Below are 48,811 nucleotides of genomic sequence, written 5' to 3'. Positions count from 1 at the left end.
GGTATTACACTCGGCACAGCAGTTACCGGCACTATCCGTAACACAGCAGGAAAGGATGCGGTGCTCACACTCAATAATGTAGGCAACACTACCGGGGTACTGGTAAATACCACTAATCCGGGTGTAGTCATTTCTACTACCGCTACCTCGCCGGTGATAGCACCATTCACGGCGACCATCACCTTCACTGAAGCAGTGACTGGATTTACGCTGGGTGACATTACCACTACCAACGCAACCCTAAGCGCATTCCAGACAACAGATAATATCACTTACACCGTTCTCGTAACACCTGCCACAGATGGCGCAGTAACCCTMCAGGTACCCGCCAGTGTAGCCGTGAACGTGGGCAATAATAGCAATACCGCTTCCAATACATTAAGCCTCATTTTTGCAGGAACAGCTCCTGTGGTAACAGCAGTAGATGTACCGGCAAATGCCATTTACAGACTTGGCCAGGTACTCTCCTTCACCGTTCACTTCAGTGARCCAGTGAATGTTACCGGTGCTTCATCGCTGGATGTAATCATAGGCGCCWCCACAAGATCCGCTACACTCGTAAGCGGCAGCGGCACCAACGCTTTACTATACAGCTAYACGGTACAGCAGGGCGATATGGACATGGATGGTATTACACTCGGCACAGCAGTTACCGGCACTATYCGTAACACRGCAGGAAAGGATGCGGTACTCACACTCAATAACGTGGGCAGCACTACCGGCGTACTCGTAAATACAACACATCCTTCGGTAGTATTATCTGGTAACATTCCTGCACGTGTGAATGCACCGGTTACCGTGAATATTGCTTTCAGCGAAATGGTGAACGGATTGACCACTACGGGTATCGTTGCTTCCAACGCTACGGTGAGTAACCTGCAAACAACTGATCATATCAACTATACAGCAGTAGTAACTCCACTGACTGATGGAACGATCAACGTGAGCATACCTGCCGGCGCGGCTGCAAATACAGGAGGTAATGAAAATACCGCCTCCAATACGCTGAGCTTTATTTATGACGGTACTMCTCCTGTTATCAGTCCTCAGACTCTCAACATCAACTTTAACAGCCCGGTAGGCACCCAGGCTGGTGTGCTCACCGCCACCGATGCCGCAGGTACAATACAAAACTGGGCGATTACCACAGACGGCAGCGGCGGCGCCTTCGCTATTGATGCAACCGGTGCCATTACCGTAAAAGATGCAGCAATACTCAGCAGCAAGGCCGGTACCACAGTTAGTGTAATCGTTACCGTGAGTGACGGACTGAATACAAGTGCGCCAACAACTATTCTTATCAATATTTCAACCGCGTTTGTCAATCAGCCACCTACTCTTGATGCGATTGCAGATGCTGTTGAATGTGCTGGTACGGAAGAACATACCATACAGCTCAAAGGCATATCAGCGGTAGAACCTGGGCAAACATACAGCATCAGCGTTACTGCGGATCAGTCTTATTTTGATATACTGACGGTGACGAACGGCGTACTGCACTACCAGCTAAAAAGCAATATTACAGGCGGCCTCGCCAATGTTACCGTTACGATCAAAGACAACGGCGGTACTGCCAATGGCGGTGTAGATACACGGCAACGGACCTTCAGCATAACGATCAACACACCACCAACGGTGACAATCAACAGTAATAAAGGCAATACTGTTTCTAAAGGCGATATCATACAACTCACCGCCACCGGAGGTAATAACTACCACTGGACAACGGTAGACGGCATTATCAGCGGACAACAAACCGCCGTACTTCAGGCAAGAATTAAGGTCAATACCACTTACGAGGTAACCGTAGTCAACGCTGCAGGATGTCGGAACACCGGCAGCATTAATATTGCCGTAGTAGAAGATTTCAAAGTAGAATCTACCAATATCCTGACACCAAACGGGGATGGCAAAAACGACAGATGGGTGATCCGTAACATCGACAGCTATCCTAATAATGAAGTGAAAGTGTATGATCGCGCAGGGCGCATTGTGTTCCAGCGCAGAAACTACAGCAACGACTGGGACGGCACAGTTAACGGTAGTCCGCTGGCAGAAGGCACCTACTATTACATTCTGACAATCAGCGGCAGCACGAAAACGGCGAAGGGATATATTACCATCATCCGGGATCAGCAATGACCCCATTAAATTGTGATATCATGCATCTTTCATCAGGTATACAATACTATATAAAACATATGCGGACATTATTGCTTTGTTTCGTGTTGCTGACAATAGCAGGTTATCAGCAGGGCTGGGCTCAATCCCTCAGTAATACACCTGCCCTGCTGGAACCCTCTTCTACCCAGTATTTCCAGAATCAATACCTGGCCAACCCCGCTATGGCGGGGGTAGATAGCGGTCTGCATCTGAATGCCGCCTATCGCCGGCAACTGAATGGCATTGACGGTGCACCCATCTCCAAATTTTTCACGGCGGATGGGTATATCGGCAACCGGGTGGGCGCTGGCCTCCATGTCTTTAATGATGAGGCAGGATTGTTAAACCGCACCCGCATCGCACTCTCCTACGCCTACCACCTTCCCTTGGGTGATCGCGGACAAACACTCCACCTCGGCCTGTCGCTGGCTATGAATTTCCAGCGCATAGACTATAAAGCAGTAAACGGAGAAGAAACCGATCCATCTATCGGTGCGTTTAACCGCCGTGATAACTATTTTGAAGGAGAGTTTGGAGCGGCTTATACCAATGAACACTGGACCCTGCAGGGATCATTACCCAATATAAGGTCCCTCTTTACCGGCGATGATAAAGCAGTAGATGGTGGTACCATTTATTTCACGGCACTTTCCTATAAATTTCAACCGGAAGGTGCTGTGAGCAGCATCATTCCCAAAGTATGCTATAGGGGAGTAAGAGGAGGCGACAATATACTGGATCTTGGTTTGAATGTAGGCTTCCTGCGCAATGTGGCCAATGTGCTGGCACTATATCATACCTCCGGTAGCTTCACCGGAGGAATAGGTGTCAACATCCTGCAAACCGTTACGCTGCAGGCCATGTACACGACTCAGACCAACGGTATGAAAACTTATGTAGATGGTGGATATGAAATAGGGCTTACTGTTAACCTTTTCAGGCAATGATGGGAAAATAGCGGCAATTGTAACGGTCCATCGCAGGCGTTTATTTTGTCGCAATTGCCCCTCAGAAATACGTGATTACCCCTCCAGTCCCTCCGGTATTGGAAATACCTTTGCTGTATCATTAAGTCATCATTAAATCAAATACAATGACAAACTTAACAACTTCCCGCAAAGCAACTCCTGCCACCGGTACATTAAAGAAACAGTTTACCGCCACCCTGCTGAAGAGCCCCAATAAAGGCGGCTGGACTTATGTCATCTGGCCCGAATCAGTATCCTTCTTTGGAACCAGAGGACTCGTAAAAGTAAGAGGTACGGTTGATAACCACCCGTTTGAAAGCTCCTTTATGGCATTGGGTGATGGCACACACAAATTACCCATCAAGGCAGATTTGCGCAAACTGATCAAAAAAGAAGCAGGCGATACGGTTACGGTTCGACTGGAGGAGCGGCTGTAACACTGGAAACATCCATGATATAACTCGTCAGCTGACGGATTTTTCCGCCTTCCATATGGAACATATCACAGAATACAATACGAAGTATGCCGCCGTCTTTTCGTTTAGACTGCACCGTGCCTTCAGCCACCACCAGGTTGCCTTCTTCCACCATACGTATAACGGTGATGGCAGGACTACCCACAAAGGCATCGTTTTCTATTGCGCCATCAAAAGCGGCTTTGCCGGTCAGATGATAATAACCGGGCAGCTCCCATATTACATTGTCAGTTAAACAGGATAAAATGGCTTCATGGTCCGTTCAGGAAAAAGCTTCCATGTACTTTGCCACAGTTTGTTTATTCTCCGTCATGTAATGATTCGTTTTAAACAAAGTTACCAGTAACCCTTTACATCATGGGGGGCATACCTGCCAAAACAGCGGGCATTTTGCACCAAATTGTTTTAATTTGCTGCTATGATCCATTTCCCTAAAACAGCAAGTTTCCAACGATTATCAGCCAGCATACTTTTTTGCATGCTTTGTATGACAGCATCAGGCCAAAACAAAATCAATACTTATCAGTCGTTGTTCCAAACTAACCAATACCTGAAATACTGGACAAGTACCCTGTCTCATTTCAGTCTGTCTTCATTTACCTATACCCGCACGATTAATTTCGAAAATATGATCACGGATGACAGTCTGAATAGTAACGACCCCTCTTTTCGGCAAACATTCGGGAAACTCGTCAGCTATTCACCCGATAAGAAAAAGTACCTCGATCTGAATAGTGGCCAAATTGCGTTCGATACGGTGTACACTAACGGAAAAAAAGAGGTTAATATTTTAGCAGATATAGATCAGTACCTGACCCTCGGCGACTACACCAACAAAAAATCTACCCGCCTCCTCTTTATGGGTGCTACGTCATACATGGATGAAGCAGAATGGATATCAGATAACACTTTTATAGTGGTCGGGCTAAACACGGAAAAAGAATCTTTTTCTCCGTTCATATACATAGGGGATATTAAAAAACGACAATTTTATTGCTATCTCACAAACAATAAAGACATAACACGACGTAGTTCTTACAGATCTCCCAAATGGAACCGATTAAAGGGGGTTAAGTTCTAAGCTATCTATAGCAATGCAGGCTTCCAATATACGAAACATGCCATTCAACGCATCTGAGTAAGCATCCGGCAGGGTGGCAAATTCAAAATTGATTTGGGGTGACCATAAAAAATAATTGGCAAAAACTTCATAATGGAATCTGACGATATCGCTGTCGAATAGGTTAAGTAATTCGCCGTTATTTACCTGAAGGGCATAGTCCTTCACTAGCCCAACATTATGATAAACGGATTCCAGCAAATCCGTGGCTGTGGCAGGAATATTCCGCATAGACAAAACATCCAGATCCATTACGAAATCAGGGCTTTCTATAAGATCGCACTCTCTTGCCCATGCCTGTAGTAATTGAATATCAAAGAAATGGTCCGTATTTAAAACAACCCGGAATACGTCACCCCGATTTGAGAATAACAATAGCTTCCCATTCGTATCCACTATGAATTTATCAATATCATGATCATCAGTTCCCCAAACAGTATAATAGGAAGCTCCTTTATATATTACTTCGACTAAAAATTTTCTGTATTTCTGCGACGGATCCTCATTCATTGCTGTTTTTCCCGGTTCTTCCTTACTCATTAAAATTATTTCTACTAAATTATAAAAATAAACGAGTTATTCTCCTATTCGGGATTTTCTTACATTCGTTATCAGCACACCTTCACAACGCAAGTATCCTGGTCATGAGAACGCAATTGATTTTACCACACACGTCCATTTCAGGCTATGTCAGCAATATAGTGGTGATTGAAAACAATAATGTTTACCGGGAAACGATTTTACCGCTCATTGCCAGGGGCTATCCCAGCATCGTTTTCCAGCTCACGGATACCGGCCTGCTGGTAAGTACCGATAAAAAGATGGACAACCTGGTACTCTACGGCCAAAATATAAAACCCATAGCACTTCATGTAGCAGGACATATCACCGTGATTGCGTACTTCCTGTATCCGCATATTTTAAAAACCCTGTTTGCTGCAGACGCAAAAGAATTAATAGACAGCAGTATCGATTTAAGTCTTACCAAAACGGCCAGGGACATGAGTCTCAAAGAACAACTGCTGAATGCCCGCAATCTGCATACCCGTCTTCAGCTCCTGGACAGCTATGTATTGAAGTTGGCTGCCCCTAAGCATGGCGCCTCATCTCCGGATGCTATTTCTTTTGCCACCCGGCTCATACAAAGTAATAATGGCCTGGTTTCCCTGCCGGAGGTACAGAAAGAACTCTATGTAACCGAACGGACTTTACAACGCCTGTTTGAATCACATGTGGGTGTTTCGCCTAAAACCTTCGGCCGGATCTGCCAGTTCCATTCTGCGTTGCAACACCTCCATCAGACACAATTTTCGGATATGATCAATGTGGCCTACGCAAATGGTTATGCTGATCAAAGTCACCTGATCCGGGCCTTTAAGGAGTTTACCAACTATTCCCCTCTTGAATACCTGAAAGCTGCTACTGATTTCCCGCGCTGATCCCCGTTTGTCCAAAATTGTCGGGTTTGTTCTATCATTTCCTTTGGGGCTGCAGTTACTTTGTATCATTAAATCAAAAGTATATGAGAAAGATAATTGTTTCCGCCTGGGTAACACTGGATGGCATCTTCGATGCAGACACCATGGGTCAATGGTTTGCTCCTTATGACAGCGAAGACAGAAGAAAGTATATCCAGAATGGTATTCTGGCTTCCGGCGCATTTCTATTCGGCCGTAAAACATACGAAATGCTGGCTCCCTATTGGTCTTCCCTGAAGAACAATGAAATGGGGGTAGCAGATCAGCTAAACAATTCACCTAAGTATGTGGTTTCTTCTACGCTGCAACAGGCCGACTGGAATCATTCTACCATTATCAAAGAAAATGTGGTGGAAGAAATTACCCGGCTGAAACAACAACCTGGTAAGGATATCCAGATAGAAGGAAGTGCTGCACTGATACAATCGCTGGCAGCAGCCCACCTGATAGATGAGTATCAACTCCTGGTACATCCGGTGGTGATGGGAAGTGGCAAACGCTTTTTTAAAGATGGGCTGCAGGTGGAGGGATTGGAACTGATAGCAACTCAAACCCTGGAGCTGGGAGTCGTGTTCCTCCGTTATCGGGCCGGAAAAAAGAAATAAAACGAAAGAAGGCACTGGTGATCCAGCGCCTTCTTCGTGTCATGATCCATATGACAAGCATACAGCACAAGCACTGTCGCTCTATGTTAATCCACCTGTTTAGTTTTGCGGTATTTTATTATTAAAAGGAATACTGCGCGGTTCCTGACAATATAGTTCCTGTGGAAGTAGCTTCTTTCTTTAACTGACCATCCACATAAATCTGTACTTTCAGCGTAGCGGTGCTGGCAACAGCATTACCATTGATGGTGATATTGGCACTAACAGCAGATGCAGGAACGTTGATTTCAGCACTTGACCAGGTATTACCGCTGAGATTGGATGCGGAGGTAATCTGGGTATCATATCCGTAAGCAACAATGCTTAAATTCACGCCTGCAGAACCTACAGCCTTAAATACCAGTTTGTGGGAGGTTCTTCCCGGAGCATCATCTTTATCGTCTTTCTTACAGGCGCTAAATAATGTCACGATCAATAAAGCTGGAAATAAAATTTTTCTGAGTACTTTCATATTTGTGTATTGATAGCATGCCTACTCTTTTATGCTACAGTTTTCGGCTTCCCTGTTTCTGACACTTATATGGCTAACATTCAACAGTACAGTCGCAAAGTTAAAACGGCGGTTCGCAGCAGACAATACCCGGATACCCGGTTTTATAACTACCTGTTTCCAGGTATTTTTGGTAAAGGGTACGATGTATCCACAATAGTTATTATTTTGCCTGTATGAGAAGACTGTTTTTCCTCTTATTCCTATTGATAGCAAATAACTGTTTTGGGCAAATACATCTGAGCGGGAAGTCACCCACCGATAGCCTGGAAACCGTATTATTGCGGAGTGGCTCAGACAGTATCCGGGTCAGGGCCAGTTTTGCATTGGCTGACTTCTGGACAGCGAAAGATACCCTCAAGGCCAGGAAATTCCTGGAAGACGGCGTGCCATACATTAAAAAACAGCCTTACTTACAGGCGTTGTATTATTACTTTGACGGTCACCTGCTCGCTCAAAATCACCCGGACGAAAGCCAGGAGAAATACATGTTGGCTGATTCCCTGCTTAGCCGCTTTAAAACCCAGGAGGCCTACCTTTTCAGGGCCAAAGCCTGGTATGAGTACGGCAGACTACAGCAGCACAAGGATAACTATAAAACATTCGCCGATATTATACTTAACAAGTCCATTCCCCTGGCCCGGCAATCGGGCAACCAGACACTGATCGGAAAAAACTACCTCGGACTTGCCATTATATTTAAAAATGCCGGCCAGTTCGACAAGGCGGAAACTTATTGTCAGCAAGCCATTGAGATATTAAAAACCGTTCCCCCGCCCAGCCCCGAACTGATTGACGCCTACCATACCATTGCGGAAAACTATTCACTGGCCGGAAAAAATGTCAATGCCAGGGCGGCACTGGATAGCATGTATCCCTTGCTGAGCGCCTACCCTGACTCAGAGTATTATCTCGACTATTACAACGCGGAAGGTCTCTATTTTACCGTTAATGGCCAATTCAAAGATGCACTGGCCAGTCTCGATAAAGGAATTGCCCTGGCAAAAAAACTCGGGCTCGATTATGAGGAACAACGGTTGCTGATGCAAAAATTCTACGCCTATTATAACGATAAAAGTTACCTGCCTGCTAAAGATGTGCTAACCCACCTGATGAAACAGAAGCTGATGATGGGTATAACCAGCAACAGGCTACAGCTGTATTATGGTATGGCGGCGACTTACGAAGGACTCAAACAATGGGGTCCGGCATATGAGTGGATGAAACGTTACAGTGAGCTCAGTGACAGCGTGTCTCAGAGCCAGTTAAAAAACGATGTACATGCGCTGGAAATAAAATACAAGGATGCAGAGAAACAAAAAGAAATCAATGCACTGAAAGCCCGGCAGATACAGGAATCCCTGGCCGCCAAAAACACCAGGCTGTTGAACTGGCTGCTGGGATCTGCCAGTATCTTTTTGCTGCTGGTCCTCATATTTGCCCTCGTCATTTACCGGAGCAACAAAAAGTTGCTGGCACAGAAAGAACTCAGCTACCAGCAACATCTTCACGAAATAGAACAGCAACAACAGCTGCAATTCAGTCAGGCGGTGCTACAGGGAGAAGAGCAGGAACGCCGGCGATTGGCGCGCGACCTGCACGATGGACTAGGTGGTATGCTCGCAGGTGCTAAAATAAATTTGTCTGCACAAATTGAAGATACCTTCTCTGTTGATCAACGCACAGAACTGGAAAAGATTACGCTGCAGCTGGATAATTCTGTTACTGAGTTGCGCCGCATTGCGCATAATATGATGCCCGTTAACCTGCTCAAATTCGGCTTAACCACAGCCCTGAAAGATCTGTGTGAATCACTGATGAGTGAAACCACCCATATCGATTTCCAGGCACTGGGTATAGAAGATACCCTTCGGGAAGAAGTACAGATCCATATCTACCGCATTGTACAGGAACTTTTGGCCAATGCCATCCGCCATGCACATGCTACTAATATCATATTGCAATGCAGTCAGAATGATCAACTCTTCTTTATTACCCAGGAAGATAATGGCAAAGGCTTTGATCCCAATACCGCCGGCCCTGCAAAAGGTATTGGTTTGAGTAATATAAAAAACCGGGTAGGCTTCCTGAAAGGAAAAATTGACATAGATTCGGTACCGAATGAAGGAACTACCATAAATATTGAGCTACATGTTAACTAAAAACACAACGCTTGCCATTGTTGACGACCACCCTATTGTACTGGAAGGCCTGCAAAGGCTGCTGGCAAACGTGAATGGAATAACTATCACAGGCTGCTTTACAACAGGAACCGCTTTTATTTCCTTCTTAGAGGAAAATAAAGTAGATATCCTGTTACTCGATATCACCCTGCCGGATATAAATGGTATAGAGTTATGTAAAACCATAAAGGAGATGTCGCCCGCCACACATGTGCTGGCGCTGAGCAACCATTCCGAACGTAGCATGATACTACAGATGATTCAGAACGGCGCCACCGGTTACTTACTCAAAAACATCTCTTCTGAAGAATTAATTGCCTGCATTCACGAAGCCATGAGTGGCCTCATCACCTTCAGCAAAGCAGTCAGGGAAATTATGGCCCGCCCGTCGGTAGGTGAATTAAAAAGTACCCCCCAGCTCACCAAAAGGGAAAAGGAAATACTGTATTTAATAGCAGAAGGTCAAACCACGCCGGACATCGCACAGCAACTGAATTTGAGTCCACTGACCGTAGAAACACATCGCAAAAACCTGATCCAGAAATTCCAGGTAAGAAACGTAGCTGCGTTAATAAAAATGGCGAGTCAGCAAGGGCTGGTTTAACGCGCTTTTTTCGTCAGGTCGAGATCTGCCACTTCTACATCCCAATGCGCCAGCAACAATTCGAACCGATGCTTCTCCGCATTTTGAAAAGCTTCCTGGTCCGGATACAATGCTTTTACATAGGGGGCTGTCAGATTTTCATCAAAAGCCAGTGCCGCATTTTTAAAAACCACTGTCACGCGAAAATCCCAGCGGGTATCTTCCCCACTGTGCAGTCGTGGGCTGCTGGCGGTAATGCTGATCACATCTCCTTTTTCCTGCGCTTTTCTGAGTAATGGTAAGTGGTTGGCTTTCCACAAACTGATAAATTCAGCGGCACTCCCCCACTTCACCCGGTAATAATCTTCTACTGCAAAATATTCACTGCTGGCGGATTTCTGCGCGAAGCCGGATTGGGAAATGGCGGCTAAAAAAGCACCCATAAAAAGTACTTTCAACATAAAACGACGATGAGAAGCAGGTAAGTTCATTTGTATTTTTTTGGGATGATAAGAATTAGTACTGCTGTTTATAACAGTTAAAAATGGTGGTGTTATTAATATTGACGGGTATCTAACAGTAACGGATATACGATACTTCAGCAACCGGAAAGTATCTCTGTTCGTTTCCTGCATTACCACGCCCATTAGTCCACTAAATATGTAGACAAATATATTCCGTTAATCCGGAAAAACAAATTTTGATTGAAGGACCGCTGTAGGAGATACTATATTTCAGGAATTGTTGTTGATTGCGCGTAATTCCCGGCCGGAAACTGCTTTAGTTTCCCAGGCCTGTTTTACCCGAAGGAGTAGGATGAAGTAAGGAATTTTCAGGAAAACCCAGAAGATACTTCCCATCTCTGCAGAAATTATCATACCGGAGAGAAACTCTCTGACAAGGGAATACACTCCTAATAGTATAGAAATCGTAGTGGCGATAATTGCGAACAATACGGCCCATTTCTTTTCCAGTAATAAAAAAAGATTGGTCAAAAAGAGCAGCACAGGAAGTAACAGATCGATGTAAGATAAAATCGAGAACCTATCTGTTATGAACCCCGAATCAAATGCTCTCTGGTATTGTACATAAGCGTAATAGAGCCAGGGTATGGTGTAACCTGTCGTAAGCAGGTAAAACCACACATATATTTTCAACCCCAGTGGCATAAGCTCCCGGCGGCGTAGCTGTGTTCCTTGTATAAAATCCTGATCAAAAATCGAAGATGGATCCTGTTGCATAGTAAAATAATATAGGCATTCGGGTTAGCCGGAATAACAAAGCCGCTCCAACCAAACCAGTTAAGCGGCTTTACTGTATTTTCAACTGATTAATTCAACACATAAAATGCCAGCACCTTCTGCACATCGTACACGTTCACTGATTTATTAAACTGCTTTACTATGCTGGGCTGCAACTCGCTGGAGATCCAGATCTTCAGCTCCGCATCCAGATCAAAAGTACCTGCTGTTTCCACGCTGAATCTCGATATGCTTTTATACGTCACACTGCGGTATTCGGTTTTACTACCGGTAATGCCTTGTTTATCGATTAGTATTAAACGCTTATTCGTAAAAATAAACGTGTCCCTGATCAGTTTAAAACCGAGTTCAATGGTTTCTGAATCGATCAGCAGTTTACCATAATCTTTGATTAATTGTTCCTGGCTTACTTCGCCGGCGTTGCCCAGTAGTCCTGAAAAGAATCCCATAATATAAGGTTGAGTTTAAATGCTACAGGGGCAAAGCTATGAAATATGTTCATTTTCCATATCATAAAAATCGAAATTATCAAGCTTATTCCAGTATCAGTTTGATTTCATTATTCCTTCGCATATCTGTACTGAGATTGAATGTTTTCGATTTGCGGCCATAACGGATCCGTAGTTCAGCGGTATTGGGCGGAATAGATCCGAGGTTGTCTGCGGTGAATAATAATATATTTTCTCCGGGTTGCAAATGAATCCGGATTTCCTGCATCACCGTTTTAACCGGAAAGCCGGTCGCAATCCACTGCCCGTTAAGTGACAGGGAAATGCTGTCTCCATCCTGCACTTTAGTATCTCTCAGCTCTAGTACAATTTCGGCGGTGTTGACGGGAATACTGGCCACCGGAACGTTTTCACGGTGTATCACATTGGTGGTGATGTTGGTTACGGGGCCCGGAACAATCCCGGTACGCTTTCCACTGGCTGGATGATAGATATTGGCAACAAGAAAGGTCGCATAGGCATTCGACTGGTTACTGAAATTAAATTTGTATTCTTTGTTGTCGATAGTAGCTTGTAAAAGGCCCGTGTTAGGTGGCAGATGCCCGTAATTGTCCGCGAAAAAAATGAACCGGTTGCTACCGGTATCCAGCGTTACGTTCAGCCGCCGGTTATGATCATTTATTTGCTCCCGGGTAAAAATCGCCTTGCCATTATGCAGCAGGGTAACGGTATCTTTATCGTATTGCTCCTGGTCAATGATCTGCAGCGCAATAAGACTATCGTTTGATATAATGCTGTCGTACATGCCGAAGTATACCCGGTTATTTTCCGGATGCAGTATACGTTGCACAGTGGAATCGGCCATGGGCTTATTGCCGGCTTTGGTGAGTGTCGCCGCACCCCGGTACAGAAAATCGCGTAATGCCACTTTTGATTGCTCGTAAATTTCATCATCCTCATCAAGCCCCCGCATCCAGATATCAAATTTATCTATCCACATACGATTCAAAGCGATCTTACCATCCTGGTAATCAAGGGTGCCATTAAGATACCACATCCAGATACCCAATTTAAAAGGGGTTTGCTCCAGTGGATACTTGTTGCGCCCAATGCCCAGCTGCTGCTCATTTTTTTTGGCCAGCAACAGTTCATACCTGCCCCTGAATTCGCCGTATTGAATTTTTATAGTAGCCGGATACAACATCCCGGCTTCGGGGGTACCAATATGCAGCTCCATCGTAATGGGGGAACCTACGCCCCAGGGCTTAACAGCAGTTCGCCAAATGCCCGTCCATTTGTCCGTTTGCGCGGTGGCTATCGTGGCGGTGACGGTTAACAGGGCTAAGCAAAAAAAGAATTTGTTTTTCAATGGCGTAAGATAATGGTTCATCTTTCCCAATTTAATACAAAATATCTGCACAAACATGGCCTACTTAAACATATCCTGTGGCCGCACTCCGATTACCTGCTTAAAGGTATTACTGAAAGTAGGTACACTACTGTATCCTACTTTATAGGCCACACTGCTTACATTTTCTGCATCCTGCGACAACAGTTCCACTGCCTTGATCATTCTCAGCAACTTGATATAGGAGGCGGGCGACATCCCGATATCCTTTTGAAACAAGCGCTCCAGCGTTCTCTCTGAAAAAGCATGCCGGCTGGCAATATCTTTCAGGTTAAATGAACTATCGATCTGAGAAGTCAATTCATCTGCAATTTCAGCAAGCCGTTTATCCTGTGGTACCGGGATCATTAACGGTACCGAAGCGCTGCACATCAAAGGCAGACTGCTTAATATAGCCTGCAGAAAATCTGCCTCTACCGGATCATAATCTTTCAGTTGCGAATATTGCGCAGTGTGCAGGATCATTTCCCGCAGCACTTTAGGTGTATGAAAGATGTTGATGTCGTTAAAAAAAGATGACTGCTGATTGGACTTAAAAAAGGTACATCTCAAAAAAACATTCTCTTCCGGGGAAGAACTTTTATGCAACAGCAGTGGCGGAATCCACGCACAATGATGCGTAGGCAACAGGTATTTTTTATCTGCGGTATGCAGGTACTGAAAACCATGTTCCACATAAATCAATTGTCCCTTTTCATGTGCATGCCATTCATCTGAAAAAATCCATTTCTCTTCATGCCATACATATGCATCCTTTTTCACTTCGTCTACTGTCAGGTGACAGAATCGGGCTCTTTCCACGTTTATGTCGGTTTTGAATAACTAATTGGCAAATTTAGATATTTAACTCCAGAAGCGATGTATCAACTTTGCGGCAGGAAATTAAACGACATCTGAAAAATGAAACAATTATTTTTGATCTGCTTCACCTGTATATGCTTTCATACGCTTAAAGCCCAATCTGATATGAGCAACAACCCTACCCGTGTGCTGGTACTTTTTCATTCTGAATCCGGTGGTACTTATAAGATGGCAAAGGCCATAGCTGCCGGGATAGAAAAACAGGGCGCCACGGCTGTTTTAAAACAGGTGCCTCCCATCAGTAAAACAGAAAAGGCTGCAGTAACAGCGGTACCATATGCCACCATATCAGAACTCCCACAATACGATGGTATTGCCTTTGGTTCGGCTGTTCATTTTGGAAACATGACGGCTGCCATGCGGCAGTTCCTGGATGGATCGGTGGATATATGGACCCAACATTTGCTGGAAGGCATACCCGCTACGGTGTTTATGTCTGCCGGCAGTGGAGCCGGCAGGGAAGCTGCCATACTCTCCTTCTGGAGTACCCTGGCCGTGCATGGAATGGTGATAGTACCTACCGGTATTATGGGCGCCGCTACCCTGAATAAAAACATTGCGCAGGGGAATACCGTTTTTGGCGCTACTTCTCTTGCAGGCATGCCGGGTGCTGAAAGGCCGTCAGAGAGCGAAATACAGCAGGCTACTTTACAAGGGGCCGCATTAGCCAAAGTGGCAATGGCCCTGTCATCATCACACAAAAGAAAGAACATGGAAGCGCCCAAAGCCACGACAGACGAGATCGAAGTACGCATGAACAAAGCGGGTATTCTTCTCCCGGAAGTACCGGCACCGGCAGGTAACTACAAACCATATACGAAAACCGGTAACCTGGTGTACATTAACCAGGTAGCCCTGAAAGATGGTAAAATTCTGCACCCCGGTATTATTGAAAAAGATATAGATATCGCCGCAGCCAGAGCAGCTACCAGGCAAACCATGCTGAATGTGCTGGCCGTGCTGAAAACAGCCTGCAATGGGGATCTGAGCCGCGTAAAACAGTGCGTACAACTGACCGGATTTTTTAACACGCAACCCGGATTTAAAGACCATGCGCTGCTGATGAATGAAGCATCCGACCTCACCGTCACTATTTTCGGCGACAAAGGCAAACACGCCCGGGCTACTGTAGGCGCATCTTCTATTCCGGTGAATTCTGCAGTAGAAATACAAGCCATTTTTGAGGTAGAGTAAGCGAGCCCGGAGATTGCTTATCATGAACTATTATGGTACTTTGAGTCCTTAACCAAACAACATGGAAAAGAAAAAGATTTCACTCAAACCGGTCGATACAAAAAACTGGAAAGATTTCGATACACTTTTCCAGGGTAAGGGAGGACCAAAGTACTGTTGGTGCATGGTTTGGCGTGCCACTAAAGAAGAACTTAAGCACAATAACCCCGAAAGCAAAAGAGGCTTTATGAAGGACCGTGTAAAACAGGAGATCCCCATAGGATTGTTAGCCTATCAGCAGGAGGAGCCGGTAGCCTGGTGTTCCATAGCACCCCGGGAAACTTATCAGCGCCTGGGAGGTGATGACACACTGGAAAAAGTTTGGTCGCTGGCATGTTTCTTCATTAAAAAAGATTACCGCAGCCAGGGCCTGGTGGAAAAATTAATTGCCGGTGCTAAAAAATACGCAAAGAAAAATGGCGGAAAATACCTGGAAGCTTATCCTGTTGAAACAGACTCTCCCAGTTATAAATTTATGGGTTTCATACCCTCTTTCGAAAAAGCAGGTTTTAGTTTTGTAAAGAAAGCCGGAACAAGAAGGCACGTGATGACCTGCAAACTTTAGCAACCCTCAGCAATGATCAGCGAAAATACTATCACGCCCCTTTTTATGGCCGCCTATCTTTGAAAGCGGAAGCACCACGTCTGTCATAAAATACCGAACAATGAAAAATTCACCGCTGTAAAGGCCCCTGTTACTTTCATCAGACAGGACACTTCCTTTATTGAAATCATGTATAAACCAGTAAAAGCCGTTGCCGCATTACCGCAGGAACTGCTCATCCAATATTACCTGGTGAAGGGAGAAGCTTATAGCAGAAAAAAAATTATCCTACATTATCAGCAGCCGGCGACTATTGACAGACTGGAAGCAGAACGCTTTATCATCAGTAAATCCGCTACCGGTGGAGGAAGAGGCGAACCTGTATTTGCAGATGGTAAATGGTTTTTCGGACTGGAATATCCTGCATCGTATACCCGTCACAGTGATGGTAACACACCCGCCGGTTATGCACGCTATTATGACAAAGTAGGTAACTACAGCTTCATAGACCTGGAAGGCAGAGACGTAGAACCGATGGCAGCAAAGGGTATGGTACGACTCATGCACTTCCCTGGTTATGCAGTGGCGGAAGGGAATAACGGGCATTATATTCGTAGCAAGACAGTCGTAGCTGGTTGTGCTGAAGAACATTTGTCGGCGGAACAATCGTTCACACAGTACTTAGCTACGATGCCCTATGCGGGAAAAATCATAACGATTACCTACAGTAAAACGAGTGGCTTTGAAAGTCATTTGCTGGTAGAACGTCGCGTGGCAGCACCGGTGGCAAAAGAAGGAAAGGGACAGCTGTGGCCTGTTACCAATGGTAGCAGAAGACAAACCATTCAACTGTTTTAATAAGCATTCACCATAAAAAAACCTTGTAGCACCATTGGCTACAAGGTTTTCTATTTATCAGACAGCGATTATTATTTTATCTTCTTACCTACTCTGCCTTCCATCCCGGAAATCATGTTAATACATTCTTCCAAACGGGAAAAACAAACACTGCCATCCAGGGCCAGGTCTTTTTTGGTGACCTCCATGCCGCCCAAAAAGGCTTCCAGGTACGACAAGTAGCGGCCCGGCTCATCATACAGTATTTTATAAATCTGGTCATTTAACTTATCTCCTTCCTGCTGCACAGACTCACTCACGAGGTCATTCACCTCCCGCATACCCTGCATTACTTTGCTCATTCTCTCTTTCAGTTGTTCCAGGTTATTCGGATCCTTTTTGCCGGGAGCAATGTTATTCCTGAACAAGCTGTCTGACAGCGTCTTTCGCGTTTTCTTATAAACGGTCAGGTCCAGCTTCAGTGTTTCCAGTCGTTGTTTTAACTGTTCAGCTTTTTCACTGGAATAAGGTTTATCGATATCATTATTCAGGTGCTTGACCCAGGTGAGCAAGCCAAAAGTAATATCCGTTACCATCGGGTTACTGGTTTGCCCAAACGTAACTGTAGCAAGCGTTAGCAAAAAAAAGAACAATGAACCGGATAATATTTTCCTACCAACCATTTTTATATTCTTTGAAAGGTAAATGACGAAGTATCATCCGCAGCAGCCACTTTTACAAAGTGGCTGCTGCGGATGATTGAAAATACACAATTTATAAGAGAGATGAAAATATAGCCTTACAATGGAATCGCAATTGGACGTAGCGGTGCTCCGCTGGCGCCGCGCAGCTTCAACGGCAGCCCTATAAATAAAAACTCCTTCACTTTTGCAGCCGACAGCTCTTCAAGGTATACCAGCTCAATGAACATCGTGCCTTTTTGTGCCAGCAGGTAAGTATGCACCGGCAGCCAGTTGGTACTGTCAGTGGAAGGCGTCACTTCCAGACCGAGGTTATCGGCGCCCAGGGTCATAACACCTTTGGTTTCTACCAGCCATTTCACGGCCTCCAGACTCATACCCGGACTGCTGCCCATGAATTTCGCCTTGTCGCTATAAAAATATTTCATGAGACCTGTTCTGATAAAAACGATATCGCCTTTGTTAATTTGAAGGTGCTGCGCTGTGATCAGCTCCTGCAGTTCTTTCAGTGTGATGACGTAATTGCCTGGTAACACCTCTACTCCTTTATAAGCCGCCACATCCAGGAGTACTGCTTTACCGATGATCGGCGGGATCTTTTCCGCACCGGATTTATTCCAGCCGCGGTCGCTGAGATGTTCATCTGCGGCGTAGCCGTTCCAGATCTTCCCATGCAAACCGAAGTGGGAAAGGGCATCTATATGCGTACCTGTATGTGTGTACAGGGAGATGGCATCGCCGGTATAGCTCACCTTCTTATTCATATCGCTGCCCTGTTGCGTAAGGTCGCCTACAACGGTGCCCCGGGGCGTATGCGTGAGCCAGTATTGATAAGGCGGGTCACCTAATTCTGTAAAGCCAGGCATGCCAATAAAATATTCCACGCCCAGATCATAGACTTTGCCTGTTCTCAGTTTAGAGAACAGGGCCAGGTTGGCGCTGTCGCTCATCATGTGCAGCGATCCTATTTCGTCTGATGCCCCCCATGGGCTGCTGCCTGCCTGTTCCGTTGCTTTGTGCTGTCCTGTGGCGGTGATGCCTCCTGCCAGGGAGATCGCCAGTAATACCAGCTTATACCAGCCCATTCTGTTCCATGCGTTCATGTTACTACAATTTTAGTGTTGATTTATGATTATTGAATGATCATTCAAATAATAGATAAAAAAAATCAGCTGCTTAGGCTGCTGATTAATTGTTCCAGCGATGTATTGACCAGCTTTCTGTCGTTATACAAAATATCCATTTGCCAAAGGCCGTTATATCCCATGTACAGGAACCTGGCCAGGTCTTTAGGATCCTTGTCCGCCGCTATTTCCCCGGCTTGCTGCGCTTTTTCCAGCAATCCTTCGAATACCGATATAATGCCATTGGCCTGTGCCGTAATGATGGCGTGTACCTCCTTATTTTTACGGCCCAATTCAAAACAGGACTTCACCACCAGGCATGCTTTCCCATCTTTCAGGATGGCAGCAGCGCCTTTGCGGAGCATATTTTCAAGCACTTCCAGGGGGGATCCTGTCATCTGTCCCCCTTCCTGGAATGCTGACAGTTTTTCGGCCGAGTATCTTTTCAGGCATTCCAGGAAAAGCTGTTCCTTGCCACCAAAGGTGTCATAGATACTGCCAGGATTCAGCTTCATCGCCACTACCAGGTCTTTCATGGAAGTAGCGTTATACCCTTTCGCCCAGAAAAGCTGCTTGGCTTTCTCCAGTCTTTCCTCCGGATCAAATTCTTTTAGTCTGGCCATAATACATCAAAGGTATTTATTTTTGAACAAGTATTCAACAATTAATAAAATATTGTCAAAAGCATTTCCAACATTCTTTCTTGTCGTGTACAAATACTTCCTATATTTAACCGGCCCGATTTTTATTATTGCATCGAATACATAAACCGATCACTGTCATGAAAATAGCCACGTATAATGTTAACGGCGTCAACGGACGCCTCCCCGTATTGCTTCGCTGGCTGGAGGAAACCGCACCAGACGTTGCCTGTTTGCAGGAATTGAAAGCACCCCAGGAAAAATTCCCCGAGCAGGCCATACTGGATGCCGGCTACCATGCCATCTGGCATGGGCAAAAAAGCTGGAATGGAGTCGCTATACTATCGCGCAGCGCTGAAATAAAAGAGATCCGGCGGGTACTCCCCGGTGATCCGGAAGATAGCCACAGCCGCTATATAGAAGCAGTGATCAATGGTATCGTGATTGGTTGTCTTTATTTACCAAATGGCAATCCCGCACCAGGTCCAAAATTCGACTACAAACTAAACTGGTTTAAACGTCTCACCGAGCATGCCCTGTCATTGATGGCACAAAATATTCCGGTGATCCTCACTGGCGACTTTAATGTAATGCCTACGGAACTGGATGTATACAAGCCTGAACGCTGGGTAAATGATGCGTTGTTCCGCCCGGAAACCCGGGCCGCCTTCCATGAACTGGTAGCACAGGGCTGGACAGACGCCATCCGGAAACTGCATCCGACTGATAAAATCTATACTTTCTGGGATTATTTCCGCGATGCTTACGGTCGCGATGCAGGTTTACGCATAGATCATTTCCTGCTCAGTCCTGCTGTGGCGCCCCGTCTGGTGGCGGCCGGCGTTGACAGGAATGTACGCGGCTGGGAAAAGAGCAGTGATCACGGCCCCGTATGGATAGAGCTGAAAGACCAGGCATAAAATAAGGGGAATATGCACACGACGCTTATTCTCCTTTATAGTATAAAAAAACCAGCCCCTGGCAAGTGGGGCTGGTTGGTTGGTTTATCTCTAATACCCGTGATAATGATGATGATAATAATGAGGACGAGAATGATAATATCCAGGTCTGTCGCGGACAACAAGACAACTGCTTAATCCGGATATTAATACGGCGCTGATGATCAAATATTTTAACATTTTCATGATTGTCAGGTTTGAATGTACGTGATGAATCAATGGAAGTTAAGCATCTGCAGGCTGTTTAATCTTCGTTTGCTGATATAGTAAATGATAAAACTGTGCCAGACTGTTGCGGCAACTGTTATCTAGTGTTAACGTATAGTTTCTCCTCTTCAAATGGGCTATGAAGGCGCTCCTTGCCATCATCCATTAATTTCTTATTATTGCATAATGACCCTTTCAGAAGCGCTGATTACTGCAGCACGCCGTTATTGTATGGAACACCGGGCCTATTGGATGACCAGGTATGCAAACGAACGCACCGGCCAGGATTTCCCGGTGTATACTTATTCCGATAAAGATTACGATTTATTTCCGCGCTATAATATGCTGGCCGCCATCCTGGGAGAAATAGAAATACTGGTAGGCAACCCAGATGTTTCCCGCAACACATTAGTACAGCTGGGGCTTTCTGCCCAACTTCCGTTTAATGATACTGAAGAACATCCCATTGAAAAAGCAGCCATGCAGCAGGAGCGGGAAAAATTCGTTCACTTTATACAAACAATTACGCCGGAGGTGCTGGATCAAACGGCACCACTTCCCCACCGCAGACGCTTGGATGCCGCTGAAAAAGAGGTGGTGGATCAGCAATTGCTGGAGCGCTGGAATTATGACGGAGACTATTGGGATCCAATCATTGACAAGTGCCATACGGAGCTATTATATCTTGCTAAGGCTAACATCACAAAAGAAGACTACCAGGCCATTATCGGCTTTATTGGCAGGTATACCGCAACGTACTTACTGGAAGCAACAGAAGAAGGCGTTATTACCGAGATAGCCGTTGATGAATTTCACCCTGACTGCTACGAAACGGCCTATTGTGATTATCAGTATGAGTGGATTATTTATGGCTCACATGAATCAACCATTACTTTTGCCGGTGAGCAACTACTCGCATTTATCAGACAACTTTTTGAAGGGCGGGAAGACTTGTTTAACAAATGAAGCCATTCTCTTCGTGCAGGGGAAAAATGGGGTGGTCGGTTTCAGGGAGGGGGAATGCAATTCTTATTGCTTCAATCTTTCTTATAAATAATTCTGTTTTCAAATTCGCCTGCAATCACCTTTCCATAAATTACTTTCGTCCATCCGTTTTCGTAACCATGGTTGTTGGCGATCAGGCAGCCCTTGTTGGTGTCTTTCTTAATCACCTTGTGGGCATCAATGTACCGGCCCTTTACTTTACAAAATACGATGTCGCCAATTGAGTATTCTGCTGCCTTTATGAAGGTGAGTAGCGTACCGCTTTTCAATATCGGTAACATCGAGGTGCCAAAGGCTTTCATTTTTCCGGTACCGGTCATTTCCAGTTCATTCTTTAATCTTTCGTATTTATTCATGTTTTAAAAATTGGGGGGGGCTTTTTGTTATAAATGTTATGTTTGGGTGGCATTGATGATGCAGTCTATTACATTTTCGGCCTGGCAATTATTCAATCCGGCGCCCCAGCAGGCATTGAATTCAAGTACAAACCAGCCAGTATGTTCGCTATAGGCAATATCTACCACCACAACATGCGGAAGCTGATGTTGATGGTGGCCAATGAAATCTGTCAAAAAGCTTTTCCCCGCTGCCAGGTCTGCAGTACCTTCATACAAGGCGATATCCATTACAATACCGTCTTTAATAAAGCTCCTGGCCTCTGCCTGTATAGGTGCAACAATGGAGGAAACAAGTATTTCTTCCTGGTCATTTAAACCCGCGGTCACTTCCTGAAAGTCTGCCAGCGTTTCAAAAATACCTGCCATAAATATTTTCGGGATTACCGGCTTGATGAAAACGGGAAAGTCGCCGGCAGTGATCTGCCCGATTTGCCTCAATGCAATATTCCGTTTGATCCATTGTTGCTCCAGTCTTGCTATCAGTGTATCATCCGGAGAAATGAGGGTAACGTTATAAATTTGCGCCAGCACCAACGCAAATGCCTGGTTTCCATAAATGGCAATATCCTGTCTGGCCAGGGCTTCATCGCGGATCCAATACTTGCCTAATCTTTTTATTATTCCCCCCTTACGGGTCCAGGTGGCAAATACCTGCTCAAATTCGGCGTCTGTTTTCTCGGGGATCAATAGTATAGTTGGTTTCATCTTACTTAAATATAGGAACTAAAATAGGGCAATTAAGCGTCATTACAGCGTTGGTTACCTGCCAAGCATATGTGCCAGTATAGGTCCGCATTTTTCGCGACAGGGAGCATAAAAATGTCCATGTTGCCAATAGGCTGATTTGGGAGACAGCCCCCACCAGAATTCTGCCAGGGCTAATGGCTCCATCTGGTGACGAAATGCATATTGCAATAATTTCGGCGCGGCACATTCTCCTGCACCTGCCGGCGGCTTCTTATAAACCGTATTGGCAAAAATCTCCACCAGGCTTTTTGACTCGCCCATTTTATTCAAAAAATGGTATTGCTCAAAAATTCTATTTTGCAGAGAGACGGAATGATGCTTCCTTAATGTTTTCAGGAGATGTATCTGTGGGGCATTTGCTTCGGGATCAAACAGTTCCAGGGACGTTATTTCCTGATTTATCTTCGTCAACTTTGTCATGCCGGTATTTACAAAACCTCCTTCGACCAGGCCATCGAAGATGGGCGGAACAAATCCTGCATGGTGGTTTCCACCTGCTAATTTGCCCGAAAATGCCGCCAGGTAACCCAGTTCATCTTCTTTAGTCCGAACGACCAATACGCCGAACATTTTTCCTATTATCGCGCCTTCTGCATCAGATGACAACCCAAAATTATGCTTCCATTCCTCCTGATACTGCAGATGTAACTGTAGTTGGCTTGCTGCCAGCCGGCAAAGCGGATGTGGCGCATCGTCTATTGAAAAGGTTAGCCCTGCGGCCAGTGCATTAACAGTTGTTGATTTATCAAAAGTGCAAAACGCTGATTTCTCATCAACCAGGTTGTGCATTTCCTATTTTCTCTTAAAATAAGTCGCAAATTTAATACAATTCGCTGAGAAAACAGTTACCTGGTTAAAGATTCAGCCTGAGCCCCGCTGAAAGATTCAAATGAGACAGGTTTTCTTTCTGTCCATCCTTCAGCGTGAGCGTCTGCGAACTGGTCGCATCTTCCTTTGTAACACGTGTAAGTTGGCCACTAATCAACGATAGCTGCGCACCCGCTGAAAGTCTGCGTGTAATACGAAAATCATAGCCGGCATCCCATCCAATACCCAAAGTACCGCCTGACAATATCATCCTATGTTCCTCCACCCAACCATTATCACGAAACCCCAGGTATCCCAGCGCTACATTGGCATAAAAGGCATTGGTTTTAGCCGCATTGAAAATACGTGTGCCGAAAGTGGCCGCATAGAAACTAATGGAAATGTTATCCATCACACCCGCATGCATGGTGCCACTGCCGGTCATCATCGGAATCACACCACTGTGGGCAGAATGAAAGAGGTTATACTTAACCCCCACTCCCATGCTTTCCCTGAAATAATACATCGCATCTGCTCCTACATTGAAACCGGATTTTAGTTTTTTCAGATAGTCTTTCGCCTCTCCGCTAAATTCAGAAGATATTTTGCCGAGGCGGTAACTGTAACCACCATTTACAGTGATCCGGAAAGAAGGTATATCAGTTGGCTTAGTCTGGGCGTAGGCTCCCTGCATAAAAGCAGTAGCTAACAGTATAAGGAATAGCTGCTTCATAAATATAGGATTAAATGATATCAGAGTTGTTCTTTTGCTAAAGTAGTGTACATTTTATGTATTACTATAACACACCTTTACAACTACATGATTATCACATGCCGCATGTTTATTTCAAAATTGTCGAGACTGAAAATCCGTCTTGAAAAACGAACCTTGAAAAAACAATTTTATTGTATATTGATCATGTAACATGCTCAATTTTTCAACCAAAACATCTCACAAAATTTCCCTCTTCATGAAAAGATGCCTTCTTCTTACCCTCCCATTTTTATGTTTCCTGTCATTTGCCCATGGACAAAACAAAGATGCTACAGACTCCTATTCCAAAGGCAAAGCAATTATTACAGATCTTGATAAAATAGTGGCTCCTGCCGGTATCCAGGAAAGTTACGAAGTGCCTGTCGGCGGCATAAAGCAGTGGGTATATGTACGCGGACAGGATACCACCAATCCCATTATCCTGTTTGTACATGGTGGCCCGGCCTCTCCTATAGCTCCTGTGATGTGGATGTTTCAGCGCCCGATAGAAGAATACTTTACCGTCATTAATTATGATCAGCGTGCTTCCGGAAAAACCTATAGGACCAATGACACTACTGGCTTAGGCCAGACTATTCACATTCAGCAATATGTTAGTGACGCTATTGAACTGGCAACGTTTATAAAAACAAAATACAAAAAACGAAAAGTCGTCCTGATAGGGCATAGCTGGGGGACCATCGTTGCGATGAAAGCAGCCCTGCAACGCCCCGATCTGTTCTATGCTTACGTTGGCATCGGTCAGGTGATAAACGTGATGGATAATGAGCGTATCAGCTTTGAATACGGAATACAGGAAGCCACGCGATTAAAAAATGATACGGCGCTGAAAGAATTAACATCCATTGCTCCTTATCCCGGTAAGGAACCGGTAACAAGAGAGCGGATTATTATTGCCCGGAAATGGCCACAATATTATGGTGGATTAAGCGCCTACAGAACAGAGCCCATGTACTTTTTCGATGGACCACTGTTATCACCTGACTATAGCACCAATGATGTAACCGCCATAGATCAGGCAAATCTATTCACTTTGGGACGGATATTACCCGAGTTCCTCAACGTGGATTTTAAACAGGTGAAAGCATTTCCTATTCCGGTGCTGATGTTTATGGGACGGCATGACTACACCACCCCTTCCGTGCCTACCGACTCCTGGCTAAAAAATGTGAAAGCACCGTTTAAAAAAGGAATCTGGTTTGAGCATTCAGCTCATTTAATCCCGTTGGAAGAACCGGGGAAAATGCTGATGAGCTTAGTGGAATATGTCAGACCCCTTTCATTAAAATAATGAGATGCCGATTATAAGTACTTTAAAAGAAAGACGACACCCCACATAAATTATTMATACTATAGCGAAACATAAAATCCAGTATGATAGAAATTTCCGCATAAGACAAATATCTGAACGCTAAACGGTAAATTAATATCTACTTTTTAAAAAATAATAAATACTATGTCATCTCACTTCAGTTGGCTGCGCTAACTTCACATTTCAACCTATAAACCCGAGCAATCATTATTTGAAACCCGATTTTTAAAATTCCTCAATTCAACTCCATGAACCTTCATTCCTTCTACGTTGCGGGCAGCATCGCTATGCTCCTGCTGTGCGGTGCCTGCACCAAACAATTGAAAAATGACCCTGCTAATCTGTCCGGAGCAAAACTTTCTGCTGGTATTGCCGCTGCCGCACCTGACCCTTCCGGTCTGAAACTACACGAGTTCTTACGGGCAAATGGTCCGGCTTTCGAAACATTTAATGTATCCGCACAGCAGGGTGAAAGCGTTACTACCAAAAGTGGGAAAAAATATACTATCCCACGTAATTCACTGCTGAACCCCGATGGCACGCCTGCCAGCGGAACTGTCACCATTTCTGTAAAGGAAATCAGTAATGCCGCCAGTATGATCTTCGCGGATAGGCCTACTGCCACCAACAACGGGAAAGCGTTGGAATCCTTTGGCGAATTTTTTGTTGTCGCCAGCCAGGGCACTACCCTGCTTAAATTGCGCCCCGATAGCGCTATCAAAGTGCAGGCACCTGCAAAACCCAATGACCAGAGAATACCGATGTGGAATGGTGATACTACCGTTACCAGGGATATTTCCGGTTATAATTACTTAAACCAGTTCATCACGATCTCTACCCAGGTTAGCGCCAACAAAGGGGTTGACTGGCAACAGGTAACCAACCCCGCATCTGCTTACGCCCTCTTCGATGGCAGCAACGGTACCCTTAACTTCCGGTTGGATAGTTTGATTAAATGGACCAACTGCGACCGTTTGTATAACACGCCTAATCCGAAAACAACCGTACTGGGCTACTTCAATACTAATTACAACCCGGCTACCGGCACCAGCTTTGGTGGAGAAGAACCTTCTATGCTCTATTTTAAACCTACCGGTATCAATAGCATCATTAAGTTCTATAACACCATTTTCACGCCACCAGCAGGCTTCCAGGGCTTTTTAAGCTATCAGAACGCTGTCTCCGTTGGACAAAGCGGTACTTTCCTCGCTATATCTTCCATTGCCGGACAGTTTTATGCAGAGCAAAAAACCGTGGTGATTGGTACGCCGGCGCCAGGCCAAACCTTCACCAGCGTTACGTTTAATCCTGCTCCAGTTACTCCGGCTGCACTTGTAGCCCTGATCAATAGCATGAATACCAAATAATGATTCAAATAAAAATAGCCGCTAATGGTTGATTAGCGGCTATTATTCCTCCCTCCTCCTCCCCGCTGCAAGGACTGCAGCATAACTATTACCGCACAAAGTGCTGAAAGATTGAAATGTTCAATGTATCTTACCCCCCGTTTTGGACGTTTCCGCACCAGGGAAATTTCCACCAAATGCTGCACAGATGCAGAAACATACTAAAACAGTGAGTGATGAATGTGAACACACCAGGCCCGGACGTACTAAAAACCAAACAGCATTTTGAGATCCTCGATGGATTAAGGGGAATAGCAGCGATATCAGTAGTCCTTTTTCATTTCATGGAGATAGTGTATACCGACTACAGCAAAAACTTTATTGGACACGGCTTCCTGGCGGTAGACTTCTTTTTCTGTTTGTCCGGATTTGTTATTGGATACGCATATGATGGTCGTATAACACAAATGGGGCTAAAGACGTTTTTTAAATCAAGGATCATCAGGTTGCATCCCCTGGTGATTGTAGGTTCCGTTATAGGCTTACTGGGTTTCCTTTTCAACCCATTTGGTATACCCCCTCATTTTTTTGGGTTGATTGAAATCGGGGTGATCTTTCTCTGCGCTGTTTTTATGATTCCGCTGCCCGTTATGCCGGAACGCTTTTTTAACCTGTTCAGTTTTAATGCGCCTGCCTGGTCGTTGTTCTGGGAATATGTAGCCAATATTTTGTATGCTTTTGTGCTTTATAAACTGAGTCGCCGTTACCTGATTTTACTCACCATACTTGCAGCTGCGGCGCTTTCCTATGTAGCCTATCATGCCGGGAACTTAATGGGCGGATGGGATAAAAGTAGCTTCTGGAACGGCTGCGCACGCATCTCTTATTCCTTTTTGGCAGGACTGATTATTTTCCGCCTCAATTTAATTATCAAAAACAGACTAGGTTTCATCGGCCTGTCCATATTGCTGTTGTTTGCCTTTTTAATGCCTTACGTTCAATGGAACTGGCTGGCAGAACTGCTGGTAGTACTAATTTATTTCCCCTTACTCATCGCATTGGGCGCAGGCGCCAGCCTGGCACCATCGTTGAAAAAGCTATGCGTTTTCTCCGGGAAAATATCTTACCCACTGTATATGACACATTATGCCGCTATGTGGATATTCGCCAATTATTACAATGCTCATAAACCGGGAACCGCGCAATTATCTTTTATCGTGATAACAGGTACCTTGCTGTTAATTGGGTTTGCGTATTTAGTCATGGTGCTCTATGATATTCCTGTCAGAAAATATTTAAGTGCCAAAATGAAGTAGGCCCCAAAGTACATCGCCTGCCTGTAAACAGGCAGGCGATGAAATATTTTCAGCAGCAGTTCATCATTTATTTTTAGGCCTGTTATAAAGATTAAAAAATGGTAAATCCACGGCCAGGAAAAGATTCCATCGCCAGGAAGGATTTGTTACCACTGTACTGTTTGTGGCGTCAATTTTAGACAAGCCAGGCCCATACTGTGCGCCAAAACCAACTGAAAGAGGCAGGTTGGCACCCACACCATACACCGCGAATACACCAGGAGAAAATATCTGTCCCAGCTCAATCTTATAATTCTTGTTGATAACGGTGGCATTCGGGTCGGTGCTGGTGGCATCCGGCGATTTCTCCAGCTTATAGTCAACAATAGCACCCAGATCAAACAAGGCACCAAACAGGCTGATAGCCCCGCCCTTGCCCCAGCTCAGACCTCCAGGCGTCCAGGAAATCCCAATCGGCGCAGTGACGCCAAATTTATCGGACCAGGTGCCACCGGCAGCATTACTTCCATTGGAAGTAGAAAAGAATGCTCCCAGGTAGGTTTGCACAGAAATATTGCAATTTGTATATTTTTTAATAGAGGAACTTCCCACAGGCAGAATGACATTCTCCAACGCTGCCTTCACCTGGTCTTCATCTTTGGCTTCCACCATATTAGCCATAAACAAGGCATAAGGCTTTACTTTTTGTGTAAACGTGAGCAGCTTATCGAGCTTTGTTTTCTTATCATCATCAGCTACCGCATGCAAAGGATTTTTATTATCGCTGGTGAGGTCATGTACCTGCATCAGAATATCCAGCGCATCATTCACTGCTTGTGTATACTGACTGCTGTAAATATCTTTGTACAAGGCATTTGACTTCTTTACAATTGTTAAATATTTATCAGTAACAAGATCTTCGTTAAATATTTTCACAATGCTAAACGCATAATCAGCGATATCGATGGAAGTATTGATATAGTTGTAAATGTCCTCATCACCTATTTTTTCATGAGCGGATATTTTCTTCGCGATGTCATCATACCCTGTCTGCACCTTTTCTGTCAGGTTAATGAACTCGCCCAGTTTATTCTGAAACAACAGGATGTTACCAGCCTGCTCTGTAAGTATACTGGTTAACTTAGTAGGAGTAGCTGCTTTTCCTAAATAGAATGTAAGATCCTGCAGCAAGGCTTTTTGATAAACCAGTCCCATAAATATTCCCGTAAAAACGTCATCCGTCAGCAGGCTATGAATATCTTTAGCGGACACCCAGATTCTTGTGGTATCCTCGTTTCTTAAGCCTTCGGAAAATATAGCGGCAAACCGGATAGTGGCGCCCATGTTTTTAAATCCAACACTACCATTTTCCTTCCACTCCTTCAGGGAGGCGAGGTCCTTTATTAAGTCCGCCGCGGTAGCAGTACCTGTTTCCAGTTCATGTACCAGCCTGATAGAACGAATAGCCACCCTTACTTCAGGGAAATTAATCAACAAAGCCTGATAGGTAGGCAATTCCAGTACATCATCCAGGTGATATGTCAATTGTTTCAAGTCTTCAAAGAAACCATTGCGCAGGGCCGGCAGCATTTGCGGATATGATTGCGCCAGCAGGTTAACCAGGTTGTTGGTTGTCTTGGGAAATAAAATTTTAAACTCCGCATGCTCATCTGCAAATTTCTTAAACCGGTTAAAGAAGGCAATGGTTAATTCCTGCTTCGCCCTGTCTATCATCAGGTCTGCAATGGCATTGGCAAATTTCGTTACATCCAGTCCACTTACAGCAGACAGGGTTTTAGACACGAAAGAAGCGGTTCCCCCATCCGCAAAATTATCCGGCACATAAGGCTTGAAAAATGGGTTCTTAATCATCTCTCTCGAAATATCAGTACCTGCCGGATAATAGGGAGCCAGTACTTTCACCAGGTCTGCTCTCGCTTCAAACACCTGCTCCTGTTGATTGTAACAATGTTGCCTGATATACAGCGCATCATAAAATACCGATTGTCCGTTGGATCCTATGCCAAGCAGACAAACAAGGAATGTGACAATTAAAAATTTCATTTCATGAGGTTTAAAGGGTAGCAAATATTTTTTGCGGACTGATTAATTTAAGGCCGGCAGATCCTTGTACCGGATCGAAATTGGTAGATAGCAGTTCTTTAATACCTGCTACAGTAAAAGGTTTGTTGAGTGCTCTGTATCTTGAAATGATCAATGCGCAGATACCGGCAACAATGGCGGTAGCCTGCGATGTGCCATCCATAGATTCCGGCACCGTTTTGAGTTCATAGGCAAACACCGCTTCTCCCGGAGCATAGATGTCCGTTTCTCCATTGAGGTAAGATATTTTCGCCAGCTTGCTGGCACTGTCTGTTGCGCCTACGCCTATACAATCAGTATATAAGGCAGGGTACTTCCCATCAACAAGATTGCTGAACGTATAGTCGTCTCCAATAGATGCAATCACCAGTATATTTTTATTCACTGCTTCTGCAATGATCTTTCTCAGGTCTTCATTCTCTAAATATCCACCGTAGCTGATAGAAATAATATCCACGGATGTATCAATGGCCCAGCGAATTCCCTTTACAATATTTGCATAGCTGGCGGACCCTCTGGAGGAAATTTTAGCGATATACAGCTCGCACTCAGGTGCATACCCCACCATTGCCAGCCTGTTCCTGGCGCCGATTAAAGAGGCACAATGAGAGCCATGGCCATATTCATCGTTTACATCGTTCAGGGTGGTTTGTTGAGGATCGTTGATTAAAAAAGAGCGGAAGCCTTTCACCCCACTATGAATATCTGTATTGGCAATGTTATATCCTGTATCCAGGATAGCTACTCTGGCACGCTGTCCGAGCTCATTTAAACCATTCCAGATATCGCCTATTTTTAAGGCAGATATCCCCCAGGGCAATACCTCGGTCACATCGGCCAGCCGGCCACCCCAATACCATTGCTTCTCGTTTTTATCGTTATACTTATAATACCACCTGTTCACACCTTTCAGGTCCTCCCCTTCTTCCACGCCATCCATAGCAATGACCTGCCCGCTGGGAAAAGCATTGGCGATAATGTCAAAACTTTTTCCAGGACCCTTGCGCACGCGAAGCGGTAATGTAATTTTTACGTTTAACATCATGAATATATTATCCGTCAAAGTCAACACCAGCATCTGTCGGTTTCTGCGGGGAAGAGTTGGTGGTAAGCGCCTTTCCCGCATTTCTCAGGGAGACCAGTTTGCCCAAAAGGTCAAACCAAAATGGTGCTCCCATCGTGATAGCCATTGCTGTTATAAAAAAACCGAAGAACTTCTTCCCGGTGGTTTTATGCCATATATACTTCCAGGTGATATAATTGGAATGTTGGCGAAGCACGGCGTCCGGAATACTGTCTGTGGCCTTTTCCATGCCATGATGCACTGCTTCTTTGGGAAATAACCAAACGCCTTTCCAGAAAAACTGCACGCCTGCATTCAATCCTCGTTTTATCAGCCCGGCACTATCTTCCTTTAATTCACGGATGAAAGCAGTATCCTTTCGCCCCCGGTCGCCCCACCCTAATCCAAGGAGGGTGTTGACACTATCTTTGCTCTTTTTTATTTCAAGGTATATTTCCTTCGTCACGCCGCTATCACCTCTGTTAGCAGAATTCCCAGCTGCCGCTACGCCCATGTCTGCCAGCTTTTCAGCAACCACTTTATTGGAAGAAAGAAAAGTAGAGATCTCAATGGTATCAATGTTTAATGAGAAGGCCAGTACCAGGCCGATTCCAAACAGTATAAAAGAGGTGTTTCTTTTATACCAGCCGGTTACGCGGTCCATGCTGTCGTTGTACCATTTTTCCAGCCGGTATTTAAATGCATCCAGGTCGCCCGCTGCTTCGTTGAAATGATGATTCAGTATGTCGTATACCTCTGTATCAATGCGGTCCTTATAGGTTTCCAGGCTGTTCCGCACCATGGAAAAAGTAGCGGTCTTCGATTTATTGTTTTCATCAAGATTCTTGATTACCTCTGTGAGTACTGTTGAAAAGTTTTTGTCCAGCAGATAAGAAGGCCGGTTAAAATAATCGTTCTGGCCGTAGTTTTTTATGATAGGATGCTCGTAAAAAAGATCAAACAACCGGATTTTGGAAACATCCTTTTTCCCTTTTTCTACCTCACTTCTTTGAAACAGTTTCTGTTCCAGTGCCCCATTTATGTTGATGGTACGCTTGACTGCCTTCTTCAGAAACCGGAAAAATCTGAATACGCCCAGCTGCTCCAGGATAATGGCCCAGAAAGGAAGGCTCCTCACGGGTGTATTAGACAACATAGTGCTGATGCCTTTGTACAGGGTATTAGCTCTCCGTTGAACAATCGTAGCCAGCGATTCCTGTACCGCAGAGGCAAAGAGGCTATAAATCAAAAATATGAACACCAGCCCTATAAATACATTTAATACACTGTAATCAAACATAGAGAGTTATTTACCGCCAGAGGAGTGAGGGATTAGGGATCAGATCAATAATATATAAAATGCTATTTAGGGAAATACATAAATAGTCAGGTTTGGGATTGTTACACTAAATTTTTGGTTGAATTCAACCGGTATAAGGTCAGGGTTGAAATCGTAATAAATATAATCCATGCCTGACGAAAATCAAAATTTATTTTATCAAGTGCAATGGCCTGGTCGCAACTGACAGGTCTACTTTCCAATAATCTCTTTACGATGCGCCAGTCCCCAATAATGCAGCGCATCCATCACCTTTTCCAGGGACTTTCCATGTGCCGTAATGGTGTATTCGACTGTAGGTGGAAAAGTATCATACACCTCTCTTTTCACCAGCTTATTCCCCTCCAGGTGTTTCAATTCTTTAGACAACATTTTATCCGTAATCCCATCTACCTCTTTGGATATTTGTTTAAAGCGTTTGGGACCTGATGATAATGAAAACAAAATTAATAACTTCCATCTGCCCTCCAGGGCTTCCAGTGCATCTTTAATGGAGAGGGCATTTTTTGGGCATCCACCTTTTGTTAGCATATATGCTGCTTTAATGCTTTTAACTTACACGATACTATCCAATTGGAAAGCGCTATCACTTTGGATAGCGCTTTCCAATTGAAACCAAATATAAGTAGGTTTGCTTCATTAATAAAAAATCAGCAAAAAATGACCGGACCACAAAAATCTGCCAGGACCATTCACATCACCCTCTGGGTTGCACAAATAGTATTAGCCCTGTTTTTACTCACCGGAACAGTATTGAAATTCCAGCCAATTGAAAAGATATCGCCTATGATGCCGTGGGCAGGACAAGTGCCTGCAATGGTAGTAAGACTCCTGGGAATAATCGATCTATTAGGGGCGATAGGTTTAATAGTACCCTCCCTGTTGCGCATTAAACCATCACTGACGCCCTGGGCTGCTATAGCCACTATTGCCCTCATGGTATGTGCCATCATCTTTCATATTTCCAGGGGAGAAGCTGCCGTTATTGGCGCCAATATCATCGCGGCATTTATGGCTGGTTTTATAGCCTGGGGAAGATTTAAAAAAGCCCCTATCACTTCAAAGTGATTAAATACCTGTTCTGAGGCTTTCGGCATAGGCATCTGGCAGCGGGCTATCTTCCACTGCTTTGGCCGCCTTCTCCACATCATATTCAAAACGGATGAATTCCACCCGGATACTATCTTTTTGATGAATACTGCTATCTTCATTGATATGCAGCATCACATAGCATCCGCGTGGATCACCGTCTTTCGGCTTGCCTACGGAACCAATATTGATAGCATGTCTGTAGTGTGTATTTTCAGCTGGCACCGCCGGTAATACCCGGTGATATGGTTTATGGGTATGCCCAAAGCACATGATATCCGCACCCGCATCTTCCATAATTCTCATCATACTTTTCTCTTCCCTGTCTTCGAATAAATATTCATTGATCTTGCGTGGACTCCCGTGTACCAGCAGCAAATTCAGTGTATCATTATTTAACTGGAACGTTACTTTGATATGGGCCGGCAGCGTGCGGAGGTAACGGCGCTCTGCTTCAGTGACCACCTGATTTGTGTAAGCGATGGAAACACTGCCATTAGCTTTCTCACTATCTGTTTTGTAGGCGCAGCCACAGTCATCACTTGTTCTGCCAATACCAAAATCATAGTTGCCGGCAATGGTAGGAATACCGCGCTTCCGGACTTCGTTGATGACCTCATTGGGCCAGATGTTATAACCTACCAGGTCACCCAGACAATAGATAGCATCCGCTTTTCTTTCATCAACATCCTTAAAGAAGGCCTCCAGGGCGGGTAAATTCGCATGAATGTCACTGAACAATGCTATTTTCATAAATAGAAGATTGGATAAGATATTTCAGCAATTATTTAATAAAATGATAGGTTAGCAACAGCCGCCACCTGGTGTGCAGGATTCGCCGGCTGCCATGCCAATTGGTATTTCCAGTGTTTTGGTAGCAGGTGTTCCACAAGTCATACCACGATTTGTTGCCTTGCATTGGGTAGCATCCGGCTGCAGATCAACGACCAGGTTTTCTCCTTCCAGCAAAAATTCTTTCGGATACATCTGACGGGTATCAAAGGTATCATTGCCAAATTCAATTTTCACCATCGCTTTGGGATTCAGATCCAGGTGCTGCTCCACCAGGTCCACTATCTTCAACGCCTTATGAACCGCCATGGCACGATCCGTTTGCACTTCTTCCGGCTCCCATAGCTGTACAATAATTTCAGTCCAGGCATTTACCTTACCGCCACAATCAACGGAAGTAACAGGCGCCTGTTTGATTTCAGTAATATGGTAAGAAGGAGCTACCAGTTTGTTTGCCGCATATTGAAACTGTAATATCTGTTCAGGATATTGCTGCAGTTGCTCCTTAAATGTTTGCCAGGTCATTTTGGAATTACTCATTGTATAAAGATTTATGTTCGTTTTAAAATGATGCTTTTTCGGTGTTGACAAGCGCGGCTGCTCCTCCATACCAGCGCTTACGGAGCCAGAAGGCCACATTCACCAGTGCAATCAGGGCGGGCACTTCCACCAGTGGACCAATGACGCCTACAAATGCTTGTCCGGAATTGATACCAAATACGCCGATGGCAACGGCAATGGCGAGTTCAAAGTTGTTACCTGCCGCTGTAAACGCAATCGCCGCATTCTTCGAATAATCTGCTCCCGCAGCCTTCCCTAACACAAAGCTCACCAGGAACATGATGGCAAAGTAAATCATCAGTGGGATGGCTATTCTTACTACATCCATCGGAATCTGCACTATCAGTTCGCCTTTCAGACTGAACATCACGATAATGGTAAACAACAAAGCGATGAGGGTAATGGGAGATATAAACGGGATGAATTTTTCCCTAAACCATTCTTCGCCCTTCAGTGCGATCAAACCATATCTGCTGATCACACCGGCAGCAAACGGAATACCCAGGTAGACCCCTACGCTTTTGGCAATTTCACCAATAGAAACTTCCACCGTAATGCCTTTTATCCCGAATACGGTGGGAAGCCAGGTGATAAACACATACGCATATACACTGTAAAGTAATACCTGGAAAATACTGTTGAGCGCCACCAGTCCGGCGGCATATTCACGGCTACCGTCCGCCAGTTCATTCCAAACAATTACCATCGCTATGCATCGGGCCAGACCGATCAGGATAAGCCCTGTCATGTATTCCGGGTAGCCATGCAGGAATAATACCGCCAGCCCGAACATCAGGAACGGACCAACTACCCAGTTGAGCAGCAGCGACAACGACAACACTTTTGTGTTGCGGAACACCTCTCCCATCTTGTCGTACTTCACTTTCGCCAGCGGAGGATACATCATCAGTATTAAACCTGCTGCCAGCGGGATATTGGTGGTGCCGGACGAAAAGGAATGAATCAACCTGGAGGAAGAAGGAAAGAAATAACCAATTCCAACTCCGATAGCCATCGCCAGGAAAATCCATAAGGTAAGGTACCTGTCTAAAAAGCTTAGTTGCTTGCGCTGTGCCGGATTACAATTTTGCATGTCAATAGAAATAAGTCGTTTTTCCCTGAAAAGAAATTCATTGTATTATTGCAATATTACGATACGTTAGTGCAAAAAATTTTAACAGCAGGATTTTACGTCCGTTTGTTCCACGAAGAAGGCACTGAGCAACTTATTGTATTGATTCCAGACCTTTGGATTGATACAGTAGCAAACACTTGCTCCTTCAATCGTTCCCTGAATAAGGCCTGCTGTTTTCAATTCCTTCAGATGCTGGGAAGTGGTCGCCTGTGCTAAACCCAATTCGTCCACCAGATCTCCGCATACGCAGGCATTCTTTTTCACGAGATACTGCAAAATAGCAACCCTGGCGGGATGCGCCAGCGCTTTCGCCATGTTGGCGATGTCATTTTGCTGTTTGGTGAATAAATCTGATTTGGTAGCTCCCATACTATTACTGCTTTAACACATCGCAATATTACGATAAGTTATTAATCCGACCAAAGAAAGTTTCCTTCTTTACCCCAAAAAAATGATCCTGATGATGAGCAAATCAGTTCTTAACAGCCAATACCTTCTCCAGCCCCCATTTACACATCAATTTTGTGATTGGCTTTAGCGACTCTCCCAGCGCTGTTAAGCTATACTCCACCTTCAGCGGAATTTCCGTAAAAACTTTCCGCGTAATAACACCATCGTTTTCCAGTTGTCGTAATTGATCGGTCAACATTTTTTTACTGATGCCTTCAATATTTCGCATCATTTCACCAAACCTGTTTACATCATGTGCAATCAGATACAGAATAATGACTTTCCATTTTCCGCCTATGATTTTTATAGTGGCAGTTACAGGGCAGCGATTGTATATAGCATACGTGGAAGTAAATTCCTGGTATGCTTTGGATTTTTTTTCTGCGGTTTTCATTTCTAAACGGTTGATTGTTAACTACCGTTACAAAAAAGTGACCAGGCCACTTTTTTGTAACTACTTGTTTTTAGTAGCTATATAACTGAAAATTGTACCCAAAATAACTAAATAAACTGTAGATATTATGAGTCTTAAGAATCTGAATCCCGTTAATAAAAATACGCCGAAAAGAGTAGCCATCGTATTGGCCAATCCGGCAATATCATCTACCACAGGATGGCCGGTAGGTTTCTGGTGGAGTGAACTCACCCACCCTTATTATGAATTTGCAGAGAAAGGATATGAGGTATTACTTTTTAGTCCGGATGGCGGCAAATGCAGTCCGGATGCGATGAGTGACCCCAACGACCCTTCCGGCTACTCTTCCACCGATCTTATCAGCCAGGGTTTTATCCATACCCCGCAACTGCTGGCATTAATAGAAAGTACCAGGCCTGTCAGGGAAATAAATGTGGCGGAGTTTGATGCTATTGTAGTGGCGGGTGGCCAGGCGCCCATGTTTACTTTTGAAAGAGCAACAGACCTGCATGAAAAATTCCGGGCATTTTATGAGGCAGGAAAGGTAACGGTGGCCCTATGTCATGGCGTGGCGTTGCTCCGGTATGTGAAACTCTCAAACGGTGATTATCTCGTGAAGAATAAAACCGTAACAGGCTTTACCAATGCTGAGGAAGACTTTGCCGATGCCGCTGTATGGAGTATGAATCTCCTCCCTCGCGATCAACATGTGATGCCATGGAGAATTGAGGATGAACTAAAAAAGCTGGGAGCCAATTACATCCAGGCCGGTTTGTGGAAAGGCTTTGCTATCAGGGATGGTAACCTGATTACCGGGCAACAGAATTTCAGTGGCGCAGAAACAGCAAAACTTGTTATCCAGGCCTTAGGGGAATGATCAATAATAAAAACTCCTTATATTTACAGCGCAGGTACGGCCTTTTTCTTAGCCGTACCTGCTACTTATTTATGCCACCAAAACAGGCTACATCAAAGCTTATGAATAACTACCTGTTGTGAGACCAGGTCATTTCAAATAATTATATGCAACAATACAGATTTCTATCGCTGATCTTATTTTTTCTAGCCGCCGGCCATATCAAAGCGCAACAACMACTAAAAGAGAACCCTTTACTTATTCATTCCAATGCACCACTTACGTTCAATAATGTAAACGGGGAAACGATTAAAGAAGCGATGCAGTCTATCACGGCATTGTCGGACGCACGTGTAAAAAAAATCAGTACCATCCCTGCAGGCCAGCATACGGTTGCCAATACATTGCTGGCAACGGATGAACTGATGTATGATTTAACGGACTTGTCACAAAAGCTGGGATTAATAGCGGGCGTGCATACAAATGAGCAACTAAGAGATGCCGCCAATACCGCAAACGAAGAGCTATTAGCCTATATCAACAACCTTTACCTGAAAGAAGGGCTATATAACGCCCTGAAAAATCTGGCTGCATCACCCGCTTCAAAAAAAATGCCTGCCAATCAACAGAAGTACCTGCGCGAAACCTTACTCACCTTTGAAAAAAACGGCATGAAACTGCCGGTTCAGCAGCAGAAAGAAGTAATGGATATTAATCAGAAACTGGCAGCAACAGGTGTACAGTTCGATGAAAATATAGCAAAATATAAAGACAGTCTTCGTTTTACGGCAGCACAACTCACCGGTGTTCCGGAGCATATCCGGGCTCCCTGGAAGCGTGCAGATAGCACCTATGTCGTAAACATAAACACACCCAACAGCAATGCTATCGGCAGTTACGCACATAACAGTGATACCCGTCGCGCATTTTTTGTGGCGTACAATAACAGGGCTTACCCTAAAAATCTGGCCGTACTGGATAGCTTGTTTTATTACAGACAACTGCTCGCAAACAAACTTGGCTTCCCGTCTTATGCCTCCTATGTAGTAGTGGATAAAATGGCAGCTTCTCCCGATACTGTCTGGCGCTTTGAAAATGAACTTATTAAAAAGCTGTCGCCGCACGTAACAACAGACCTGGATGAATTAAGGCAACTGAAGCAACAGGATACATCCGCAGCTGCTGACTCCCTGTATGCCTGGGATATCAGCTACTACACGCAACAACTGCTTGATAAAAAATATCAGTTGAACAACGAGGAGGTAAGAGCCTATTTTGAGATGAATAACACCTTACAGGGGATGTTTACCGTATACCAGCAATTATTCAATATCGAGATCAGAGCAGCGGCCCATGTGCCCACCTGGCATGAAAAGGTAAAAGCATATGAGCTGTTTAAAGGCGGTAAAAAACTGGGGACCTTTTACCTGGACCTCTTCCCCCGTCCCGGTAAATTCACCCATTTCGCCACCTTCCCTATCTCCCTGTACCGTATCAGCAACGGCAGGGAAGTATTACCGGTTACCGCTTTCGTAGGCAACTTCGCTGACGGCGATGCGGGAACACCTGCTTTATTATATCATAGAGAAGTACTCATCTTATTTCATGAATTTGGCCACCTGCTGCATAGCTTGCTGGCCCGCTCTGATATCGCTTCACAGGGCCCGTTTACATTAAAAGGAGATTTTATTGAAGCCCCTTCACAGCTGCTGGAAAACTGGTGCTGGGAATATGATGCACTGAAATTATTTGCGCGGCATTATAAAACAGGAGCTGTACTGTCTCCCGGATTATTTGAGAAAATGAAGCGGGCAAAAATGGTTCAAAATGCGGCTAACTATATGAAGTATGTGTACGTGGGCGTACTGGATTTTACCTACCACGATAAATATGATAGTATAAAGCACAAAGATATCACAGCGGTTTCGGCAGACTTATGGCGCCTGATGCAGTTGCCATATGTTCCCAATACCCACGCCATTTGCAGCTCCCCTCATCTGAATAGCTATGGTGGCTTTTATTATGGCTACTTGTGGTCGCGTGTTTTTGCCCAGGATATGTTCTCGGTGTTCAAAAAGAACGGCGTGATGAATACCGCCACCGGGGTTAAATATGCCAGGGAAATACTGGAAAAAGCGGCCACTATAGATGAGCGACAAATGTTGTATAATTTTTTAGGACGCTCTCCCAACACCAATGCATTTTTTGAATCTTTGGGATTAGAGTAAGTTGCAGGCTGCTGTGTAATGCATTACACAGCAGCCTGCTGTTGACTTACTTCACCAGTTTCTTCACTTTAAAAAACTGTAAAACCAATCCGATGACCAGCAGCACCAATAAACCCTTTATGGCATCCTGCACAATCGGAGATGTAGGACCATCGGCCAGCGGATGCCCTACCGGTAGTCTTGATAACGTTTCGTTTACCGCCGGTATCATAGAAAGAAACAGGGTAAACGTCATGCAAAATACCTGTATCAGCAACAGGGTCCTTTTCCGGGAAGCATTCCGGCCAGGCAGGTAAGCCACTCCCAATAAAATAAGTATGAGTATTCCTATGCCATGGCCGGGATTAAAACCACCTGCTTTGGAAAGCCCGAATGACGTAACGCAAGCGATGACCGTCAGGATACTGTATATCTTTCCGGAGGAGGAAAAAGGGTTGATGATGCCCTCTTTTATCAATGCGGCTATAGCAAACAACAAAGCAATGATAGCAATAATAGTGTGTACAATACCTAAAATACTCATAGGGAAAAGATCTTAAAAGTGAGTGAATAAAGAAGTGACAGCCCTATCATTCAGGCGCCTGGTGCAAACATCGGGGGCTTAATGGAAAGCAATTTATGGCTATTAATTGAAATAATTTCTGATTTCAGATGTTGACAACAGTTCCCCATATGGAGGATAGCCCGTTAACGATCTTTCATCCACGCGATTCGTGTCATTTCAAACTTCAGCTCCTGCTCCCCGTTCATACCCGTTTCCTGCCAGCCTGATTTCCGGTAAAATGCCGCCGCCCTGGTGTCAGGTCCCGTCCCCAGCCAAACACGGTCTTTATTATTAGTAAAATACCAGGTAAGCATCAACTCCTGTAGTTTCCTCCCAATCCCTTTTCCTTCAAACGCTGGTAATAAAAACAAGGCCCATATGTTATCTTCTTTCACATCAACTATCGCAAATCCAACTATCCGGTTGTCTATCTCACATACCCATCCCTTCCCCCTGACAGTTAAAAATTCAACATAGTCATTGTAGGTGATCCGTTCAGGATCAGATAACTTATTTTCATTTACCCCATTTCTGACTACATGTATTTGTGCGATATCTTCAATGGTTGCTTCTCTAAAGTTCATGTGAGTTGTTCTTATAAATATTCATTTCAAATGCCACAAATGGCGTTCATACCAAACATAAACATTATGGCGCAAAAAAAGAAGATCCGCACTGAACGAACGCCTTACAATATTTATGCGCTACTAGTAATATTAAGGAAGATACCCTATCTTTAAATGATAGCCTTCCTGATTCCACATAGGCTGCTTATTGATTACCCAAGAAATTGATTTATGCCAGCATCGACCCACGTTTACCTGAGATTCTTTATCGCCATGTTCCTTAGTTCCGGCGCCATTTCCGCTTTTGCCCAAAAGAACCCGAACTATAACGAATCCGCTGTGGGGACCTATCAGTTGCCTTCTCTCTTAATTGACAACCATCATAAAAAAGTGCGGACTTCATCAGACTGGAATGGTCTCCGCAGAAATGAAGTCTTACAGCTGTTTAAAGAAAATATGTACGGTCAATTTCCGGGCCCGTCTGCAGACATGCATGTTGTAATACAGAAAATTGACAGCACCGCCATTGGTGGACTCGCCATTTCCAAACAGGTACGCATCTATTTAACTGAGGGTGAAAAGGGACCTTATATTGATCTGTTGTTGTATGTTCCGGCAAATACCACACGTCCGGTTCCTGTATTTGCGGGCTGGAACTTCCAGGGAAATCAAAGCGTCAGCACAGATGAAAATATTCTTGTTTCTCAACGTTATCTCGACTTTCTGAAAATCAAAAAAGATACATTAGCCCCTGCAAGAGGTGGTCAGGAAAAGTGCTGGCCAATTAAAACAATCATTGAACATGGCTATGGCGTGGCAACTGCCTATTATGGCGATGTGGAACCCGATTATCCGGATGGATGGCAAACAGGTATACGGAGCACTTTAGCTAAGTCGCTGCAGTTAAAGCCCTCTGATTGGTGCGCCATGGGCGCCTGGGCCTGGGGCTTAAGCCGCATATTGGACTACCTCCAAACCAACAAGGCCGTGGATGCCACAAGGGTAATGGTAATGGGGCATTCCCGCCTGGGTAAAATAGCGTTGTGGGCCGCCGCGAATGACACCCGTTTTGCAGCCGTCATTTCCAATGACTCCGGCGAAGGTGGTGCCGCATTATCTCACCGGAACTACGGACAAAATTTAAAAGGCATGATTACTTCATTTCCGCATTGGTATATTTCGAAGTATAAAGACTACGCGGACGATGTAAATGCACTTCCCATAGATCAGCATATGCTGCTGGCTTTAGCGGCGCCACGCCCCTTATACGTGGCCAGTGCCACCAATGACCGGTGGGCAGATCCCTACGGAGAATTCCTCGCAGCAAAAAACGCAGCACCAGTATATGCGCTTTTTAGCAAAAAAGGTGTGGGAACGGATGAAATGCCCGCACCGGATACGTCTGTGGGAAATACCATCCGCTATCATATCCGTACCGGCGACCACGATATTTTATTATTTGACTGGATGCAATACATCAGATTCGCGGATGAACTGGTGAAGTGATAACCCGGCCTATGTAAGTGCTACCAGGAAATTCTCTCCGCTGGCAGGGCTGAAATGATCTGTCCTGCCCATAAAATAACGTTGGGTCAGCGTTTCAGTTGACACCACCTCTATTGCTTTAAAACCTGCCTCCAATGCCATCTCCTGCATTTCTGCCGGGGTGAAAAAACTGATAAAAGGTGTTCCTGCTGCGGCTGCACCTTTATTGGCGATCTGCTGCAAAGGTTGATCCGCTTCCTCCAGCAGATCCAATGGTAAATAAAATGCCATGGCCAATGTGGAGCCGGCGGCCAGTGTGGCCATCTGCCGCAGGGTAGCCTCCACCGCTTCTTTTGTAAGATACAGACTAACGCCGGCGCAAGCTACCACCGCGGGTTTGCTGGTGTCAAAACCGGCTTTTATTAATTGCTCCCACCAGGAAGAAATTTCAAAATCAACAGATACAAAATGCAGCCACTGTGGAATGCCAAATCCAAGTTCCATTAATCGTTGTTGTTTCCAGGACTGCGTATCCGGTTGGTCAATTTCAAATATCTGTAACTGTGCCGCTATTGCCGGCTGGCGCTGCGCAAAAGTATCCAGCCCCGCACCGAGTATCACATATTGCTGGACGCCTTGTTGCTGTTGTGCTATCACCAGGTCGTCAATAAAACGCGCTCGGGCTACCACGGATGCACGGAGCCGTTTTGTAAAATCCGGGCTCATGTCAGGACGTTGCCGCCACTCACTACCAGGTGCTATCAGCTTAAATCCAATTTCGTCTTCCACGATATGTGGCAACGGATCCATCTGAACGTGCATGGCTCTCCATAAAGCTACCCTTACCGCTGTATTATCTGGTTCCACCTTTTTCTTATTTTGTTCCATCATGAACTTATTGCATTATTAATTCAACAAATTACTTCAATGACCGTAAGCCAATCATATTTCCTTCCGTATCTTCTATCAGCGCAAAATTAGCCACCAGGGATCTGGCAAAATTGTAAAAAACCGACAGCGCCTTTTTTTATGATGGCCATTCAGGAAATCCGGGCATCCGTTCAATAGATTTACGCAGATAAATACCAGGGCTTACGCCGGAAAAAAGCCTGAAATCGCGGATAAAATGTGATTGGTCAAAGTAGCCCAGTGAATGAGCAATTTGGGTGAGGGAACGAATTTTGCCTTGCCGTAAAAGCCCTACCGATGCCTGGAAACGGCAAATGCGGGCATACAAAACAGGTGTAATGCCAATATGCGTTAGAAAGAGTCGCTCCAGGGAACGCTCTGATAAATGGAGGTCATGCAATACCTGGGAAAGCTTCTTACCCTGTTGTAGTGCGGCTACAGCATAACCCGTTTTTTTGTTGTCGTCTTCGTGACGATGGGTTTGTTGCAGCAGGAATGAAAAAAGACAATCCGCCTGTTGTTGCCCGGAACTACAGTTCAGCAGCTGATCCGTCAAAGATGTTTTAGCAAGGTGACTGATACAAATATTTTGATCCGTTAACTCATTTGCGTTTAAGCCAAACACCGATTTAAGGGCTGCCGGATGAAAGTTGACACCGATCGTGCGAAAGCTGCCGCCCCCCTGCAATTTTCCATACCTCCTCGCCTGACCAAATACAAACAATTGTGGCAGGCGCTCTCCTCCGAAACCAGTGAATACTGCCGGGTTCTGCTGGAAAACAAGCCCCGGCTGACCATTACTCATTACCGTAAAAACCTTTTGTGATACATCGTCCGTCTGGTTTTCCAGGGACCAGAAGTATTGAACGTAGTTTTTCAACGATGGCGGGGGTGCAATTACCTGGTATTCCATTTTCCTGATAATGGGAGTTATTGATCTTTTGCATCTGACCTGGTGAAATAATCCGGTGGATATAGTTGCTGTCCATATTTTTCAAAAAGTGCCAGCACCTTTTGCTTCATGGCATCGTCCATTACGGGTGGAGGTAGAAACTCCCCTTCTGCCACGGGTACACCAAATTCCATAAACATTTCATCCAGTCCGGAAGGCACCACTACGCAAAGCAGCTTAGCCAGTTTATCGGACTTATTTTTAAAACTATGTACCATACCACCTTTAGGGATCACAATATATGCGCCCTGCGTTGCTGTGTACATACCTTCGTCCGACCATACCTCCACTTCTCCTTCCAGTACATAAAAAGATTCCTGGAAATCAGGATGCGCATGAGGACTGGGACCACCGCCCGGAGGCACCGACATTTCGATGGTGGCAAATTCGCCACCGGTTTGTTTCCCGGAAACAAGTATCCGGTAGTTACCACCCGCCACAGAAAGGATTGGCCCTTCATGGGCGCCTAATGTGATCACAGATTTCCTGGCATCTTCCATATAAACAAGTTGAAAATTATTACCCGAATTTACAAAATGTTTATTCCGCTCTCAGACTTTTTACCGGGTTGGCGATGGCCGCTTTTATCGACTGGTAACATACCGTCACCAGGGCTATTATGACGGTTAAAAGACCGGTTAATACAAATACCCACCACGCAATACCCACTCTGTACGTATAACTTTGTAACCACTTATGCATGCACCACCATGCCAGCGGGGCCGCTATTAAGAAAGAAATGATCACCAGTTTTACAAAATCTTTTGATAATAAGGTGGTAATACTGGATACAGATGCCCCCATTATCTTTCTTACCCCGATTTCCTTCACCCTGTTTTCCGCCATATAGGTGGCCAGTCCGAATAAACCGAGGCATGAAATAAAGATGGTGAGTCCGGCAAACAGGGCGGCAAGTATACCTTGTCGTTTTTCATTCTCAAACTTTCCTGCATATTCTTCATCCACAAACTTTGCATCGAAAGGATATTCGGGATTATACTTTTTGAAAATAAGCGCAGTCTTCTCCAGGTTTGCAGCAGTAGTATTCTTTCCGTTCAGCTTTATCTGTATCACATTAAAATTCATGAAACTGCTCTTGGCTCCGCATATTAATATCGGTCTTGTGCGTTCATAAGGACTTGTAAGAATAAAATCCTTAATAACCCCTACAATATGCCAGTCTATGCCCAGGTCCCCTACTACTTTGCCAATCGGATCTTTGAACTTCATCACCTTCAGCGCCGACTCATTTATAATCAGCCCCGTTGAATCAGTGGGATATTGTTTGAGGTCAAAATCTCTGCCCTGAACAAATTGTAAGCCGGCAGTAACACCCAACCCTTCATCAGACAAATACCGGTCGAAAGATGTTTTATCGTTGGGATCCTTCCCCTGCCAACTCTGCCCCCATCCATCGCTCCAGCGCTCTGTAAGCGGGGAGTTGGTTTTTGTGATGGACTTCGCAATACCTGATGACAGCAATTCATTTTTTATGAGTTCGTAGTTCTTAGGAATATCACCCGTCATGAAATGGTAAATGAGATTATCCCTGTTGTAGCCTGTCTCCCGGTTACGGGCGTAGTCTATTTGTTGTTTTACAATAACAGTGCAAATAATAAGGATGGTGGCGAATGTAAACTGTAATACCACCAATACTTTTCTGGGCGTTACTAATGCATTGGCTTTTTTAAATGTTCCCTTTAAAACCTTAACAGGCTGGAAAGCGGAGAGAAAGAAAGCAGGATAACTGCCAGCCAGCAACCCGGTAAAGAGGATAAACCCGATAAAGGCCATCCAGGTGTATATACTGCCGAAGTTGATGAATAGGGTTTTATCTGTAAGCTGGTTGTAAGCGGGCAGACTTACCTGTACAATAATGATCGCCGTGATGCCTGCCAGAAAGGCCAGCAAAACAGATTCTGAGATAAACTGGATGATAAGGGAACTCTTCATTGCTCCCACTACTTTTCGTATACCTACTTCCTTCGCCCGTTTTTCACTTCTCGCGGTACTCAGGTTCATAAAATTGATGCAGGCAATCAGCAATATAAACCCTGCTATGATACCAAATAGTTTTACGAATGAACCACGTCCGCCATTGTCTTCCATACCCCTGTCATCGAAAGTGGAATATAAACGCCAGCGGCTGAGCGGGTAAAGAAACCACTCCCATTTCATCGTTTTTGCTTCTCCATCGTATCGCTGCTTTAAATCCCTTACTTTGGCGGCAACAGCGGCAAAGCTTGCATTGGGTTTCAGCATTACATAGGTAGGGGTGCTGTTATCGTGCCAGCCCAAATCCTCGCCCTCCCTGTATTTTACATACGACCAGGGTAGTAGATAATCAAAATTGAACCTGGAATTGCCGGGCAAATCTTTCAGCACACCGGTAACCGTAAAATTGTCTTTATTCTCAATTTTCACCATCTTACCAATGGCATCTTCATCACCAAATAAAATCTTCGCCGTTTTCTCCGTCAGCACCACCGCATTCCGATCATTCAGCGCCGTCGCAGGATCTCCTTTCAGCATTGGGAAACTGAACATTTGCAGAAAACCGGTATCCGCCACCATGGCCGTCTTCATTACTTTTTTATCTCCTGCTGAAAGAAGGTAATTACTGGAACTCACCCTCACAGCACGTTCTACTTCCGGTAAATCTTTTTCCAGTACGCGGGCCGTTAATGCAGATACACTATTCCAGTTTGAGATACTACCTTCAAATGGTACGCGATTCCATACTTCGTATATCCTGTCTTTATTTTCATGAAACTTATCGTAGCTTAGTTCGTCCTGTATCCACAGCAAAATCAGTATCGCAGCGGCCATACCAATGGCCAACCCCGTAATATTGATAATGGAAAAGCCTTTATTGCGTAAAAGGCTCCGGTATGCAATTTTGAAGAAGTTTCTAATCATAGTATGTCAATCATTCCGTGTAGCGATCTGGATTTGCGTCAATGGCGAGCAAAGAGAATGCCGGATAGCCATATGACTGATTTACAGGGCTATAGCTATGTATAATGAATATACTGCTGTCCGTTTTCGACACAAAAACTGTCCGCTTTTGATACACATTGGTTGCGCCTGAAATAACAAAAACCTGCGCAATGCGCAGGTTTCCATTCTTTAATAATTCATGTATCAGACGAATCGAACTTCTTAAGACTTAATAAATGCCAGGAGATCCTTATTGATCGTGGCCGCTTCTGTAGTAGGCATACCATGAGGAAAGCCCGGGTATGAAATAAGCTTTCCATTCTTTAAAAGAGCCGCAGCCTTGAGTCCGGAAATGGGGTATGGAACGATCTGATCATCTTCTCCATGCATGACCAGCACAGGAATATCAACACTTTTAAGGTCTTCTGTAAAATCTGTTTCCGAGAAAGCCTTGATACAGTCGTAATGCGCTTTGATAGCTCCCATCATTCCCTGCCGCCACCAATTATCTCTGACACCCTGCGATATTTTTGCGCCTTCACGGTTATAGCCATAAAACGGAAGCGTGAAATCCTGGAAGTATTGGGTTCGTTGTGTGGCAGTGTTTTCCCTGATTTCATCGAAAACGGCTAATGGTACGCCATCCGGGTTTTTATCGGTTTTCACCATCAGTGGTGTTACTGCGCTGATGAGTACTGCTTTGGCCACACGGCCTTTTCCATATTTTGCCGCGTAGCGGATTACTTCCCCTCCACCTGTAGAATGACCAACGTGAATGGCATCTTTTAAATCAAGAGCTTTCGTAAGCTCTGCCACATCTGCCGCATAGGTGTCCATATCATGTCCGATGGCAGTCTGACTGGATCTTCCATGCCCTCTCCGGTCATGAGCAATTACCCGGTATCCCTGGCTGAGGAAAAACATCATTTGCCCATCCCAATCATCGCCGGACAAAGGCCAGCCATGATGAAAAACAATAGGTTGGCCTGTTCCCCAGTCCTTGTAGTAAATTTCGGTTCCGTCTTTTACTTTGATAGTACTCATTGGTTTGAATTTGAGTTAATGACTTTTAGGTTTTTTAGATTCAATCATTCAAAAACTATTAACCAAAAGATAGCCCTTTTAGTTTATTTGAGTTACGGATCAAGTTGAAAACGGGGGAATATCTTTTTTCAATACTCTCTAAATGCCCATACATTCGCATTTGTCATTCTCAAATCCCCACTACACTAGCTTTGAATATTATACAATACGCCATACACTCGCTTTAGATAATCTTCATTTTACCCCGCAAACCGGTTCCCCGGATTATGTTATATTTATAGTAATCAAAATAATCTCCCATGG

51 protein-coding genes are annotated in these 48,811 nt (G+C 44.8%); 20 read left to right on the top strand and 31 right to left on the bottom strand.

The features are described from left to right. The 3 genes from AC1DCV_RS34995 to AC1DCV_RS34985 form a co-directional block, all read left to right on the top strand. Positions 1 to 2,142: T9SS type B sorting domain-containing protein (locus AC1DCV_RS34995; RefSeq protein WP_477027545.1), on the top strand; the 2,142-nt coding region annotated here is incomplete at its 5' end. 20 nt (positions 2,143 to 2,162) lie between these two features. Beyond that, the gene (locus tag AC1DCV_RS34990; protein WP_477027544.1) at positions 2,163 to 3,110 is read left to right on the top strand and encodes a PorP/SprF family type IX secretion system membrane protein; all 948 of its coding nucleotides are present in this window, start codon (positions 2,163 to 2,165) and stop codon (positions 3,108 to 3,110) included. Between the two features lie 146 nt (positions 3,111 to 3,256). After that, complete coding sequence (locus tag AC1DCV_RS34985) at positions 3,257 to 3,568, top strand: DUF1905 domain-containing protein (RefSeq protein WP_477027543.1); 312 nt, start codon at positions 3,257 to 3,259, stop codon at positions 3,566 to 3,568. On the opposite strand, the gene AC1DCV_RS34980 is transcribed toward AC1DCV_RS34985, so the two are convergent. Beyond that, positions 3,540 to 3,854: a nuclear transport factor 2 family protein gene (locus AC1DCV_RS34980; protein WP_477027546.1), complete on the bottom strand. Its 315-nt coding sequence runs from the start codon at positions 3,852 to 3,854 to the stop codon at positions 3,540 to 3,542. The two genes, AC1DCV_RS34985 and AC1DCV_RS34980, sit on opposite strands and share 29 nt — an antisense overlap. Positions 3,855 to 4,094: 240 nt before the next feature. Between AC1DCV_RS34980 and AC1DCV_RS34975 the strand changes: the two genes are divergently transcribed. After that, positions 4,095 to 4,688 (top strand): hypothetical protein, encoded by a 594-nt coding sequence (locus tag AC1DCV_RS34975; protein ID WP_477027542.1) that lies wholly within the window; start codon positions 4,095 to 4,097, stop codon positions 4,686 to 4,688. Here AC1DCV_RS34975 and AC1DCV_RS34970 read toward each other — a convergent pair. Further along, positions 4,668 to 5,267 carry a hypothetical protein gene (locus AC1DCV_RS34970; RefSeq protein WP_477027541.1) on the bottom strand — a complete coding sequence of 200 codons (600 nt, stop codon included), beginning with the start codon at positions 5,265 to 5,267 and terminating at the stop codon, positions 4,668 to 4,670. The two genes, AC1DCV_RS34975 and AC1DCV_RS34970, sit on opposite strands and share 21 nt — an antisense overlap. Before the next feature lie 104 nt (positions 5,268 to 5,371). On the opposite strand from AC1DCV_RS34970, the gene AC1DCV_RS34965 reads away from it, so the two are divergent. Together AC1DCV_RS34965 and AC1DCV_RS34960 are read left to right on the top strand one after the other, a co-directional pair. Continuing rightward, a complete protein-coding gene (locus tag AC1DCV_RS34965) occupies positions 5,372 to 6,166 on the top strand; it encodes an AraC family transcriptional regulator (RefSeq protein WP_477027540.1) in 795 nt (264 codons plus the stop codon). An 83-nt stretch (positions 6,167 to 6,249) separates the two neighbouring features. After that, a complete protein-coding gene (locus AC1DCV_RS34960) occupies positions 6,250 to 6,810 on the top strand; it encodes a dihydrofolate reductase family protein (RefSeq protein ID WP_477027539.1) in 561 nt (186 codons plus the stop codon). A gap of 121 nt (positions 6,811 to 6,931) precedes the next feature. On the opposite strand, the gene AC1DCV_RS34955 is transcribed toward AC1DCV_RS34960, so the two are convergent. Continuing rightward, positions 6,932 to 7,321, bottom strand: coding sequence for a hypothetical protein (locus AC1DCV_RS34955; protein WP_477027538.1), 390 nt, complete (start codon positions 7,319 to 7,321; stop codon positions 6,932 to 6,934). Positions 7,322 to 7,536: 215 nt separating this feature from the next. Here AC1DCV_RS34955 and AC1DCV_RS34950 point away from each other — a divergent pair, with 215 nt between their 5' ends. Continuing rightward, the gene (locus AC1DCV_RS34950; RefSeq protein ID WP_477027537.1) at positions 7,537 to 9,522 is read left to right on the top strand and encodes a tetratricopeptide repeat-containing sensor histidine kinase; all 1,986 of its coding nucleotides are present in this window, start codon (positions 7,537 to 7,539) and stop codon (positions 9,520 to 9,522) included. Beyond that, positions 9,512 to 10,147 carry a response regulator transcription factor gene (locus tag AC1DCV_RS34945; protein ID WP_477027536.1) on the top strand — a complete coding sequence of 212 codons (636 nt, stop codon included), beginning with the start codon at positions 9,512 to 9,514 and terminating at the stop codon, positions 10,145 to 10,147. The genes AC1DCV_RS34950 and AC1DCV_RS34945 overlap by 11 nt, the downstream gene beginning before the upstream one ends. Here the strand turns inward: AC1DCV_RS34945 and AC1DCV_RS34940 are convergent. From AC1DCV_RS34940 to AC1DCV_RS34920, 5 genes are all read right to left on the bottom strand, one after another. After that, positions 10,144 to 10,617, bottom strand: a complete 474-nt coding sequence (locus AC1DCV_RS34940; RefSeq protein ID WP_477027535.1) for a hypothetical protein — start codon at positions 10,615 to 10,617, stop codon at positions 10,144 to 10,146. The two genes, AC1DCV_RS34945 and AC1DCV_RS34940, sit on opposite strands and share 4 nt — an antisense overlap. 243 nt (positions 10,618 to 10,860) lie before the next feature. Further along, positions 10,861 to 11,367, bottom strand: coding sequence for a hypothetical protein (locus tag AC1DCV_RS34935; protein WP_477027534.1), 507 nt, complete (start codon positions 11,365 to 11,367; stop codon positions 10,861 to 10,863). A gap of 89 nt (positions 11,368 to 11,456) precedes the next feature. After that, entirely contained in the window at positions 11,457 to 11,837 is a 381-nt protein-coding gene (locus tag AC1DCV_RS34930; RefSeq protein WP_441576845.1) for a PH domain-containing protein, read from the bottom strand. Positions 11,838 to 11,922: 85 nt separating this feature from the next. Then, a complete protein-coding gene (locus AC1DCV_RS34925) occupies positions 11,923 to 13,227 on the bottom strand; it encodes a hypothetical protein (RefSeq protein ID WP_477027533.1) in 1,305 nt (434 codons plus the stop codon). Positions 13,228 to 13,266: 39 nt separating this feature from the next. Next, complete coding sequence (locus AC1DCV_RS34920; RefSeq protein WP_477027532.1) at positions 13,267 to 14,046, bottom strand: helix-turn-helix transcriptional regulator; 780 nt, start codon at positions 14,044 to 14,046, stop codon at positions 13,267 to 13,269. A 165-nt stretch (positions 14,047 to 14,211) separates the two neighbouring features. Here AC1DCV_RS34920 and wrbA point away from each other — a divergent pair, with 165 nt between their 5' ends. From wrbA to AC1DCV_RS34905, 3 genes are all read left to right on the top strand, one after another. Beyond that, complete coding sequence (wrbA, locus tag AC1DCV_RS34915) at positions 14,212 to 15,300, top strand: NAD(P)H:quinone oxidoreductase (RefSeq protein WP_477027531.1); 1,089 nt, start codon at positions 14,212 to 14,214, stop codon at positions 15,298 to 15,300. A 61-nt stretch (positions 15,301 to 15,361) separates the two neighbouring features. Beyond that, positions 15,362 to 15,904 (top strand): GNAT family N-acetyltransferase, encoded by a 543-nt coding sequence (locus AC1DCV_RS34910; protein ID WP_477027530.1) that lies wholly within the window; start codon positions 15,362 to 15,364, stop codon positions 15,902 to 15,904. Between the two features lie 168 nt (positions 15,905 to 16,072). Then, the gene (locus AC1DCV_RS34905) at positions 16,073 to 16,741 is read left to right on the top strand and encodes a hypothetical protein (protein ID WP_477027529.1); all 669 of its coding nucleotides are present in this window, start codon (positions 16,073 to 16,075) and stop codon (positions 16,739 to 16,741) included. A gap of 71 nt (positions 16,742 to 16,812) precedes the next feature. Here the strand turns inward: AC1DCV_RS34905 and AC1DCV_RS34900 are convergent, their stop codons facing one another. The 3 genes from AC1DCV_RS34900 to AC1DCV_RS34890 form a co-directional block, all read right to left on the bottom strand. Next, a complete protein-coding gene (locus AC1DCV_RS34900) occupies positions 16,813 to 17,403 on the bottom strand; it encodes a hypothetical protein (RefSeq protein ID WP_477027528.1) in 591 nt (196 codons plus the stop codon). Positions 17,404 to 17,519: 116 nt separating this feature from the next. Then, a complete protein-coding gene (locus AC1DCV_RS34895) occupies positions 17,520 to 18,524 on the bottom strand; it encodes a cyclase family protein (RefSeq protein ID WP_477027527.1) in 1,005 nt (334 codons plus the stop codon). Between the two features lie 65 nt (positions 18,525 to 18,589). Further along, positions 18,590 to 19,168: a TetR/AcrR family transcriptional regulator gene (locus tag AC1DCV_RS34890; RefSeq protein ID WP_477027526.1), complete on the bottom strand. Its 579-nt coding sequence runs from the start codon at positions 19,166 to 19,168 to the stop codon at positions 18,590 to 18,592. 158 nt (positions 19,169 to 19,326) lie between these two features. Between AC1DCV_RS34890 and xth the strand changes: the two genes are divergently transcribed. Both xth and AC1DCV_RS34880 read left to right on the top strand, forming a co-directional pair. Beyond that, positions 19,327 to 20,106 (top strand): exodeoxyribonuclease III, encoded by a 780-nt coding sequence (xth, locus tag AC1DCV_RS34885; protein WP_477027525.1) that lies wholly within the window; start codon positions 19,327 to 19,329, stop codon positions 20,104 to 20,106. 432 nt (positions 20,107 to 20,538) lie between these two features. Further along, positions 20,539 to 21,318, top strand: coding sequence for a hypothetical protein (locus AC1DCV_RS34880; protein ID WP_477027524.1), 780 nt, complete (start codon positions 20,539 to 20,541; stop codon positions 21,316 to 21,318). Positions 21,319 to 21,389: 71 nt separating this feature from the next. Here AC1DCV_RS34880 and AC1DCV_RS34875 read toward each other — a convergent pair whose 3' ends face one another. From AC1DCV_RS34875 to AC1DCV_RS34860, 4 genes are all read right to left on the bottom strand, one after another. Further along, positions 21,390 to 21,713 carry a S24 family peptidase gene (locus AC1DCV_RS34875; RefSeq protein WP_441576835.1) on the bottom strand — a complete coding sequence of 108 codons (324 nt, stop codon included), beginning with the start codon at positions 21,711 to 21,713 and terminating at the stop codon, positions 21,390 to 21,392. Between the two features lie 36 nt (positions 21,714 to 21,749). Continuing rightward, positions 21,750 to 22,460 carry an ATP-grasp domain-containing protein gene (locus AC1DCV_RS34870; protein WP_477027523.1) on the bottom strand — a complete coding sequence of 237 codons (711 nt, stop codon included), beginning with the start codon at positions 22,458 to 22,460 and terminating at the stop codon, positions 21,750 to 21,752. A gap of 54 nt (positions 22,461 to 22,514) precedes the next feature. Beyond that, a complete protein-coding gene (locus AC1DCV_RS34865) occupies positions 22,515 to 23,291 on the bottom strand; it encodes a pseudouridylate synthase (protein ID WP_477027522.1) in 777 nt (258 codons plus the stop codon). A 64-nt stretch (positions 23,292 to 23,355) separates the two neighbouring features. Beyond that, on the bottom strand, positions 23,356 to 24,042 hold the full coding sequence (locus AC1DCV_RS34860) for a hypothetical protein (protein WP_477027521.1): 687 nt from the start codon (positions 24,040 to 24,042) through the stop codon (positions 23,356 to 23,358). Between the two features lie 238 nt (positions 24,043 to 24,280). Between AC1DCV_RS34860 and AC1DCV_RS34855 the strand changes: the two genes are divergently transcribed. From AC1DCV_RS34855 to AC1DCV_RS34845, 3 genes are all read left to right on the top strand, one after another. Further along, positions 24,281 to 25,375 (top strand): alpha/beta hydrolase, encoded by a 1,095-nt coding sequence (locus AC1DCV_RS34855; protein ID WP_477027520.1) that lies wholly within the window; start codon positions 24,281 to 24,283, stop codon positions 25,373 to 25,375. Positions 25,376 to 25,644: 269 nt separating this feature from the next. Continuing rightward, positions 25,645 to 26,763: a hypothetical protein gene (locus AC1DCV_RS34850; protein ID WP_477027519.1), complete on the top strand. Its 1,119-nt coding sequence runs from the start codon at positions 25,645 to 25,647 to the stop codon at positions 26,761 to 26,763. A gap of 215 nt (positions 26,764 to 26,978) precedes the next feature. Next, positions 26,979 to 28,058 (top strand): acyltransferase family protein, encoded by a 1,080-nt coding sequence (locus AC1DCV_RS34845; RefSeq protein WP_477027518.1) that lies wholly within the window; start codon positions 26,979 to 26,981, stop codon positions 28,056 to 28,058. 63 nt (positions 28,059 to 28,121) lie between these two features. On the opposite strand, the gene AC1DCV_RS34840 is transcribed toward AC1DCV_RS34845, so the two are convergent. The 4 genes from AC1DCV_RS34840 to AC1DCV_RS34825 form a co-directional block, all read right to left on the bottom strand. Beyond that, positions 28,122 to 30,101: a hypothetical protein gene (locus tag AC1DCV_RS34840; protein ID WP_477027517.1), complete on the bottom strand. Its 1,980-nt coding sequence runs from the start codon at positions 30,099 to 30,101 to the stop codon at positions 28,122 to 28,124. Positions 30,102 to 30,111: 10 nt separating this feature from the next. Continuing rightward, positions 30,112 to 31,149, bottom strand: a complete 1,038-nt coding sequence (locus AC1DCV_RS34835; RefSeq protein WP_477027516.1) for a S8 family serine peptidase — start codon at positions 31,147 to 31,149, stop codon at positions 30,112 to 30,114. 43 nt (positions 31,150 to 31,192) lie between these two features. Next, positions 31,193 to 32,503 carry a hypothetical protein gene (locus AC1DCV_RS34830; RefSeq protein ID WP_477027515.1) on the bottom strand — a complete coding sequence of 437 codons (1,311 nt, stop codon included), beginning with the start codon at positions 32,501 to 32,503 and terminating at the stop codon, positions 31,193 to 31,195. Between the two features lie 231 nt (positions 32,504 to 32,734). Next, positions 32,735 to 33,073 (bottom strand): winged helix-turn-helix transcriptional regulator, encoded by a 339-nt coding sequence (locus AC1DCV_RS34825; protein WP_477027514.1) that lies wholly within the window; start codon positions 33,071 to 33,073, stop codon positions 32,735 to 32,737. A gap of 129 nt (positions 33,074 to 33,202) precedes the next feature. On the opposite strand from AC1DCV_RS34825, the gene AC1DCV_RS34820 reads away from it, so the two are divergent. Next, positions 33,203 to 33,610, top strand: coding sequence for a DoxX family protein (locus AC1DCV_RS34820; RefSeq protein WP_477027513.1), 408 nt, complete (start codon positions 33,203 to 33,205; stop codon positions 33,608 to 33,610). Here AC1DCV_RS34820 and AC1DCV_RS34815 read toward each other — a convergent pair whose 3' ends face one another. The 5 genes from AC1DCV_RS34815 to AC1DCV_RS34795 form a co-directional block, all read right to left on the bottom strand. Further along, complete coding sequence (locus AC1DCV_RS34815; RefSeq protein ID WP_477027512.1) at positions 33,611 to 34,384, bottom strand: metallophosphoesterase family protein; 774 nt, start codon at positions 34,382 to 34,384, stop codon at positions 33,611 to 33,613. It abuts the gene before it with no gap. 51 nt (positions 34,385 to 34,435) lie between these two features. Continuing rightward, on the bottom strand, positions 34,436 to 34,963 hold the full coding sequence (locus AC1DCV_RS34810) for a DUF6428 family protein (protein ID WP_477027511.1): 528 nt from the start codon (positions 34,961 to 34,963) through the stop codon (positions 34,436 to 34,438). A 22-nt stretch (positions 34,964 to 34,985) separates the two neighbouring features. Beyond that, a complete protein-coding gene (arsB, locus tag AC1DCV_RS34805) occupies positions 34,986 to 36,077 on the bottom strand; it encodes an ACR3 family arsenite efflux transporter (RefSeq protein WP_477027510.1) in 1,092 nt (363 codons plus the stop codon). Between the two features lie 81 nt (positions 36,078 to 36,158). Then, positions 36,159 to 36,488: an ArsR/SmtB family transcription factor gene (locus tag AC1DCV_RS34800; RefSeq protein ID WP_477027509.1), complete on the bottom strand. Its 330-nt coding sequence runs from the start codon at positions 36,486 to 36,488 to the stop codon at positions 36,159 to 36,161. A gap of 103 nt (positions 36,489 to 36,591) precedes the next feature. Then, complete coding sequence (locus tag AC1DCV_RS34795) at positions 36,592 to 36,963, bottom strand: winged helix-turn-helix transcriptional regulator (protein ID WP_477027508.1); 372 nt, start codon at positions 36,961 to 36,963, stop codon at positions 36,592 to 36,594. A 127-nt stretch (positions 36,964 to 37,090) separates the two neighbouring features. On the opposite strand from AC1DCV_RS34795, the gene AC1DCV_RS34790 reads away from it, so the two are divergent. Beyond that, positions 37,091 to 37,861 (top strand): type 1 glutamine amidotransferase domain-containing protein, encoded by a 771-nt coding sequence (locus AC1DCV_RS34790; protein WP_477027507.1) that lies wholly within the window; start codon positions 37,091 to 37,093, stop codon positions 37,859 to 37,861. A 146-nt stretch (positions 37,862 to 38,007) separates the two neighbouring features. Beyond that, complete coding sequence (locus tag AC1DCV_RS34785; protein WP_477027506.1) at positions 38,008 to 40,068, top strand: M3 family metallopeptidase; 2,061 nt, start codon at positions 38,008 to 38,010, stop codon at positions 40,066 to 40,068. Between the two features lie 46 nt (positions 40,069 to 40,114). Here the strand turns inward: AC1DCV_RS34785 and AC1DCV_RS34780 are convergent, their stop codons facing one another. After that, positions 40,115 to 40,591: a hypothetical protein gene (locus tag AC1DCV_RS34780; protein WP_477027505.1), complete on the bottom strand. Its 477-nt coding sequence runs from the start codon at positions 40,589 to 40,591 to the stop codon at positions 40,115 to 40,117. Between the two features lie 164 nt (positions 40,592 to 40,755). Continuing rightward, positions 40,756 to 41,196: a GNAT family N-acetyltransferase gene (locus tag AC1DCV_RS34775; protein ID WP_477027504.1), complete on the bottom strand. Its 441-nt coding sequence runs from the start codon at positions 41,194 to 41,196 to the stop codon at positions 40,756 to 40,758. A gap of 213 nt (positions 41,197 to 41,409) precedes the next feature. On the opposite strand from AC1DCV_RS34775, the gene AC1DCV_RS34770 reads away from it, so the two are divergent. After that, positions 41,410 to 42,684: an alpha/beta hydrolase family protein gene (locus tag AC1DCV_RS34770; RefSeq protein ID WP_477027503.1), complete on the top strand. Its 1,275-nt coding sequence runs from the start codon at positions 41,410 to 41,412 to the stop codon at positions 42,682 to 42,684. Positions 42,685 to 42,693: 9 nt separating this feature from the next. On the opposite strand, the gene AC1DCV_RS34765 is transcribed toward AC1DCV_RS34770, so the two are convergent. The 5 genes from AC1DCV_RS34765 to AC1DCV_RS34745 all read right to left on the bottom strand — a co-directional run bounded on the left by AC1DCV_RS34765 (position 42,694) and on the right by AC1DCV_RS34745 (position 48,508). Next, positions 42,694 to 43,554 carry a class I SAM-dependent methyltransferase gene (locus tag AC1DCV_RS34765; RefSeq protein WP_477027502.1) on the bottom strand — a complete coding sequence of 287 codons (861 nt, stop codon included), beginning with the start codon at positions 43,552 to 43,554 and terminating at the stop codon, positions 42,694 to 42,696. Positions 43,555 to 43,690: 136 nt separating this feature from the next. Next, complete coding sequence (locus tag AC1DCV_RS34760) at positions 43,691 to 44,485, bottom strand: AraC family transcriptional regulator (RefSeq protein WP_477027501.1); 795 nt, start codon at positions 44,483 to 44,485, stop codon at positions 43,691 to 43,693. 17 nt (positions 44,486 to 44,502) lie between these two features. Continuing rightward, positions 44,503 to 45,024 (bottom strand): cupin domain-containing protein, encoded by a 522-nt coding sequence (locus tag AC1DCV_RS34755; protein ID WP_477027500.1) that lies wholly within the window; start codon positions 45,022 to 45,024, stop codon positions 44,503 to 44,505. Between the two features lie 40 nt (positions 45,025 to 45,064). Then, the gene (locus AC1DCV_RS34750) at positions 45,065 to 47,443 is read right to left on the bottom strand and encodes an ABC transporter permease (protein ID WP_477027499.1); all 2,379 of its coding nucleotides are present in this window, start codon (positions 47,441 to 47,443) and stop codon (positions 45,065 to 45,067) included. A gap of 243 nt (positions 47,444 to 47,686) precedes the next feature. Continuing rightward, the gene (locus AC1DCV_RS34745; RefSeq protein WP_477027498.1) at positions 47,687 to 48,508 is read right to left on the bottom strand and encodes an alpha/beta fold hydrolase; all 822 of its coding nucleotides are present in this window, start codon (positions 48,506 to 48,508) and stop codon (positions 47,687 to 47,689) included. Positions 48,509 to 48,811 lie beyond the last annotated feature (303 nt).

This window comes from Chitinophaga sp. 10T418 (assembly GCF_056394125.1).
This window is presented reverse-complemented; position numbering and strand designations above follow the sequence as displayed.

Bases quoted from the DNA above. Each gene is read 5' to 3' on its own strand.
- AC1DCV_RS34950 (WP_477027537.1), top strand. From the start codon at position 7,537: ATGAGAAGACTGTTTTTCCTCTTATTCCTATTGATAGCAAATAACTGT.
- AC1DCV_RS34760 (WP_477027501.1), bottom strand. From the start codon at position 44,485: ATGGAATACCAGGTAATTGCACCCCCGCCATCGTTGAAAAACTACGTT.
- AC1DCV_RS34975 (WP_477027542.1), top strand. From the start codon at position 4,095: ATGACAGCATCAGGCCAAAACAAAATCAATACTTATCAGTCGTTGTTC.
- AC1DCV_RS34795 (WP_477027508.1), bottom strand. From the start codon at position 36,963: ATGAAAACCGCAGAAAAAAAATCCAAAGCATACCAGGAATTTACTTCC.
- AC1DCV_RS34965 (WP_477027540.1), top strand. From the start codon at position 5,372: ATGAGAACGCAATTGATTTTACCACACACGTCCATTTCAGGCTATGTC.
- wrbA (WP_477027531.1), top strand. From the start codon at position 14,212: ATGAGCAACAACCCTACCCGTGTGCTGGTACTTTTTCATTCTGAATCC.
- AC1DCV_RS34855 (WP_477027520.1), top strand. From the start codon at position 24,281: ATGAAAAGATGCCTTCTTCTTACCCTCCCATTTTTATGTTTCCTGTCA.
- AC1DCV_RS34875 (WP_441576835.1), bottom strand. From the start codon at position 21,713: ATGAATAAATACGAAAGATTAAAGAATGAACTGGAAATGACCGGTACC.
- AC1DCV_RS34755 (WP_477027500.1), bottom strand. From the start codon at position 45,024: ATGGAAGATGCCAGGAAATCTGTGATCACATTAGGCGCCCATGAAGGG.
- AC1DCV_RS34905 (WP_477027529.1), top strand. From the start codon at position 16,073: ATGTATAAACCAGTAAAAGCCGTTGCCGCATTACCGCAGGAACTGCTC.
- AC1DCV_RS34770 (WP_477027503.1), top strand. From the start codon at position 41,410: ATGCCAGCATCGACCCACGTTTACCTGAGATTCTTTATCGCCATGTTC.
- AC1DCV_RS34955 (WP_477027538.1), bottom strand. From the start codon at position 7,321: ATGAAAGTACTCAGAAAAATTTTATTTCCAGCTTTATTGATCGTGACA.
- xth (WP_477027525.1), top strand. From the start codon at position 19,327: ATGAAAATAGCCACGTATAATGTTAACGGCGTCAACGGACGCCTCCCC.
- AC1DCV_RS34840 (WP_477027517.1), bottom strand. From the start codon at position 30,101: ATGAAATTTTTAATTGTCACATTCCTTGTTTGTCTGCTTGGCATAGGA.
- AC1DCV_RS34925 (WP_477027533.1), bottom strand. From the start codon at position 13,227: ATGAACCATTATCTTACGCCATTGAAAAACAAATTCTTTTTTTGCTTA.
- AC1DCV_RS34960 (WP_477027539.1), top strand. From the start codon at position 6,250: ATGAGAAAGATAATTGTTTCCGCCTGGGTAACACTGGATGGCATCTTC.
- arsB (WP_477027510.1), bottom strand. From the start codon at position 36,077: ATGCAAAATTGTAATCCGGCACAGCGCAAGCAACTAAGCTTTTTAGAC.
- AC1DCV_RS34830 (WP_477027515.1), bottom strand. From the start codon at position 32,503: ATGTTTGATTACAGTGTATTAAATGTATTTATAGGGCTGGTGTTCATA.
- AC1DCV_RS34910 (WP_477027530.1), top strand. From the start codon at position 15,362: ATGGAAAAGAAAAAGATTTCACTCAAACCGGTCGATACAAAAAACTGG.
- AC1DCV_RS34750 (WP_477027499.1), bottom strand. From the start codon at position 47,443: ATGATTAGAAACTTCTTCAAAATTGCATACCGGAGCCTTTTACGCAAT.
- AC1DCV_RS34890 (WP_477027526.1), bottom strand. From the start codon at position 19,168: ATGGCCAGACTAAAAGAATTTGATCCGGAGGAAAGACTGGAGAAAGCC.
- AC1DCV_RS34810 (WP_477027511.1), bottom strand. From the start codon at position 34,963: ATGAGTAATTCCAAAATGACCTGGCAAACATTTAAGGAGCAACTGCAG.
- AC1DCV_RS34790 (WP_477027507.1), top strand. From the start codon at position 37,091: ATGAGTCTTAAGAATCTGAATCCCGTTAATAAAAATACGCCGAAAAGA.
- AC1DCV_RS34745 (WP_477027498.1), bottom strand. From the start codon at position 48,508: ATGAGTACTATCAAAGTAAAAGACGGAACCGAAATTTACTACAAGGAC.
- AC1DCV_RS34800 (WP_477027509.1), bottom strand. From the start codon at position 36,488: ATGGGAGCTACCAAATCAGATTTATTCACCAAACAGCAAAATGACATC.
- AC1DCV_RS34820 (WP_477027513.1), top strand. From the start codon at position 33,203: ATGACCGGACCACAAAAATCTGCCAGGACCATTCACATCACCCTCTGG.
- AC1DCV_RS34940 (WP_477027535.1), bottom strand. From the start codon at position 10,617: ATGAACTTACCTGCTTCTCATCGTCGTTTTATGTTGAAAGTACTTTTT.
- AC1DCV_RS34930 (WP_441576845.1), bottom strand. From the start codon at position 11,837: ATGGGATTCTTTTCAGGACTACTGGGCAACGCCGGCGAAGTAAGCCAG.
- AC1DCV_RS34860 (WP_477027521.1), bottom strand. From the start codon at position 24,042: ATGAAGCAGCTATTCCTTATACTGTTAGCTACTGCTTTTATGCAGGGA.
- AC1DCV_RS34990 (WP_477027544.1), top strand. From the start codon at position 2,163: ATGCATCTTTCATCAGGTATACAATACTATATAAAACATATGCGGACA.
- AC1DCV_RS34765 (WP_477027502.1), bottom strand. From the start codon at position 43,554: ATGATGGAACAAAATAAGAAAAAGGTGGAACCAGATAATACAGCGGTA.
- AC1DCV_RS34775 (WP_477027504.1), bottom strand. From the start codon at position 41,196: ATGAACTTTAGAGAAGCAACCATTGAAGATATCGCACAAATACATGTA.
- AC1DCV_RS34870 (WP_477027523.1), bottom strand. From the start codon at position 22,460: ATGAAACCAACTATACTATTGATCCCCGAGAAAACAGACGCCGAATTT.
- AC1DCV_RS34895 (WP_477027527.1), bottom strand. From the start codon at position 18,524: ATGAACGCATGGAACAGAATGGGCTGGTATAAGCTGGTATTACTGGCG.
- AC1DCV_RS34815 (WP_477027512.1), bottom strand. From the start codon at position 34,384: ATGAAAATAGCATTGTTCAGTGACATTCATGCGAATTTACCCGCCCTG.
- AC1DCV_RS34900 (WP_477027528.1), bottom strand. From the start codon at position 17,403: ATGGTTGGTAGGAAAATATTATCCGGTTCATTGTTCTTTTTTTTGCTA.
- AC1DCV_RS34970 (WP_477027541.1), bottom strand. From the start codon at position 5,267: ATGAGTAAGGAAGAACCGGGAAAAACAGCAATGAATGAGGATCCGTCG.
- AC1DCV_RS34985 (WP_477027543.1), top strand. From the start codon at position 3,257: ATGACAAACTTAACAACTTCCCGCAAAGCAACTCCTGCCACCGGTACA.
- AC1DCV_RS34880 (WP_477027524.1), top strand. From the start codon at position 20,539: ATGACCCTTTCAGAAGCGCTGATTACTGCAGCACGCCGTTATTGTATG.
- AC1DCV_RS34850 (WP_477027519.1), top strand. From the start codon at position 25,645: ATGAACCTTCATTCCTTCTACGTTGCGGGCAGCATCGCTATGCTCCTG.
- AC1DCV_RS34865 (WP_477027522.1), bottom strand. From the start codon at position 23,291: ATGCACAACCTGGTTGATGAGAAATCAGCGTTTTGCACTTTTGATAAA.
- AC1DCV_RS34845 (WP_477027518.1), top strand. From the start codon at position 26,979: ATGAATGTGAACACACCAGGCCCGGACGTACTAAAAACCAAACAGCAT.
- AC1DCV_RS34780 (WP_477027505.1), bottom strand. From the start codon at position 40,591: ATGAGTATTTTAGGTATTGTACACACTATTATTGCTATCATTGCTTTG.
- AC1DCV_RS34945 (WP_477027536.1), top strand. From the start codon at position 9,512: ATGTTAACTAAAAACACAACGCTTGCCATTGTTGACGACCACCCTATT.
- AC1DCV_RS34935 (WP_477027534.1), bottom strand. From the start codon at position 11,367: ATGCAACAGGATCCATCTTCGATTTTTGATCAGGATTTTATACAAGGA.
- AC1DCV_RS34825 (WP_477027514.1), bottom strand. From the start codon at position 33,073: ATGCTAACAAAAGGTGGATGCCCAAAAAATGCCCTCTCCATTAAAGAT.